This window comes from Streptomyces sp. NPDC006314 (assembly GCF_040613075.1).
Taxonomy (GTDB): Bacteria; Actinomycetota; Actinomycetes; order Streptomycetales; family Streptomycetaceae; genus Streptomyces.
In genome coordinates, this window is record NZ_JBEXRL010000008.1 from 55,242 (window position 1) to 110,366 (window position 55,125).

Annotated in this window: 50 protein-coding genes and 8 pseudogenes (1 of these 58 cut by a window edge); 30 read left to right on the plus strand and 28 right to left on the minus strand. The window is 73.1% G+C overall.

Going from position 1 to position 55,125, the window contains the following annotated elements:
* Both ABZ079_RS16495 and ABZ079_RS16500 read right to left on the minus strand, forming a co-directional pair.
* Positions 1–49, minus strand: the 5' end (the start) of a protein-coding gene (locus ABZ079_RS16495) for an NUDIX domain-containing protein (protein WP_356940133.1). The gene continues 995 nt to the left of window position 1, outside the view; the window shows 49 of its 1,044 coding nt (coding positions 1–49); its start codon is at positions 47–49; its stop codon lies off the left edge, out of view.
* A gap of 142 nt (positions 50–191) precedes the next feature.
* Positions 192–383, minus strand: a complete 192-nt coding sequence (locus ABZ079_RS16500) for a hypothetical protein (RefSeq protein WP_356940134.1) — start codon at positions 381–383, stop codon at positions 192–194.
* Between the two features lie 171 nt (positions 384–554).
* Here ABZ079_RS16500 and ABZ079_RS16505 point away from each other — a divergent pair.
* Positions 555–922, plus strand: a pseudogene (locus tag ABZ079_RS16505) (hypothetical protein).
* Positions 916–1,107 (plus strand): annotated as a pseudogene (locus ABZ079_RS16510) (NPCBM/NEW2 domain-containing protein); the annotation flags it as partial. The pseudogenes ABZ079_RS16505 and ABZ079_RS16510, both read left to right, overlap by 7 nt.
* Before the next feature lie 3 nt (positions 1,108–1,110).
* On the opposite strand, the gene ABZ079_RS16515 reads toward ABZ079_RS16510, so the two are convergent.
* Positions 1,111–2,064 carry an ROK family protein gene (locus tag ABZ079_RS16515; RefSeq protein WP_356940135.1) on the minus strand — a complete coding sequence of 318 codons (954 nt, stop codon included), beginning with the start codon at positions 2,062–2,064 and terminating at the stop codon, positions 1,111–1,113.
* 213 nt (positions 2,065–2,277) lie between these two features.
* On the opposite strand from ABZ079_RS16515, the gene ABZ079_RS16520 reads away from it, so the two are divergent.
* The gene (locus tag ABZ079_RS16520) at positions 2,278–3,327 is read left to right on the plus strand and encodes a LacI family DNA-binding transcriptional regulator (protein ID WP_356940136.1); all 1,050 of its coding nucleotides are present in this window, start codon (positions 2,278–2,280) and stop codon (positions 3,325–3,327) included.
* A 495-nt stretch (positions 3,328–3,822) separates the two neighbouring features.
* Here ABZ079_RS16520 and ABZ079_RS16525 read toward each other — a convergent pair whose 3' ends face one another.
* The 5 genes from ABZ079_RS16525 to ABZ079_RS16545 form a co-directional block, all read right to left on the minus strand.
* Positions 3,823–5,121 (minus strand): aldolase, encoded by a 1,299-nt coding sequence (locus tag ABZ079_RS16525; RefSeq protein ID WP_356940137.1) that lies wholly within the window; start codon positions 5,119–5,121, stop codon positions 3,823–3,825.
* 205 nt (positions 5,122–5,326) lie between these two features.
* Positions 5,327–6,289: an electron transfer flavoprotein subunit alpha/FixB family protein gene (locus ABZ079_RS16530; RefSeq protein WP_356940138.1), complete on the minus strand. Its 963-nt coding sequence runs from the start codon at positions 6,287–6,289 to the stop codon at positions 5,327–5,329.
* Between the two features lie 53 nt (positions 6,290–6,342).
* Positions 6,343–7,128 (minus strand): electron transfer flavoprotein subunit beta/FixA family protein, encoded by a 786-nt coding sequence (locus ABZ079_RS16535; RefSeq protein WP_356940139.1) that lies wholly within the window; start codon positions 7,126–7,128, stop codon positions 6,343–6,345.
* A 217-nt stretch (positions 7,129–7,345) separates the two neighbouring features.
* On the minus strand, positions 7,346–7,855 hold the full coding sequence (locus ABZ079_RS16540; RefSeq protein WP_356940140.1) for a flavin reductase family protein: 510 nt from the start codon (positions 7,853–7,855) through the stop codon (positions 7,346–7,348).
* A gap of 241 nt (positions 7,856–8,096) precedes the next feature.
* Positions 8,097–8,456, minus strand: coding sequence for a thioredoxin family protein (locus ABZ079_RS16545; RefSeq protein WP_356940141.1), 360 nt, complete (start codon positions 8,454–8,456; stop codon positions 8,097–8,099).
* Positions 8,457–8,566: 110 nt separating this feature from the next.
* Here ABZ079_RS16545 and ABZ079_RS16550 point away from each other — a divergent pair.
* A pseudogene (locus tag ABZ079_RS16550) lies at positions 8,567–8,732 on the plus strand (DUF4395 domain-containing protein); the annotation flags it as partial.
* A 191-nt stretch (positions 8,733–8,923) separates the two neighbouring features.
* Complete coding sequence (locus ABZ079_RS16555; protein WP_356940142.1) at positions 8,924–9,652, plus strand: lysophospholipid acyltransferase family protein; 729 nt, start codon at positions 8,924–8,926, stop codon at positions 9,650–9,652.
* Between the two features lie 823 nt (positions 9,653–10,475).
* Here the strand turns inward: ABZ079_RS16555 and ABZ079_RS16560 are convergent.
* The 5 genes from ABZ079_RS16560 to ABZ079_RS16580 form a co-directional block, all read right to left on the minus strand.
* Positions 10,476–11,186 carry a phenylalanine--tRNA ligase beta subunit-related protein gene (locus tag ABZ079_RS16560; RefSeq protein ID WP_356940143.1) on the minus strand — a complete coding sequence of 237 codons (711 nt, stop codon included), beginning with the start codon at positions 11,184–11,186 and terminating at the stop codon, positions 10,476–10,478.
* Positions 11,187–11,196: 10 nt separating this feature from the next.
* Positions 11,197–11,787: a transglutaminase family protein gene (locus tag ABZ079_RS16565; protein ID WP_356940144.1), complete on the minus strand. Its 591-nt coding sequence runs from the start codon at positions 11,785–11,787 to the stop codon at positions 11,197–11,199.
* Positions 11,788–11,864: 77 nt separating this feature from the next.
* Positions 11,865–12,935 (minus strand): low specificity L-threonine aldolase, encoded by a 1,071-nt coding sequence (locus ABZ079_RS16570; protein WP_356940145.1) that lies wholly within the window; start codon positions 12,933–12,935, stop codon positions 11,865–11,867.
* Positions 12,932–13,690 (minus strand): SDR family oxidoreductase, encoded by a 759-nt coding sequence (locus tag ABZ079_RS16575; RefSeq protein ID WP_356940146.1) that lies wholly within the window; start codon positions 13,688–13,690, stop codon positions 12,932–12,934. Before ABZ079_RS16575 ends, ABZ079_RS16570 begins: the two co-directional genes overlap by 4 nt.
* A gap of 38 nt (positions 13,691–13,728) precedes the next feature.
* Complete coding sequence (locus ABZ079_RS16580; RefSeq protein WP_356940147.1) at positions 13,729–15,126, minus strand: DUF6421 family protein; 1,398 nt, start codon at positions 15,124–15,126, stop codon at positions 13,729–13,731.
* A gap of 401 nt (positions 15,127–15,527) precedes the next feature.
* Here ABZ079_RS16580 and ABZ079_RS16585 point away from each other — a divergent pair, with 401 nt between their 5' ends.
* Positions 15,528–16,211: a glycerophosphodiester phosphodiesterase family protein gene (locus ABZ079_RS16585; RefSeq protein WP_356940148.1), complete on the plus strand. Its 684-nt coding sequence runs from the start codon at positions 15,528–15,530 to the stop codon at positions 16,209–16,211.
* A gap of 31 nt (positions 16,212–16,242) precedes the next feature.
* Here the strand turns inward: ABZ079_RS16585 and ABZ079_RS16590 are convergent, their stop codons facing one another.
* Positions 16,243–16,782: a GNAT family N-acetyltransferase gene (locus tag ABZ079_RS16590; RefSeq protein WP_356940149.1), complete on the minus strand. Its 540-nt coding sequence runs from the start codon at positions 16,780–16,782 to the stop codon at positions 16,243–16,245.
* A gap of 70 nt (positions 16,783–16,852) precedes the next feature.
* Between ABZ079_RS16590 and ABZ079_RS16595 the strand changes: the two genes are divergently transcribed.
* Positions 16,853–17,245 (plus strand): VOC family protein, encoded by a 393-nt coding sequence (locus tag ABZ079_RS16595; RefSeq protein ID WP_356940150.1) that lies wholly within the window; start codon positions 16,853–16,855, stop codon positions 17,243–17,245.
* 169 nt (positions 17,246–17,414) lie between these two features.
* On the opposite strand, the gene ABZ079_RS16600 is transcribed toward ABZ079_RS16595, so the two are convergent.
* The gene (locus ABZ079_RS16600) at positions 17,415–18,323 is read right to left on the minus strand and encodes an N-acetyltransferase (RefSeq protein WP_356940151.1); all 909 of its coding nucleotides are present in this window, start codon (positions 18,321–18,323) and stop codon (positions 17,415–17,417) included.
* Between the two features lie 202 nt (positions 18,324–18,525).
* Here ABZ079_RS16600 and ABZ079_RS16605 point away from each other — a divergent pair.
* Positions 18,526–19,289 (plus strand): annotated as a pseudogene (locus ABZ079_RS16605) (VOC family protein).
* A 58-nt stretch (positions 19,290–19,347) separates the two neighbouring features.
* Positions 19,348–20,188 (plus strand): annotated as a pseudogene (locus tag ABZ079_RS16610) (aldo/keto reductase); the annotation flags it as partial.
* A 5-nt stretch (positions 20,189–20,193) separates the two neighbouring features.
* Here ABZ079_RS16610 and ABZ079_RS16615 read toward each other — a convergent pair.
* The gene (locus ABZ079_RS16615) at positions 20,194–20,814 is read right to left on the minus strand and encodes a MarR family transcriptional regulator (RefSeq protein WP_356940152.1); all 621 of its coding nucleotides are present in this window, start codon (positions 20,812–20,814) and stop codon (positions 20,194–20,196) included.
* A pseudogene (locus tag ABZ079_RS16620) lies at positions 20,811–21,156 on the minus strand (FUSC family protein); the annotation flags it as partial. The pseudogene ABZ079_RS16620 and the gene ABZ079_RS16615, both read right to left, overlap by 4 nt.
* Positions 21,157–21,288: 132 nt before the next feature.
* On the opposite strand from ABZ079_RS16620, the gene ABZ079_RS16625 reads away from it, so the two are divergent.
* The 4 genes from ABZ079_RS16625 to ABZ079_RS16640 all read left to right on the plus strand — a co-directional run bounded on the left by ABZ079_RS16625 (position 21,289) and on the right by ABZ079_RS16640 (position 24,582).
* Positions 21,289–21,852 (plus strand): DUF5134 domain-containing protein, encoded by a 564-nt coding sequence (locus ABZ079_RS16625; protein WP_356940153.1) that lies wholly within the window; start codon positions 21,289–21,291, stop codon positions 21,850–21,852.
* 116 nt (positions 21,853–21,968) lie between these two features.
* Complete coding sequence (locus ABZ079_RS16630; RefSeq protein WP_356940154.1) at positions 21,969–22,904, plus strand: M56 family metallopeptidase; 936 nt, start codon at positions 21,969–21,971, stop codon at positions 22,902–22,904.
* A gap of 270 nt (positions 22,905–23,174) precedes the next feature.
* On the plus strand, positions 23,175–23,882 hold the full coding sequence (locus ABZ079_RS16635; RefSeq protein ID WP_356940155.1) for a phosphatase PAP2 family protein: 708 nt from the start codon (positions 23,175–23,177) through the stop codon (positions 23,880–23,882).
* Positions 23,883–23,892: 10 nt separating this feature from the next.
* Entirely contained in the window at positions 23,893–24,582 is a 690-nt protein-coding gene (locus ABZ079_RS16640; RefSeq protein WP_356940156.1) for an HAD-IA family hydrolase, read from the plus strand.
* Between the two features lie 82 nt (positions 24,583–24,664).
* On the opposite strand, the gene ABZ079_RS16645 is transcribed toward ABZ079_RS16640, so the two are convergent.
* Positions 24,665–24,799 carry a hypothetical protein gene (locus ABZ079_RS16645; RefSeq protein ID WP_356940157.1) on the minus strand — a complete coding sequence of 45 codons (135 nt, stop codon included), beginning with the start codon at positions 24,797–24,799 and terminating at the stop codon, positions 24,665–24,667.
* A gap of 116 nt (positions 24,800–24,915) precedes the next feature.
* On the opposite strand from ABZ079_RS16645, the gene ABZ079_RS16650 reads away from it, so the two are divergent.
* Positions 24,916–25,449: a GNAT family N-acetyltransferase gene (locus tag ABZ079_RS16650; RefSeq protein WP_356940158.1), complete on the plus strand. Its 534-nt coding sequence runs from the start codon at positions 24,916–24,918 to the stop codon at positions 25,447–25,449.
* On the opposite strand, the gene ABZ079_RS16655 is transcribed toward ABZ079_RS16650, so the two are convergent.
* A complete protein-coding gene (locus ABZ079_RS16655; RefSeq protein ID WP_356940393.1) occupies positions 25,400–26,161 on the minus strand; it encodes an HAD family hydrolase in 762 nt (253 codons plus the stop codon). The genes ABZ079_RS16650 and ABZ079_RS16655 overlap by 50 nt on opposite strands.
* 19 nt (positions 26,162–26,180) lie before the next feature.
* Between ABZ079_RS16655 and ABZ079_RS16660 the strand changes: the two genes are divergently transcribed.
* Both ABZ079_RS16660 and ABZ079_RS16665 read left to right on the plus strand, forming a co-directional pair.
* Complete coding sequence (locus ABZ079_RS16660) at positions 26,181–26,855, plus strand: helix-turn-helix domain-containing protein (RefSeq protein WP_356940159.1); 675 nt, start codon at positions 26,181–26,183, stop codon at positions 26,853–26,855.
* A gap of 142 nt (positions 26,856–26,997) precedes the next feature.
* Positions 26,998–28,332, plus strand: a complete 1,335-nt coding sequence (locus ABZ079_RS16665) for an FAD-dependent oxidoreductase (RefSeq protein ID WP_356940160.1) — start codon at positions 26,998–27,000, stop codon at positions 28,330–28,332.
* An 18-nt stretch (positions 28,333–28,350) separates the two neighbouring features.
* On the opposite strand, the gene ABZ079_RS16670 is transcribed toward ABZ079_RS16665, so the two are convergent.
* On the minus strand, positions 28,351–28,707 hold the full coding sequence (locus ABZ079_RS16670; RefSeq protein WP_356940161.1) for a helix-turn-helix domain-containing protein: 357 nt from the start codon (positions 28,705–28,707) through the stop codon (positions 28,351–28,353).
* Between the two features lie 131 nt (positions 28,708–28,838).
* On the opposite strand from ABZ079_RS16670, the gene ABZ079_RS16675 reads away from it, so the two are divergent.
* Complete coding sequence (locus ABZ079_RS16675) at positions 28,839–29,918, plus strand: NADH:flavin oxidoreductase/NADH oxidase (protein WP_356940162.1); 1,080 nt, start codon at positions 28,839–28,841, stop codon at positions 29,916–29,918.
* Between the two features lie 72 nt (positions 29,919–29,990).
* Here the strand turns inward: ABZ079_RS16675 and ABZ079_RS16680 are convergent, their stop codons facing one another.
* Complete coding sequence (locus ABZ079_RS16680; RefSeq protein WP_356940163.1) at positions 29,991–34,298, minus strand: cation-translocating P-type ATPase; 4,308 nt, start codon at positions 34,296–34,298, stop codon at positions 29,991–29,993.
* A gap of 11 nt (positions 34,299–34,309) precedes the next feature.
* Positions 34,310–34,855 carry a hypothetical protein gene (locus tag ABZ079_RS16685; protein ID WP_356940164.1) on the minus strand — a complete coding sequence of 182 codons (546 nt, stop codon included), beginning with the start codon at positions 34,853–34,855 and terminating at the stop codon, positions 34,310–34,312.
* 140 nt (positions 34,856–34,995) lie between these two features.
* Between ABZ079_RS16685 and ABZ079_RS16690 the strand changes: the two are divergent.
* Positions 34,996–35,637: pseudogene (locus tag ABZ079_RS16690) on the plus strand (pectate lyase); the annotation flags it as partial.
* Positions 35,638–35,716: 79 nt separating this feature from the next.
* Here the strand turns inward: ABZ079_RS16690 and ABZ079_RS16695 are convergent.
* A complete protein-coding gene (locus ABZ079_RS16695) occupies positions 35,717–36,544 on the minus strand; it encodes a PaaX family transcriptional regulator C-terminal domain-containing protein (RefSeq protein WP_356940165.1) in 828 nt (275 codons plus the stop codon).
* Positions 36,545–36,607: 63 nt separating this feature from the next.
* Between ABZ079_RS16695 and ABZ079_RS16700 the strand changes: the two genes are divergently transcribed.
* Together ABZ079_RS16700 and ABZ079_RS16705 are read left to right on the plus strand one after the other, a co-directional pair.
* Positions 36,608–38,293, plus strand: a complete 1,686-nt coding sequence (locus ABZ079_RS16700; RefSeq protein WP_356940166.1) for an acyl-CoA dehydrogenase family protein — start codon at positions 36,608–36,610, stop codon at positions 38,291–38,293.
* Positions 38,294–38,449: 156 nt separating this feature from the next.
* Positions 38,450–40,435, plus strand: coding sequence for a HEAT repeat domain-containing protein (locus ABZ079_RS16705; protein WP_356940167.1), 1,986 nt, complete (start codon positions 38,450–38,452; stop codon positions 40,433–40,435).
* Between the two features lie 121 nt (positions 40,436–40,556).
* On the opposite strand, the gene ABZ079_RS16710 is transcribed toward ABZ079_RS16705, so the two are convergent.
* On the minus strand, positions 40,557–41,147 hold the full coding sequence (locus ABZ079_RS16710; protein ID WP_356940168.1) for a hypothetical protein: 591 nt from the start codon (positions 41,145–41,147) through the stop codon (positions 40,557–40,559).
* A gap of 272 nt (positions 41,148–41,419) precedes the next feature.
* On the opposite strand from ABZ079_RS16710, the gene ABZ079_RS16715 reads away from it, so the two are divergent.
* The 4 genes from ABZ079_RS16715 to ABZ079_RS16730 all read left to right on the plus strand — a co-directional run bounded on the left by ABZ079_RS16715 (position 41,420) and on the right by ABZ079_RS16730 (position 45,384).
* Complete coding sequence (locus ABZ079_RS16715; protein ID WP_356940169.1) at positions 41,420–42,508, plus strand: sialidase family protein; 1,089 nt, start codon at positions 41,420–41,422, stop codon at positions 42,506–42,508.
* A 140-nt stretch (positions 42,509–42,648) separates the two neighbouring features.
* Positions 42,649–43,326, plus strand: coding sequence for a uracil-DNA glycosylase (locus ABZ079_RS16720; protein WP_356940170.1), 678 nt, complete (start codon positions 42,649–42,651; stop codon positions 43,324–43,326).
* Positions 43,323–44,318: a BadF/BadG/BcrA/BcrD ATPase family protein gene (locus ABZ079_RS16725; RefSeq protein ID WP_356940171.1), complete on the plus strand. Its 996-nt coding sequence runs from the start codon at positions 43,323–43,325 to the stop codon at positions 44,316–44,318. Before ABZ079_RS16720 ends, ABZ079_RS16725 begins: the two co-directional genes overlap by 4 nt.
* Positions 44,319–44,460: 142 nt before the next feature.
* Entirely contained in the window at positions 44,461–45,384 is a 924-nt protein-coding gene (locus ABZ079_RS16730) for a hypothetical protein (protein ID WP_356940172.1), read from the plus strand.
* Between the two features lie 108 nt (positions 45,385–45,492).
* On the opposite strand, the gene ABZ079_RS16735 is transcribed toward ABZ079_RS16730, so the two are convergent.
* Both ABZ079_RS16735 and ABZ079_RS16740 read right to left on the minus strand, forming a co-directional pair.
* Positions 45,493–46,530 carry a lactonase family protein gene (locus ABZ079_RS16735; protein WP_356940173.1) on the minus strand — a complete coding sequence of 346 codons (1,038 nt, stop codon included), beginning with the start codon at positions 46,528–46,530 and terminating at the stop codon, positions 45,493–45,495.
* A gap of 191 nt (positions 46,531–46,721) precedes the next feature.
* Positions 46,722–48,212, minus strand: coding sequence for an FUSC family protein (locus ABZ079_RS16740; RefSeq protein ID WP_356940174.1), 1,491 nt, complete (start codon positions 48,210–48,212; stop codon positions 46,722–46,724).
* 238 nt (positions 48,213–48,450) lie between these two features.
* Here ABZ079_RS16740 and ABZ079_RS16745 point away from each other — a divergent pair, with 238 nt between their 5' ends.
* The 4 genes and pseudogenes from ABZ079_RS16745 to ABZ079_RS16760 all read left to right on the plus strand — a co-directional run bounded on the left by ABZ079_RS16745 (position 48,451) and on the right by ABZ079_RS16760 (position 51,681).
* Positions 48,451–48,927: an Lrp/AsnC family transcriptional regulator gene (locus ABZ079_RS16745; protein WP_356940175.1), complete on the plus strand. Its 477-nt coding sequence runs from the start codon at positions 48,451–48,453 to the stop codon at positions 48,925–48,927.
* Positions 48,928–48,947: 20 nt separating this feature from the next.
* Positions 48,948–49,643, plus strand: a complete 696-nt coding sequence (locus ABZ079_RS16750) for an HAD family phosphatase (RefSeq protein WP_356940176.1) — start codon at positions 48,948–48,950, stop codon at positions 49,641–49,643.
* A gap of 86 nt (positions 49,644–49,729) precedes the next feature.
* Positions 49,730–49,992 (plus strand): annotated as a pseudogene (locus ABZ079_RS16755) (hypothetical protein); the annotation flags it as partial.
* Positions 49,993–50,178: 186 nt separating this feature from the next.
* A complete protein-coding gene (locus ABZ079_RS16760) occupies positions 50,179–51,681 on the plus strand; it encodes an MFS transporter (protein WP_356940177.1) in 1,503 nt (500 codons plus the stop codon).
* Between the two features lie 130 nt (positions 51,682–51,811).
* Here ABZ079_RS16760 and ABZ079_RS16765 read toward each other — a convergent pair whose 3' ends face one another.
* Positions 51,812–52,618, minus strand: a complete 807-nt coding sequence (locus ABZ079_RS16765; RefSeq protein ID WP_356940178.1) for a LysR family transcriptional regulator substrate-binding protein — start codon at positions 52,616–52,618, stop codon at positions 51,812–51,814.
* A 58-nt stretch (positions 52,619–52,676) separates the two neighbouring features.
* On the opposite strand from ABZ079_RS16765, the gene ABZ079_RS16770 reads away from it, so the two are divergent.
* Together ABZ079_RS16770 and ABZ079_RS16775 are read left to right on the plus strand one after the other, a co-directional pair.
* The gene (locus ABZ079_RS16770; RefSeq protein WP_356940179.1) at positions 52,677–53,072 is read left to right on the plus strand and encodes a DUF5997 family protein; all 396 of its coding nucleotides are present in this window, start codon (positions 52,677–52,679) and stop codon (positions 53,070–53,072) included.
* A gap of 291 nt (positions 53,073–53,363) precedes the next feature.
* Complete coding sequence (locus tag ABZ079_RS16775; RefSeq protein ID WP_356940180.1) at positions 53,364–54,224, plus strand: LuxR C-terminal-related transcriptional regulator; 861 nt, start codon at positions 53,364–53,366, stop codon at positions 54,222–54,224.
* 280 nt (positions 54,225–54,504) lie between these two features.
* Here ABZ079_RS16775 and ABZ079_RS16780 read toward each other — a convergent pair whose 3' ends face one another.
* On the minus strand, positions 54,505–55,011 hold the full coding sequence (locus ABZ079_RS16780; protein WP_356940181.1) for a DUF6624 domain-containing protein: 507 nt from the start codon (positions 55,009–55,011) through the stop codon (positions 54,505–54,507).
* Between the last annotated feature and the right edge of the window lie 114 nt (positions 55,012–55,125).

A 55,125-nucleotide genomic window follows, 5' to 3' on the forward strand; every position in this document is an offset into this window, starting at 1 on the left:
TGGTGGTCTTCCCCGCACCGAACGCGCCGTTGATCCAGACGACGGTCACGGACTCCCCCTCTTCTGTTGGCCCCCTGTGGCTTGCCCGCTCCACCCTGCCACGGAAACCCCGCCCCGGTGAGGGCGCCGATACGGCAGTGCCGGTGCCCCCTGGGCGGGGACACCGGCACACACGCCGTACGCCGTCGGGTCTACTCCTGCCCGAGAACCTTGTCGTCGACGGAGGACTTGTCGTGGCTGAGGAGCTGACCGGCGGTGTCGAGGGTGTCCGCGACGTTGCGGTCGCCGAGGGTCCCGGCCTCCGCGGGGTGGGACGGCGTGATGGCGGCCACGACGAATCCGGTGGCGAGGGTGGCGATGGCGAGCATGCTGCGCTTCTTCATGCGCTGATCAACTGCGGAAGCGGCCGGGGGTCACGCGGATCACCGCGGTTCGGCTCGGGACGGGCGAGGACGGGGGACTTCCGTGACCCGACGATCAGGCCGCGGGTGTCGTCCGGAGCCTGCACCGCGGTAACCCGCGGTATCGCCGTGACCGCCCAGGAAGGCACAGCCATGACCGGCCCCCGCTCCACCACGACCCTGTGGCGCCCGACGGGCCCCAGGGAACTGGAGCTGGTCCGCGACCTCGGGTGGCGGGCGTGGCCGCCCCGGCTGCCGGAGCAGCCGATCTTCTATCCGGTCCTCAACGAGGACTATGCGATCCGGATCGCCCGGGACTGGAACGTCAAGCACGACGGCGCGGGTTTCGTGACCCGCTTCCAGGTCGACGCGGAGTTCCTCGGCCGCTATCCGGTCCGGCGGGCGGGCGGGCGATCCTCGAACTGCGGGCCGCGGCGGAGGAACTGGAGGAATCCAACGCCCACATCGTCGGCCGGATCGAGGTCGTGCACGAGTTCCGCCGGGACGAGGAGTCAGCGTGAGCAGTTCGCTTGTTGCAGACGGCACGAAGGCCGCCTCCACCGGTGTGCTGACCAACGCGCAGCCGGGCCAGCCGGTCACCGCCGACATCGGCGGCGTCCAGGTGGACCGGCTCGTCGTCACCGACGGCGGAGACGGCATCGACTCGGACCACGCGGACCGGGCGGACGCACGCCTGAGCCGCTGAGTACTACAGGGTCGCCGGGGTCGCGTCCGGTCTGCGGGCCAGCGCGGCCGCGGCGGCGCCGACCAGACCCGCGTCGGTGCCCATCTGCGCGGGCACGACCGTCAGCCGCCGCACGAAGGACAGGGTCGCGTAGGCGGTGAGCGCCTTGCGCAGGGGTGCGAAGAGGATGTCGCCGGCCTTGCCGACGCCCCCACCGATCACCGCGATGTCGATCTCGGCCAGGGTCGCGGTGGCCGCGATGCCGGCGGCCAGCGCCTGGGCGGCCCGCCCGAAGGAGGCCACGGCGACCGGGTCGCCCTGGCGGGCGGCGGCGGCCACCGCGGCGGCCGAGGTGTCGCCGTCGGGGCCCGGCCGCCAGCCTTGCTCCAGGGCCCGGCGGGCGATGTTGGGTCCGCTGGCGATGCGCTCCACACAGCCGCGCGAGCCGCACGGGCAGGGGTCGCCGTCGAGGTCGACGCTGATGTGGCCGATGTGGCCGGCGTTGCCGGTCGGGCCTGGGCGCAGTTGCCCGTCCAGGACGAGGCCGCCACCGACGCCCGTGGAGACCACCATGCACAGCGCGTTGTCGTGGCCGCGGGCGGCACCCTGCCAGTGCTCGGCCGCCGTGATCGCGACGCCGTCGCCGATCAGCTCGACCGGGAGACCCCCGGTGGCCGCGCGCACCCGCTCGACCAGCGGGAAGTCACGCCAGCCCGGCACGTTCACCGGGCTGACGGTCCCCGCCGAGGCGTCCACCGGGCCCGCGCTGCCGATGCCGATCGAGCCGGCACGTCCCCACAGGGGCGACCCGGCGAGGTCGCCGAGCACCCCCTCGACGGCCCGCATGACCGTTTCGCCATCGTGCTGAGCGGGCGTGGCGCGCTGGGCCCGCGCCAGGATCCGTCCGTCGCCGGCCACCAGTGCGCCGGCGATCTTGGTGCCGCCGATGTCCAGGGCCGCCACCAGGTCGGTGTGCATCAGAGTCAGATCTCCCCGTCGAAAGCTCGAGAACCAGAAAAGGCAGGCCGGTCAAGCGGTGGGGGCGCAGGCCGGAGACAAGCGGTGGACAGTCTCTCTCGCTTCTGACAACGTTGTCCAGGCTCTATGCTCGACGCCACATCGTCATACAAGCCCATGGAACCCGCATCATCCCCATGGGAGCACACGGACAACAGGACAGGACAGCGCATCGTGCCCGAGACCACCCGCCGTGCAGACCGCCACCCCGGGACCCGCTACGGCAACCGCCCGACGATGAAGGACGTGGCGGCACGGGCCGGAGTCGGCCTCAAGACGGTCTCCCGCGTGGTCAACGGCGAGCCCGGTGTCACCCCGGACACCGAGCGCCGCGTCCAGGAGGCGATCGACGCCCTCGGCTTCCGCCGCAACGACAGCGCCCGGGTGCTGCGCAAGGGCCGCACCGCGAGCATCGGCCTGGTCCTCGAGGACCTCGCGGACCCGTTCTACGGCCCCCTCAGCCGCGCGGTCGAGGAGGTGGCCCGCGCCCACGGCGCGCTGCTGATCAACGGTTCCAGCGCGGAGGACCCGGAGCGTGAGCAGGAGCTGGCGCTGGCCCTGTGCGCGCGGCGCGTGGACGGCCTGGTGGTCATCCCGGCCGGGGACGACCACCGCTATCTGGAGCCGGAGATCAGGGCGGGCGTGGCGACCGTGTTCGTGGACCGTCCGGCCGGGCGGATCGACGCCGACGTGGTGCTGTCCGACAACTTCGGCGGTGCCCGCGACGGCGTGGCCCATCTGATCGCGCACGGGCACCGGCGGATCGGGTTCATCGGCGACATGCCCCGGATCCACACCGCGGCCGAGCGGCTGCGGGGCTACCGGACGGCCATGGAGGACGCGGGGATACCGATCGAGGAACGCTGGATGTCCCTCGGGGCGACGAATCCGGAGCGGGTGCGCCGGGCGGCGGAGGAGATGCTCTCCGTGCCCGACCCCGTCACCGCGATCTTCACCGGCAACAACCGGGTGACGGTCACCGTGGTCCGCGTCCTCGCCGAGCAGTCCCGCCCGGTCGCCCTCGTCGGCTTCGACGACATCGAACTGGCCGATCTCCTGCAGCCGGGCGTCACGGTCGTCGCACAGGACGCGGCCGCCCTCGGCCGGACCGCCGCCGAGCGGCTCTTCCGCCAGCTGGACGGCTCCCTCGTCACACCGGAGCGCATCGAGCTGCCGACCCGGCTGATCACGCGCGGCTCGGGAGAGCTGCCGCCGGCCGACTGAGCCGCGCGGGGCCGGCCGACTCCGGGCTGCCGCAGCGACCGGATGCCGCCGCTGGAGCGCCTCGTGGGCGCCGACCGGGCAGCGGTGCCCGCCGTCGACTCTTCCACCTCGCCCGCTCAACGACGTCCGCGTCGGCCGAGTTCGTATTCGGCGGCCCATCCCGACGGTGCGAACGCGGGTGACCGGAGCCGACGCGGGCGTGCGCGCACGTCGGCCGCACGGGCTGGGTGTCCGCGTCGAGCGGTCGCGCCACCGCGCGGATGCCAGTCGGCAGACCGGCGGTCCGGGCATCGGTGCGTTGCCGTCACCGCTCCCGCTGGAGACGCCGCCGACGTACACCCCGGTGTTGCCGCTGCCGTGTCGCCGGTCTTCAGCCGGCACACCGCTGCCCCGGTCCCCTGTCGGTCTCGCCCGCCGATGAGTGGCGTGCGGAGCACGGGGGGCGGTGGCGGGGGGGTAGTGGGGTGAGCCCTCGGGCGGGGCGTGGCCGGCCCGCTACTTCGCGGAGGCCGTCAGGTCGCCACGGCGGGGCGCCGCGAAGCCTTCCAGGTCGGTGCGGGTCAGACCGGTCAGACGGGCGACCTCGGCGGTGTCGAGGGCGCCGCAGTCCAGGCCGCGCAGCAGATAGCCGCTGAGGGCCTTGGCGGTGGCGGGCTCGTCCATGACGTGACCGCCCGCACGGTTGGCGTAGCGGGCGAGGCGGCCCGCGGCCTGTTCGAAGCCCTCGCGGTAGAAGGCGAAGACGGCCGCGTAGCGGGTGGGAATGTGACCGGGGTGCATGTCCCAGCCCTGGTAGTAGGCGCGGGCCAGCGCGCGCCGCGTGAGGCCGTAGTGCAGGCGCCAGGCATCGTGGACCTTGGCCGTCGGGCCGACGGGGAGGACGTTCGTCGAGCCGTCGGAGACCCGGACGCCGGTGCCCGCCGCGGCGACCTGCATGATCGCCTTGGCGTGGTCGGCGGCCGGGTGGTCGCTGGCCTGGTAGGCGGCGGAGACGCCGAGGCAGGCGCTGTAGTCGAAGGTGCCGTAGTGCAGTCCGGTGGCGCGGCCCTCGGCGGCCTGGATCATGCGGGCGACGGTGGCGGTGCCGTCGGTGGCGAGGATGGACTGGCTGGTCTCGATCTGGATCTCGAAGCCGAGGCGGCCGCCGTCCAGGCCGTAGGCCTTCTCGAAGGCCTCCAGGAGGCGGACGAAGGCGCTCACCTGTTCGGGGTACGTCACCTTCGGCAGCGTGAGGACGAGGCCCTCGGGCAGGCCGCCGGCCTCCATCAGCCCGGTGAGGAAGACGTCGAGGGTACGGATGCCCCGGTCGCGTACCGCGGCCTCCATGCACTTCATGCGGATGCCCATGTACGGCGCCGCCGTGCCGTTCCTGTACGCCTCGGCGATCAGGCGGGCCGCGCGGGCCGCCGCCTCGTCCTCCTCGGCGTCCGGGCGGGGGCCGTAGCCGTCCTCGAAGTCGACGCGCAGGTCCTCGATGGGCTCGCGCTCCAGCTTGGCGCGGACACGGGAGTAGACCGGCTCGGCGAGGCCGTCGGAGAGGCCGAGTACGGCCGCGAACGAGGCCGCGTTCGGGGCGTGTTCGTCGAGGGCGGCGAGGGCCTGGTCGCCCCAGGAGCGGAGGGTGTCGGTGGCGAAGGCGTCACCGGGGACGTAGACGGTGTGGACGGGCTGCCGGGTGCCGGGGTCCCCGGGGTAGCGGCGCTCCAGCTCCGCGTCGACCGCTGCGAGGGAGGCGCTGATCTCCTCGCTGACGGCACCCGCGAGGCTCGTCGCCACCTTCTCCTGCTGACCCATCCCACGCCCTCCAATTTTCCGCTGTACGGAATCAACAATCCGTAGAATGAAGTTATCCGGGGCTCTTCCCGCTGGTCAACACCTTCCACGGCGCCGGTCGCCAGCCCGTGGGGCACCGGCCGGCCCCCGCCGGGACGCCTCCAGGATGCACCGAGGCCCCCGTGACCGGCGCGGTCACGGGGGCCTCGTGGGGCCTGGAGGAGGCTCAGCCCTTGCGGGCCTTGACCTCCTCGGTCAGCTGCGGGACGACGTCGAAGAGGTCGCCGACCACGCCGAAGTCGACCAGCTCGAAGATCGGGGCCTCGGCGTCCTTGTTGACGGCCACGATCGTCTTGGAGGTCTGCATACCGGCGCGGTGCTGGATGGCGCCGGAGATGCCGTTGGCGATGTACAGCTGCGGCGAGACCGACTTACCGGTCTGGCCGACCTGGTTGGTGTGCGGGTACCAGCCGGCGTCGACGGCGGCACGCGAGGCACCGACGGCCGCACCGAGGGAGTCGGCCAGCGCCTCGATGATCGAGAAGTTCTCCGCGCCGTTGACGCCACGGCCACCGGAGACCACGATCGCGGCCTCGGTCAGCTCCGGGCGGCCCGTCGACTCACGCGGGGTGCGGCCGGTGATCTTCGTGCCGGTGGCCTTGTCCGAGAAGGTCACGGAGAGGGCCTCGACGCTGCCTGCGGCCGGGGCGGCCTCGACGGCGGCCGAGTTCGGCTTGACCGTGATGACCGGGGTGCCCTTGATGACACGCGACTTGGTGGTGAACGACGCGGCGAACACCGACTGGGTGGCCACCGGGCCCTCGTCACCGGCCTCCAGGTCGACGGCGTCGGTGATGATGCCGGAGCCGATGCGCAGCGCCAGGCGGGCGGCGATCTCCTTGCCCTCGGCGGAGGACGGAACCAGTACGGCGGCCGGGGAGACGGCCTCGTGGGCGGCCTGCAGGGCGTCCACCTTCGGCACGACCAGGTACTCCGCGTACTCGGACGCGTCGTCGGTGAGGACCTTCACCGCGCCGTGCTCGGCGAGCGTCGCGGCGGTGTCGGCGGCGCCGTTGCCGAGCGCGACGGCGACGGGCTCGCCGATGCGGCGGGCCAGGGTCAGCAGCTCCAGGGTGGGCTTGCGGACGGCACCGTCCACGTGGTCGACATAGACGAGGACTTCAGCCATGGGAATGCTCTCCTGCGTAACGAAGTTGAGGGGCGGTCAGCGGGGGCGAGCCGTTAGATGAACTTCTGGCTCGCGAGGAACTCAGCGAGCTGCTTGCCGCCCTCGCCCTCGTCCTTGACGATCGTGCCGGCCGTGCGGGCCGGACGCTCGGTCGCGGTCTCGACCTTCGTGAACGCGCCGTCGAGCCCGACCTCCTCGGCGTCGATGTCCAGGTCGGAAAGGTCCCAGGACTCCACCGGCTTCTTCTTGGCCGCCATGATGCCCTTGAAGGACGGGTAGCGCGCCTCGCCCGACTGGTCGGTGACGGAGACGACGGCCGGGAGCTGCGCCTCGAGCTGCTCGGAGGCGGCGTCGCCGTCGCGGCGGCCCTTGACCGTGCCGTCCTCGACCGACACCTCGGACAGCAGGGTGACCTGCGGGACGCCCAGACGCTCGGCGACCAGCGCCGGTACGACGCCCATGGTGCCGTCGGTGGAGGCCATGCCGGAGATGACCAGGTCGTATCCGGCCTTCTCGATCGCCTTGGCCAGCACCAGGGAGGTGCCGATGGCGTCGGTGCCGTGCAGGTCGTCGTCCTCGACGTGGATGCCCTTGTCGGCACCCATCGACAGGGCCTTGCGAAGCGCGTCCTTGGCGTCCTCGGGGCCGACCGTCAGGACGGTCACCTCGGCGTCGTCCGCGTCCTCCGCGATCTGCAGCGCCTGCTCGACCGCATACTCGTCCAGCTCGGAGAGCAGACCGTCCACGTCGTCGCGGTCGACGGTCAGGTCATCGGCGAAGTGCCGGTCGCCAGTGGCGTCGGGCACGTACTTCACAGTGACAACGATCCTCAAGCTCACGCCGGCTCTCCTACTGCATCGTCATTTCCGGGCTGCCTCTTGCAGGCAGCATAGGCGCCTGAAGCGGCCGATCCCGATCGGGGCGTCCGCGCGCTCCGACCGAAACATTACTCGTCAGTACACCCAGTTCACGCCCGCTAAGCAAGCGCTTTGAACTGTGACCTTTGCAACGCAGCGTAACCGGAACTCGACCGCTTCGCAGAAGAGGGCGCCGTGATCAATCCCGCAGGCCGTTGAAGCGCCCCTGGTGGTAGAGGAGGGGCCGGCCGGAGCCCGAGGGGTCACCGAGTACGACCTCGGCGAGCACGATCCGGTGGTCACCGGCCGGCACGCGCCCGACGATCCGGCACACCAGCCAGGCGAGCACACCGTCGAGCACCGGTACGCCCTCCGGGCCCTCGCGCCAGGCGGTCGGCGGACCGAAGCGGTCGGCACCGCTGCGGGCGAAGGTGGCGGCCAGCTCGCTCTGGTGCTCACCGAGGACGTGCACGCCGACATGGTCGGTCTCGGCTATCGCGGGCCAGCTGGAGGCGCCCACACCGATCCCGAAGGAGACCAGCGGCGGCTCCACGGAGACGGAGGTGAGGGAGGTGGCGGTGAAACCGACCGGGCCGGAATCACCACGCGCGGTGATCACCGCCACACCGGCGGCATGCCGGCGGAAGGTGGAGCGCAGCAGGTCGGGGGAAGCGAGCTGAGGGGTTCCGAGTTGGGACGTGGCCGTCATGGAGTTGTCCTTCTGCCGAGGGGGGCATGTGGGGCCCTCGCTCGACCGGGCCGGGAGCGGGGAGGATCCGTGGCTGCTCACCACCTCGGACAGCGCGCGCTCGCGGTGCGGGCGAGGTCAACACGGACCCGCCCGTGGAGAAGGATTTCGGTCGGCATAGGGTCAGACTGACGATAGGCGGTGCGCACAGTCAAGTGCGGTCCGGGATCCGGGAAAGCCCGCACCGCGTCCTGAGGCTCCCTCAGACCGCCTCCCCGAGTGCCCCGATGACGTCGGCCTTGCGTGGCTGTCCGACGGCGCGCCGCACCACCCGGCCTTCGGCGTCGAGCACCAGCACGGTGGGCGTCTTCAGGATCTCCAGTTCGCGTACGAGGTCCAGACGGGCCTCGGCGTCGATCTCGATGTGGGTCACACCGGGGACCATTCCGGCGACCTCGCCGAGGACGCGCCGCGTGGCCCGGCAGGGCGCACAGAAGGCGCTGGAGAACTGGACGAGGGTGGCCCGCTCGCCGAGTTCACCGCCCAGCTCGGCCGCTCCGAGCCGCTTGCCGTCGTCCCGCCCGCGCACCCGCACCCTCCCGCTCCGCCGGTTGTACGGCACTCGCGGGCGCTCGCCACGGCGAACACCGCGACGTGCGCCCCCACTCCTGTCATCATCTGCACAAGCACTCATCAGACTGCGACCATTCCCGCCTTCCGGCCGAGTTTCCGCCACGGAACGGTCCGCCGACGGAGTTCGAGGCGCCGCGGCCACCGCGCTTCGCGCTGGCGGTGGGCTGCCGTTCGCGGGGCTGGGTCTGTCCTCAACGCGGCCTTCGGATACTGCCTCGGGTGCGGGATGTCCCTGCTCGCGAAGAGGGCAATGGTACGGGTGGAGCAAAGGGGGCTTGCATATCCCAGGTGGAATGTAGGCCGACGTGACGAGGATCTCGCCGCCACAGGGCACCAGGACTGGCTACCCGTCCGTTCTTCGGGCACGATCTGCGAGACGCCGTAAACCTACGGCCGCGTAACTTCCCCGCCGGGATCCCCCTTTCCCGAGCAGAGCAGAAAGGGCCCACCCCGCCCATGGCAGAGCTGGTCTACCGTCCCGTCATCGGTTTCGCCCAGACGCTGTTCAAGGTCTGGGACCTCAAGATCGACTGCAAGGGTTCGGAGAACATCCCACGCTCGGGCGGCGCCGTGCTCGTGAGCAATCACATCAGCTACCTGGACTTCGTCTTCAACGGCCTGGCGGCCCTGCCGCAGAAGCGACTGGTGCGCTTCATGGCCAAGGAGGCCGTCTTCCGGCACAAGGTCTCCGGCCCGCTGATGCGCGGTATGAAGCACATCCCGGTGGACCGCAAGCAGGGCGAGGCGGCCTACGCCCACGCGCTGGACTCGCTGCGCTCCGGCGAGGTCATCGGGGTGTTCCCGGAGGCGACGATCTCGCAGTCCTTCACGCTGAAGAGCTTCAAGTCCGGCGCGGCCCGGCTCGCCCAGGAGGCGGGTGTCCCGCTGATCCCGATGGCGGTGTGGGGCACGCAGCGGCTGTGGACGAAGGGCCACCCCCGCAACTTCAAGCGCAGCCACCTGCCCGTCACGATCCGCGTCGGCGAGGCGGTCGATGCACCCCGCGACCAGTACGCCGGCGCCATCACCCGCCGGCTGCGCGGTCGCGTCCACGAGTTGCTGGAGGCGGCGCAGCGCGCCTACCCGGGCCGCCCCAAGGGCCCGGAGGACACCTGGTGGCTACCCACGCACCTCGGTGGCTCGGCGCCGACGGCGGAGCAGCTGCGCGCGGCCGAAGCGCACTGACACCGCGCGCGGGGCGCCGTACGGCGGCCGGCAGGGTTCGCGGTAGTAACGGGAAGAACCCGTGGTCCCGTGGAACGGCTGCGCTGCGGAGGCGTGTCGATGCGGCGCTGTATGAAGGCGGCGGTGGCGGCGGTGGCCGTCCTGGGGCCCGGCGGCTGGATCGCCGCGCCGTACGTCAAGGACTGGTGGCCGGTGCGCACCACGTGCGACAGGGCGCTGCCGCCGGTGCGGTGCGGCAACTGGCCGCCGTCGGCGGCCACTTCACGTAGACCGACCCGGCGTCGCACCCCGGGCTGGGCGACTACGGCTGCAGCCTGCGCTTCGAGGGCCAGGGGGACCACACACTTCTCATCGGCTCGTGCGGCGACTCCCGGTTCCCGCTGCGCTGACCGGTGCCGCGCCGGGCGGCACGTCGGCCCGGTGGTACGCCCCGGCGACCGCGTAGACGACGCGTGCCCGCGCCCGAGTGTGCGGCCTGTCGGGGCCGTTGCCAAGGCCAGCGCCACGGCGGAGGCGAGCAGCCGATGCTTCCGCAGCCACGCCAGCCGACCGGCACGCTCGGCAGGTTGCGCGCCCCCCGGCCGAACCGGCGGCGCCTTCCCGGCCCAGGGACCCGGCAGCGGTGCCCCCGTCCCCGCGGAACCAGCTCTACCCTCCGGGCCCCCGGACTCACGGCCGGTCCCCCGCCGCCCGCTGGACGAGCAACGCCCTCCGGGCCGGCGGGCTCAGGACCGCTGATCTCGCCCTCCGCTGCGGTGGTCTCGTTCTCCGCTGCTCCCCGTCACTCATGGGCGGGAGATGAGCGAGTGCGACGGCCCGCCGGTCAGGCGGGGGTCCCAGCCGTTGCCGGAGCGTGTACCTCGACCCGCGCCCCAGGACTGAACTTCTCGAGCAGTTCGGCGAGTTCGGCGCCCGCGTCCTCCGCCTCGGCGACCGGCACCGGCGCGAGGGTCTCCAGCAGGAAGATGCCGGAGACCGTGTCCTCGGTGAGCCGGGTGCGTGGACCCTGGCGCCAGTTCCAGCGGCGGCAGGTCACGCCGGCGTCGTCGCACCACACCACCTCACCGGGCTCGGGGTGTTCGATCGCCTCCGCGCCGCCGGCGACCGTCACGAAGACCTCCTCGCCCGTGGCGCGCACCAGCCGCATCCCGCCTCGGACGCGGTCGATGTCCTCGCCTCCGACGGGAATCAGGCGGGCGACGCTGACGGCGTTGTACAGGTCCACGAGCAGGTTGATCCGGGGCAGTCCGGCGTCGGACAGGGCCCGCTTGGCCAGCGCCTCGGCCGAGTTGCGGGTGCGCGACGGCTTGGCGCCGAAGGCGGTGTACATCTCCCGCCAGGCGGACAGGTGTGGGTCCTCGTGCGGAGCGCGTCCGCCGAGGCGGGCGGCGAGACGGCGGGCGGCCTCGTCCAGCAGGGCCGAACTCGCTTCCGTGCTGGGCCCGTTGACGAGGTCGTACGCCTCGATCGCGACATGGGTGAAGCCGGGCGCGAGGGCACGGACCTCGTCGGACACGGTGAGCGTGAAGGTCATCTGCCTCGCCTCAGAGTGCGTCGGGGAGCATCTTCCACAGGTGCGGTCGGTCCGGGGCCGCCTTCAGGACCCCGAGGACGGCCGGGTGCGGTTCAGCATACAGGACTGGATAGTCCAGCTCATTGCACGCCGGGTCGGGACTCCAGGCCAGCCGTTCGCCCTCCAGGGAGAACTGCGCGTCCACGCCGGGCTTGTTGCCGCGGGGGTCCTGGCGGTGCCAGGCACCGTTGAAGCGGACGGCGACCAGGCCGTGGACCACATGCCCGCCCTCATCGTCACAGAGGCGCTGGTAGCACAGGGCGGCCGGGATGTCCTCGGCCCGCAACAGGGCGACCAGGGCATGGGCCTTGGCGTAGCAGATACCGGTGCCCAGCGTCAGCACGTCGGAGGCGCGCCAGGTGACGCGGAGGTCACCGCAGTCCTGGGAGTGCGGGATGGCGTCCCGAACGAATTCGAATGCGGCGCGCGCATACTCATACGAGTTGGCCACACCCTCAGTCAGTCGGGCGGCCGCCCCCCGGACCAAGGGATGGTGATGGTCGATGGCATCGTCGGCGGCCAGGTAGGCGGACAGATCGGCGGTGTGCTGGATCAGCTCCATGCCGGCAGAGCATAGGAATGCGATCACCCGAACGTCAATAATCTTTCGGGTGACCGCATATCTATGCACTATTCGAGCTAGCGCGCCATCTCCTCCTTGAGCGCCGCCACGAACGTGTCGACGTCCTCCTCCGTGGTGTCGAAGGAGCACATCCAGCGCACCACCCCGGCGGCCTCGTCCCAGAAGTAGAACCGGAACCGCTTCTGCAGCCGCTCGCTCACGTCGTGCGGGAGTCTGGCGAAGACGCCGTTGGCCTGGACGGGGTAGAGGATCTCCACGCCGTGCACCGCGCGCACGCCCTCGGCCAGCCGCTGGGCCATCTCGTTGGCGTGCCGGGCGTTGCGCAGCCACAGGTCCTTGGCGAGCAGCGCCTCCAGCTGCACCGACACGAAGCGCATCTTGGAGGCGAGCTGCATGCTCATCTTGCGGATGTGCTTCATGTGGCTGACGGCGTCCTGGTTGATGACCACGACCGCCTCGCCGAACACGGCGCCGTTCTTCGTCCCGCCGAGCGAGAGGATGTCGACGCCGACCGCGTTGGTGAACGTGCGCATCGGCACGTTCAGGGAGGCGGCCGCGTTGGCTATCCGGGAGCCGTCCAGGTGCACCTTCATGCCGCGGGCGTGGGCGTGCTCGCAGATCGCGCGGATCTCCTCGGGCGTGTAGAGCGTGCCCAGCTCGGTGCTCTGGGTGATCGAGACCACCTGCGGCATCGCGCGGTGCTCGTCCTCCCAGCCCCACGCCTGACGGTCGATCAGCTCGGGCGTGAGCTTGCCGTCGGGCGTGGGCACCGTCAGCAGCTTCAGCCCGGCCATGCGCTCGGGGGCGCCGCCCTCGTCGACGTTGATGTGCGCGCTCTCGGCACAGACCACCGCGCCCCAGCGGTCGGTGACCGCCTGGAGGGCGACCACGTTCGCGCCGGTGCCGTTGAAGACCGGGAAGGCCTCGGCGGTGGACCCGAAGTGGCTGCGGATGATCCGCTGGAGGTTCTCGGTGTAGTCGTCCTCGCCGTACGCCACCTGATGGCCGCCGTTGGCCAGCGCCAGGGCGGTCAGCACCTCGGGGTGGGCGCCGGCGTAGTTGTCACTGGCGAAACCGCGGACCTGCGGGTCGTGGCGGCGACGCGCGTCGGTCTTGGGAGGGTTCACGGCTTCTCGGTCAGCCACAGACGGTTTCCGTTCACTTCGGCGGGGGGCATGCTCCAGACGCCCTCGATGGCCTCGGCCAGGTCCTTGACGTCCGTGAAGCCCGCGAACTTCGCGTTGGGGCGTTCGGCGCGCATCGCGTCGTGCACCAGTGCCTTCACCACCAGGATGGCAGCCGCCGAGCGCGGCCCCTCGGCCCCCTCGGCGACCCCGGCCTTGCGGAAGCCGTCGGCCATGGCGAGCGTCCAGGCCTCGGCCGCCGCCTTGGCGGCGGAGTACGCGGCGTTGCCCGCCGTCGGCTTCGACGCACCGGCCGCGCTGATCAGCAGGTACCGGCCGCGGTCGCTGCGCTGCAGACCGTCGTAGAAGGCCAGCGAGGTGTGCTGGACGGTGCGGATGAGCAGCTTCTCCAGCAGGTCCCAGTCCGCGAGGTCGCTTTCGGCGAAGGTCGCACTACCGCGCCAGCCGCCGACCAGGTGGACCAGGCCGTCGATGCGGCCGTGGTCCTTCTCGATGCGTGCGGCCCAGTCCCGGGTGGACCGCAGGTCGAGCAGGTCGACCGTCTCGCCGGTGACCGTGGCACCGCCGCGGGCGTACCGGGCCGCGTCCACGGCCTCGGCCAGGCGCTCGGGGTTGTTGTCGGCACCGACCACGACCGCGCCCGCCTCGGCGAGCCGGACCAGCGTCGCGTGCCCGGCGGGTCCGCCCGCGCCGGCCACCGCGATCACCGCACCACTGAGAGACCCGTTCCCCACCATGTTCTTCCCCTCTTGAGCAGTGTTCCGGAGGCGGTCGCTCACGCGGCGATCCGCTCGGCGCTGTCCGCCGTGATGCCCTTGGTGGAGGCGATCACATTCTTCAGCTTCTTGGACAGGGCCTCATAGAACATGCTGAGCGGAAACTCGTCCGGAAGCACGTCGTCCACGAGCTTGCGCGGCGGCTGGGTCAGGTCCAGGGCGTCCGGACCCTTGGCCCACTTCGAGCCGGGGTGCGGGGCGAGGTAGGTGGAGACCAGTTCGTAGCCGGCGAACCAGTGCACGAGCTTCGGACGGTCGATGCCGTCCTTGTAGAGCTTCTCGATCTCGGCGCACAGCTGGTTGGTGACCTGCGGGGCTCGCTCCCAGTCGATGGAGAGCCTGTTGTCGGTCCAGCGGACGACGTCGTGCTTGTGCAGGTAGGCGAAGAGCAGCTGGCCGCCGAGGCCGTCGTAGTTGCGGACCCGGTCGCCGGTGACGGGGAAGCGGAACATGCGGTCGAACAGCACCGCGTACTGCACGTCACGGGCCTGCGGGACACCGTCCGCCTGGAGCTTCACGGCCTCCTTGAAGGCGGTGAGGTCGCAGCGCAGCTCCTCCAGGCCGTACATCCAGAACGGCTGTCGCTGCTTGATCATGAACGGGTCGAACGGCAGGTCGCCGTGGCTGTGGGTGCGGTCGTGAACCATGTCCCACAGCACGAAGGCCTCCTCGCACCGCTTCTGGTCGTGGACCATCGCGGCGATGTCCTCGGGTAGCTCCAGGCCGAGGATGCCGACGGCGGCGTCGGTGACCCGGCGGAAGCGGGCGGCCTCGCGGTCACAGAAGATGCCACCCCAGGAGAAACGTTCCGGCGCCTCGCGTACGGCGATGGTCTCCGGGAAGAGCACGGCGGAGTTGGTGTCGTAGCCCGAGGTGAAGTCCTCGAACGTGATGCCGCAGAAGAGCGGGTTGTCGTAGCGGGTGCGCTCCAGCTCGGCCAGCCAGTCGGGCCAGACCATCCGCAGCACGACCGCCTCGAGGTTGCGGTCCAGGTTGCCGTTCTGCGTGTACATCGGGAAGACGACCAGGTGCTGCAGGCCGTCCGTGCGGTTCGCGGCGGGCTGGAAGGCCAGCAGGGAGTCCAGGAAGTCAGGGACCTCGAAGCCGCCCTCGGCCCAGCGCCGCAGGTCCTTCACAAGGGCCCGGTGGTAGGCGGCGTCGTGCGGGAGCAGCGGGGAGAGCTGCTCGACCGCGTCGGCGACACGCCCGACGGCCGCCACGGCGTCGGCCCGCTGTGGGGCACCCTCGGCGTCGAAGTCGATCGATCCATCCTTCGACTGCCATGGCCGGATCCGCTCCACGGCATCCTTGAGCACGGCCCAGGCCGGGTGCTCAACCACCCTGGTCAGCGAAGAAGCCTGCTCCTCCGCACCGGCCTGCACAAGAATTTCCGTCATGTCCCATCCTCCACGGGAGAACCTCGCGTATGCACACCGTATGCGTACCCCGTTCCCCTCAGCAAGAGGCAGCTCGGGAAAATATTCTGCCCAAACCCATGGTCACCGACGTTTTTTCTGCCGGAAACCGTGACGACGCTCACTTCCACTGTGCGCCTCTCGGAATGGAGTAGCTGCGAACGGGTCAAACCGGACGGTCAAGGGCGCCGGGAATCGCCCACGACAGGGTGACGGGGGAAGTGGATACCGGCCAGTCGGCGCCCGCCACGCGCCCCGATCACCCGCGCACATGCGGGTTCATCGCGGGCCCCGGCCATTAGGCTGCGACCGTGCCCGCGCGGACGACGGCGTCCGCCCGTCACGCGCGTGCCGATCCGCCGTCGACGGAAGCGAGTCGAACCTTGAACTTCCTTACCATCGGTCACCGCGGGGTCATGGGTGTCGAGCCCGAGAACACCCTTCGTTCCTTCGTCGCCGCGCAGCACGCCGGCCTCGACCTGATCGAACTGGATCTGCATCTGAGCAAGGACGGCGCCCTGGTCGTCATGCACGACGCGGAGGTGGACCGGACGACCGACGGCTCCGGGCCGATCGCCGAGAAGACCCTCGCGGAGCTGCGTGCCCTGGACGCGGGCCGCGGGGAGCGCGTGCCGGTGTTCGAGGAGGTGCTGGACGCGGTGAGCGCACCTCTGCAGGCCGAGATCAAGGACGTCGCCGCGGCCCGGGCGCTGGCCGATGTGATGCACCGGCGGGACCTGGTCGGGCGCGTGGAGGTGTCCTCGTTCCACGACGAGGCGGTCGCCGAGATCACCCGGCTGGTGCCGGGCGTGCGCACCGCGCTGGTCGCGAGCCGCTACGGCACCGACGTCGTGGACCGCGCCGTCGCCGTGGGTGCCGCGACCGTCTGTCTCGACATCCGCCGGCTCACTCTGGAGATCGTCGAGCACGCGCGCGCCTCCGGGCTGCGGATCATCGGCTGGGTGGTCAACACGCAGGACCATCTGCGGCTGGTCCGCGCGCTGGAGCTGGACGGCGCGGTGACCGACTATCCGGAGATCAAGCGCACGGGCCGCTTCACCGCGTGACCCGGCGCTCGGTCGGTCCCCCGCGTGAACGTCACACCAGCGGCTTGACCAGCAGTTCGAACTGCAGGTCGGCGCGCTGCGGGATGCCGAAGCGCTCATCGCCGTACGGGAAGGGGGACATCTTTCCCGTACGGCGGTAGCCGCGGCGCTCGTACCAGGCGATCAGGTCGTCGCGCACGGAGATCACCGTCATGTGCATCTCGGTGACGCCCCAGCTCTCGCGGGCCCGGCGTTCGGCCTCCGTCATGACGGTCTTGCCGAGGCCCGCGCCCTGCAGGGTGGGGCTGACCGCGAACATGCCGAAGTAGGCGTGGTCGCCACGGTGTTCGAGCTGGCAGCAGGCGACGATCCGGCCGCCCTGCTCGACGGTCAGCAGCCGGCTGTCGGGCGACTTGATGACCTGGAGCACGGCCTCGGGGTCGGTCCGCCGGCCCTGCAGGATGTCCGCCTCGGTGGTCCATCCGGCCCGGCTGGTGTCCCCGCGGTACGCCGACTCGACCAGCGCGACGAGCGCGTCCACGTCGGCGTCGGTGGCGTCACGGAAGGTGATTCCGGCGGCGGCGGTGTCCATGGGGCGGTCTCCGATCTCGGGCGTGGCTGAGCCAGGGAAGAGCGTATCCCTGCCACTAGGCTCCGTATGCATGGTGCACGTACTCAGCGGCCGGACACTCCTGCGGCCCACCGACCCCGAACGTTCCCGCGAGTTCTACGGCGCGCAGCTGGGGCTCTCCGTCTACCGCGAGTTCGGTACGGGTCCCGAGCGCGGGACGGTGTACTTCCTCGGCGGCGGGTTCCTGGAGGTGTCCGGGCGGTCCGAGACCCCGCCCTCGCCCGCCGTCGGGCTCTGGTTGCAGGTCGAGGACGTGACGGCCGCGCACGAGGAGCTGCGGACGAGGGGCGTCGAGATCGTCCGGCCGCCGGTGAGGGAGCCGTGGGGCCTGGTCGAGATGTGGATCACCGACCCGGACGGCACCCGGATCGCGCTGGTGGAGGTGCCGACGGACCATCCACTGCGATACCGCCCGGGGCTCTAGCGCCCGCGGCCGGTGCCGTGCGGGCGGTTCAAGACGGGCGGCACACGTGGGGAAGCCGGTCGGATGGGCTCGGGCGGTGTGGCCCGCAGGGGCGGGCCGGGTCGTCCTCGGCGTTGCCGAACCCGGGAGCCGGGGGCCAGCCCGGTGCCGTCGGGGAGAGCCGGCCCGATCAGCTCGGATGGTGCTCCCAGCCGCGGTCCGTGCGGGTCAGTTCGCGGAAGCCGGCGGCGAGCAGGGACGCGAGGGCGGCGGTGTCCCCGGCGGGTTCGTAGGCCAGCACGCGGTCCGCTCCGCACAGGCCCAGCCAGTCGGCGGCATGGCCCAGCAGCCAGTGCTCCCAGCACTCGCCGTGGTGGGCGGGTTCGACGTGCAGGTTGGCGATGTCGGCCAGGCCGGCGCCGCGGGCGTGGCGTTCGGGACGGGCCAGGAAGGCGTCGGTTTCGACGAAGCCGACGGTGCCCGCGTCCGTGCGGGCGGTGAAGCGGGTGCCGCACTCCCCCACCGTGCGCTCGACGACGACGCCGGGACGCGGCTCGGGGCGGGGCAAATCGGCGAGGCGGGCGAGGAGGATCACCTCCGTGTCCCCGGTGTGCCGGAACCCGGCGCGTTCGTAGGCGGCCCGCACGTGCGGCCAGGTGCGGGGCAGGCCGTACACGGCGGGGGCGGGAAGGTCTCCGGAGGCGCGCCGGAGCCGGACGTTCCAGCGGGCGAGGCAGGCCAGGCAGGCGCTCATCAGCAGGTCGGCCGCCTGCTCGGTGCCCGGCCGGAAGGAGGCGGGCGGATGCCAGAGGAACCAGTCGATCTCGCCGGCGTCCCGGTAGTCCGCGCCCACCTCGTCGTCGGCGCGGTACCGCTTCAGGTGGGCGGCCGCGACGATGTGCCGCCGTTCCTCGGCGACGAGCGTGACCCGCTCGCCCACCCACGGGTCGGTCACGAACTCCTCGGGCTGCCGCTCGAGGGCGCTGAGCACGGTGTTGACGGAGACGGAGACGCCGGGCACGACGGCGGCCACGTGGGTGTTCACCAGGTCGGTCAGCTGGTCGCGGTCGTCGCGCCGGAAGGGGCGTACCTCGGGCATGGGTGACCTCCGGTCGGAAGGGATCGGGAGGGCCGCCGTGCGATGCGGTACGGCGCCGAGGGTACGCCCGGCCGGACCGGGTGGCCAGAGGGTTTCGGATGGCCGGGCCCGGGAGCGGAGGTTAGCGTGCGGAGATGGGGTCTCCCGCGCGGGAGAAGGGTCGTTCGACCGGCAGGCCCCGCCCGGTCCGGAAGGAACCGCCATGAAGTTCGACAAGCCGGTGACCGGGGGCCCCTGCTGGACCGAGCTGGGGACCAGCGACCTGGGGGGGCCAAGCGGTTCTACACCGAGTTGTTCGGGTGGCGGCCGGAGACAGATCCGCGGCAGGAGGCGGGCGGGTACACGGTGGCGCACCTGGGGGACGCGGCGGTGGCCGCGCTGAGCCCGCTGTACCAGGAGTCCCAGCCGGTGGCGTGGAACGTCTCCTTCGCGGTGACCGAGGCGGACACGGCGGTACGGCGTGTGGAGGAAGCGGGCGGGGTGGTGATCCTCGGCCCGATGGACGTGTTCGACGTGGGCCGTTTCGCGGTGGTCGTCGACCCGACGGGGGCGGTGTTCCAGCTGTGGCAGGCACGGTCCTTCCCGGGCGCCGGGCTGTTCAACGCGCCGGGCACGCTCGGCTGGGTGGAGCTGGCGACCCGGGACACCGACCGGGCCCGGGACTTCTACACCTCGGTGTTCGGCTGGAGCGTCAACGCCTCGCAGTGGTACACGCAGTGGGGCATCGGCGGGGAGGACTTCGGCGGCATGGCGGACATGGGCGACCGGTTCCCGCCCGAGGTGCCGCCGCACTGGCTGCCGTACTTCGCGGTGGGCGACGTCGACGCGACGGCCGAGGTCGCGGCGCGGGCGGGCGGTGCCGTGGTCATGGCTCCCGTCTCGGTGCCGGACGGTCCCCGCATCGCGGTGCTGCGGGATCCGCAGGGCGCGGCGTTCGGGGTGCACCGGGCGGACGAGGAGGGCTGAGGCACCTTGCCGGTTCGGATCGCCTCGGGGTGCTTGCTCCGAAGCGGTAGCGGCTTTCGGCGAACTGCTGGCCGGGCGCCGTGACCGGTTCGTCCTCGCGAGCAAGTACACGTGCGGCACGCGGGGCGGTGACCCCGACTCCGCGGGCAGTCACCGCAAGAACCTCGAGGAGAGCGTGAAGCGGCTGCGCACGGACCGGCTCGGCGTGCTGTGGGTGCACGCCCGTGACAACTTCACCCCGGTCGAGGAGGTCATGCGTGCACTGGACGACCTGGTGCGCTCCGGCAAGGCGCTGTCCGTGGGGGTGTCGGACTGGCCGGCCTGGGAGATCGCCCAGGCCAACACCCTGGCCCGGCTGCGGGGTTGGACGTGCTTCGCGGGTTCACACTGCGCTACAGCCTGCTGGAGCGGACCCCCGAGCGTGAACTCCTGCCGCAGGCCCGGGCGTTCGACCTCACGGTGTTCGCCTGGGCGCCGCTGGCGTCGGGCAGGCTCTCCGGGAAGTCCGGCGTGGGGAGCGGGGCCGGCTGGACACGCTCGGAATCGAGCCGGAGACGTGGGAGGAGGACGTCATCAGTGTCGTTCTGGACATCGCGGAGCAGGGCGGCTGGAGTCCGGCGCGGGTGGCCCCGGCCTGGCGGCTGGGCCGCCCGGGCAACGTCGTGCCGATCGTCTCGGCGACGAAGCCGGAGCAGCTGGCCGACCACCTCGCGAGCGCCGGGGTACGACTCGACGCGGACGCGGTGGCACGCCTGGACGAGGTGAGCCGGGTCCCGCTGGGATTCCCGCACGACTTCCTGCGCGAGCCGCCCATCACCCGCAACGTCTACGGCGACCGCTGGCAGGAGATCGACGACCGCCGCTCCGCCTGCCGCCGTACGGCGCACGACGTCCTCTGACGCCCCTACGCCCGCAGCGGCCCCGTCCGGCCCTCCAGACGGCTCAGCAACTCGGCGAGCAGGCTCGCGAGTTCGCCCTGCCCTCCGGGGGCCAGGACGGACAGTACGGCCGTCTCGTAGGCGAGTTGCTCGGGGAGGATGCCGTCGACCAGGTCGCGGCCGGCGTCGGTGAGGCGGAGATGGGCCACGCGGCGGTCGCGGGTGTCACCGCGCCGCTCGACCAGTCCGCGTTCGGTCAGCTGCTTGAGCCGCTTGGTGACGGCGGCCCCGGAGGAGAAGGTCTCCCGGGCCAGCTCCCCCGGGGTCAGCTCGTGACCGGTGCGGCGCAGCGCGCCGAGCAGGTCGAACTCGGGGCGGCTGAGGCCGGCCCGGCGCAGCGGCGCGTCCTCGGCCTGCTGGAGGAGAGCGGCGCAGCGGTTGATCCGGCCGATCACCTCCATGGGCCCGGTGTCCAGCTCCGGGTGCACAGCCCGCCACTGCCGGACGAGGGTGGCGACCGTGTCGCTCTCGGCGGCACCGGCCGCGGCGGGTGCGTACGGCGGTCCTACGCCGGCCGCGGCCTCGCGCTCCGGTCGCGCACCGGTCGCGTCGCTTTCGGGCGCCGGTTCGCCGTTCCTCGCCGTCATGGCCGTGTGTCCTCCGTCGTCCTGCCGGGGTCGTGGTCCTGCGGCACGAGGCCCTGCCGTCGTACCGTCGCGGCGAGCGTACGGTGTCCGGACTGCTCGGTGAGCGCGACCCGCTCCTCGGGCAGGGCGCGCTGCCACCACTCGCCGGCGGCGTCGGGCCGTGGCACGCGGGTCGACCAGGGCGGCGGCGAGGGCGCGACAGGCGGACTCCGGGGCGTGGGGCGCCGGGCGCGACGCAGGGAGCAGCCGGGCGGCGTTCTCGCGGGTGCGTTCCGCCGTGGCCACCGCCTGTTCCAGGCGGTCGCCCGCACGGCGGTTGGTGACGGCGACGGCCGCGCCGAACAATGATGTAAGCGGGGGCTCACTCACCAGCTGTGTCCCGCCGAACGCTCCCGTGTACACCCTTGCGCTCGCGTGCGCTCCGCCTGCCCTGGGCATCGCATCCTCGACCGACCGTCGAGCGGGGAGGCACGCATGCCCGGACCGGTGTCGGCAGCCTGGTTGCTGGTCGCCCTGTGCGTGACGACCGGGGCCTACTGCCTGCTGCGCATGCGCAGCGGCGTCGAGGAGCAGCGCCGGGCCGCGGGCGGCGAGGCGCTGATGGGTTTCGGCATGGCCGTGATGGCCGTACCGGCGGCGGTGTTCACGCCGCCGGGGTGGGCATGGCCGGTCTACGCGGCCGTGTTCGGCGCGGCGGCACTGCGCACCCTGTGGGCCGCGCGCAGCGGCCCGCGTCATCTGCACCACCTGGTGGGCACGGCGGCCATGGTCTACATGGCGGTCACCATGGCCGCGTCCCCACCCGCGGCCCACCACGCGCAGGGCGGGACCGGGGTGCCGTTGCTGACCGGCGCGCTCCTCGTGTACTTCAGTGGCTACGTGCTGCTCTCGGGCGCCCGGCTCGTGCCCGCCGTTGTCACCGCGGCCGGCACCGGGACCGGTGTGACGGCCGCCCGCTGGAGTGACCGCCCCGAGCTCGCGCGGGCCTGCCGGCTGTCGATGGGGATCGGCATGGTGGCCATGCTGCTGACGATGTGAGCGCCGGACTTCCGGGGATCTGAGCGCCGGACTTCAGGACGCGCCCGCGTTGCCTGCGTCACTTCGGCACCGCGGACCGTACCCCTGAGCGGCTTCGCGCTCATAGGGTGCTGACCATGATGGTCTCCGCGACCCTGCTGCTGCTCGGCGCTCTGACCGCCGTCGTCGCCCCACGGCTGCTCGCCCGGGCCGACTGGCCGGACCGTGAACCGGTCGTCGCCCTCTGGGTGTGGCAGTGCGCCGTGGCCGCCGTACTGCTGTGCTGCGCGCTGTCGATGGCACTCAGCGCCGCGGCGGCCTGGCAGGCGGTGCGCGGGCATGTGTTCGCCCCGGCTCCCCGCGGAGTCGTGGACGCGTACGCCCTTGGCGCCGCCGGTCCCTGGGCGGCGACGACCGCCGTACTGCTCGCCTCGGGCGGCCTGTGGAGCCTCGCGATGCTCGTGCGCGAGGTCGTGTGGGCCCGGGAGCGGCGGCGCGGCCGACGGACCGAACTCCTGGTGCGTGCCCCGCTGTTGCCGGGCGAGGAGCCGACGGGCGGGCCGCTGGTGGTGCTGGAGGGTGAGCGTCCCGACGCCTGGTGCCTGCCGGGTGCGGCACCCCGGCTGGTGATCACCACGGCCGCACTGCGCCGCCTGAAAGGACGTCAGCTGGACGCACTGCTCGCCCACGAGCAGGGGCACGCGCAGGCACGGCACGACTGGTTGCTGCACTGCTCGTCCGCCCTCGCGGCCGGGTTCCCGCAGGTTCCGGTGTTCGCCGCGTTCCGCGACGAGATGCACCGGCTGGTCGAGCTGGCCGCCGACGACATGGCCTCGCGGCGCTTCGGCCGGCTGACGACGGCGCTGGCGCTGGTCGAACTCAACGAGGAGCGGGGCGTGTTCGGGCCCTGTCCGACCCCCCAAGCGCATGTGCCGCAGCGGGTGCACCGGCTGCTGACGCCGCCGGACCGGCTGCCCGCACTGCGCCGACTGCGTCTGACGGCGGCCGCCTCGCTGGTACCGGTGGTTCCGGTGCTGGTGGCGCTGGTTCCGGCGCTGCGGGCGCTGGGCTGACGCCGCCGCTCGAACGGCGACCCGGTACCGGCTGATCCCCGGCGGGTCAGTGCCGAACGGGGCCGGGGGACGGACGCCGGTCCGGTCCCTCTCGTGTTGACCTCTTTCAGAGCTCGTACAGACCCCGTGCAGACCTCGTCGCCGCCCGGATCCGTCACCCCTCTGGCCGGACCCGTGGACGCGAACCGCCTCATCCTCCTGCTGAACCGTGGCGCGAACCCGTCATCCTCCTGCTGGCCCCGTGGCCGCCGGGTCGGCGAAGATCGCGGCATGCACCATCGGTCCGCCGCGTCCCCGCCGCCCCGTCCGTACGCGCTCCGCACCGCGTCCCTCGTGGCCGCCATCCTCGGCGCCTTTTCCGTCCTGCTGCTGATCGCCGTCGCCGTGCGGTGGCATCCGCTGCTCACCGTGGACGGCGGCATCTCCCGGACCACCCACCGCTGGGCGGTTCACTACCGCGATGTCACACACGTCTTCAGGGTGCTGACGGACTGGGTCTGGGACCCACTGACGATGCGCCTGGTCTGCGCGGCAGCGGCGGTATGGCTGGTGTGGCGGCGGGCGGCCTGGTGGACGGCTCTGTGGCTGGCGGTCACCTGCGCCCTGGCCGCCGTCGTGCAGCAGTCGGTGAAGGCCGTCGTCGGCCGGCCCCGACCGGTCTGGCCGGACCCCGTCGACTCCGCCCATTACGCGGCCTTCCCCTCCGGCCACGCCATGACGGCCACTGTGGTCTGCGGCCTGTTGCTCTGGCTTCTGCACCGGCTCGGCGCGGGCCGCGTCCTGTGGCGTACGGCCGTGGCGGCGGCGCTGGTCTCGGTGGTGGGAGTGGGCGTGACGCGCGTATGGCTGGGCGTTCACTGGCCCTCGGACGTGGTCGGCGGCTGGCTGTTCGGGGCGCTGACGGCGGCACTGGCCGTGGTGGTGTACGAGTGGCCGCGGCCCGGCCGGACGGAACTGCCCGGACACCGGCCCGGGTAGAGTCCGCCGCATGACTGCCGTGCTGTTCGACTTCTCCGGGACGCTGTTCCGCGTCGAGTCCACCGAGTCCTGGCTGCGCGGGGTGCTGGACGAGACCGGAGTAGCCCTGCCCGAAGCCGAACTGACCGCCGCGGCTAGGGCATTGGAGGCGGCCGGGGCCCTGCCGGGGGGTGCGGATCCGGTGATACTGCCGGAGGAGCTGGCCGGCGTGTGGGCGGTGCGGGACCAGAGCGCGGAACTGCACCGGTCCGCCTACACGGGCCTGTCCCGGCGGGTGCCCTTGCCCGACCCGGGGCTGTACGACGCCCTGTACGAGCGGCACATGTCCCCCGCCGCCTGGTCCCCGTACCCGGACGCCGCCGAGGTGCTGCGCACCTTGCGTGAGCGCGGGATCGGGGTGGGCGTGGTCAGCAACATCGGCTGGGATCCGCGCCCGGTCTTCCGCGAGCACGGGCTCGACAGCTATGTGGACGCCTATGCGCTGTCGTACGAACACGGTGTGCAGAAGCCGGACCCGCGACTGTTCTCGGTCGCCTGCGAGGCGCTGGGCGTCGATCCGCGGCAGGCGCTGATGGTCGGCGACAGCGTGGCGGCGGACGGCGGCGCGGCAGCGCTCGGCTGCCGTGTGCACTTCGTGGACCACCTGCCGGTGAGCCAGCGGCCCGACGCGCTGCTGCCGGTACTGGACCTGGTGGGCTGAGCGCGGGAACGGTGCTGCTCCGGGCGGTTCAGCCCTGGTAGCCCCGACCCGGGAGGAGGGCCGCGCCCGCGCCTCGTCCGGGTTACCGGCGCTGCCGCGACACGTCCGGGCGCCGGGGGAGTCCGCGCTCCGTCTGTCCCAGTCGCTGCTGCCCGGTGGAGCTGTCGATCCGACTCGGGGCGAGCGCCGCACGGAGCCTGCGCTCGTCCTCGACCATCTCCGTGATTCTGCTCGGGATCCGCTCTCCAAGACCACCCGCCTCCTCGGTTCGGCACCCGAGCCAAGGGCAGGGAGGCGGGTGTGCGACAACTGGCACCTGCCTAAGATCATCGAATGAACCGCCTGCGCTTCCGCCTCGCCGATGTCGCCGACCTCGCGACCGTCGTCCGCCTGCGCGACGACGCCGCTCGCTGGATGCTCGCCCGGGGCATCACCGGGCAGTGGCGGCCGGGCGAGCTGGGTGAGGACCACTTCCGCCGGGTCATGGCGAGCGGAGAGGTCTGGCTGGCCGAGGCCGACGGCCGTGTGGCCGGGGCCTGGGAGCTGTGGTGGGAGGACGAGGACGCCTGGGGGCCGCAGCCACCGGTGGCCGGCTATGTGCACCGGCTCATGGTCGACCGCGACGGGGCTCCGCCCGGGACGGGGCGCCTGATGCTGCGGGCCGCGGAGCGGCGCGTGGCCGAGGCGGGACGGACGGCGGTACGTCTGGACTGCCTGGCTGGCAACGCTCGCCTGACCTCGTACTACCGGGACGCCGGCTACCGGGTCGTCGGCCACAGGGCGGGCAAGCCGCAACCGAGTGGCGCGCCCAAGTCGTTCACGCTCCTGGAGAAGGCCGCGCGGGCGGCCGACGAGCAGGGCGAGTAGGCGTCGGTCGCCGTTCACCGAGCGGGGACGGACAGCTTGCGCATGCTGTGGAAGACGACGGCGACGGGGCGTGGAACTGTTCGGCCGGGGTGAGTCCGCCGGCGTGGCCGAAGGCGCGCAGGCCCGCGGCGCGGGCGGCCTGCGCGCCGGGCCGGCCGTCCCCGACCACCACGCGGGCCGCGGGGTCGACGCCCATCCGCCGTGCGGCATACCGGAACAGGTCCGGAGCGGGTTCGCCACGGGGGACCACCGTGGCGCTGTGGATGCGGCCCCCGAAGCGTTCGTACAGCCCGGTGCGGCCGAGGGGTGTGGCGCATCCCGTCGTGTGAGCGCAGGAGACGACGCAGGTCGGCAGGTGGTCTCGTCGAGTGCCTCGGGCAGACCTCGGCGGGCTGAGTCCGGCGCGTCCACCGCCTCCCGGCGGAGCCGTTCGAACCGCTCCGCCCAGACAGCGGCCGTTCCGTCGCCGAGCCGAGCGGCGGTGTGCTCGCGGATGGCGGCGTGCGAACGCCCGATGAAGCGGCCGACGGCCTCCTCCTCGGTGAGCGCCCGGCCCAGCTCGGCACCGGCGAAACCGGGAGCCGCGCAGGCCTCGTCCCCGTACCGTCCGTCTGAGACGATCCCCCGCGTCGCCCCAGACGGACGGCAGCTCTCGGCAGGCCGCGCGCGCAGCGGTGCCCTCCTGCGTTGAGTATAGTTGGCTGGTAGCCAGTCAACGCAGGAGTTACAGGATGTCCCCGCGCAGCGCCTCGGTCAATGAAGAGTTGCGACGGCGTTCCCGGGAGCGGCTGTTGCAGGCCGCCGTGGAACTGGTCGGCGAGCACGGGTTCGAGGCCACGACGCTGGGTGACATCGCGGACCGCGCCGGTTCGGCGCGCGGGCTGGTGTCGTACTACTTCCCCGGCAAGCGTCAGTTGGTGCAGTCGGCCGTACACCGGTTGATGCACCGCACGCTGGAGGAGGCGCTGGAGCGGGAGCCGCGCGCCGAGGACGGCCGGGAGCGGCTCGCCCGGGCCATCGACGCGATCCTGGGCCTGGCCGGGGACCGGCCCGTGCTCATGCGTCAGCACATGGCGGGGCTGCTCCAGGCCGAGGGCCTGGTGCAGTGCCCGGAGCAGCAGCGACTGTCGGAGCTGCTCAGCGACACCGTCGCCCGGTACGGTTCCCATGACGTCCCGGCGGACTATCCGATGCTGCGGGCCCTCCTGATGGGCGCGGTGTTCGCGGCGCTGGTGCCGGGGGCGCCGATGCCCGTGCCGGCGCTGCGGGCGGCACTGTTCCAGCGGTACGGGCTCGACTGGGAGCTGGGCGTACCACCGGGGAGCGACACGGAGGCGGAGGCGCGGGGGCGGGATCAGGATCTTTCCCGGTTCTTCGCGACAGAGGAACGCCCGAGTCACCCGTGATCCTCGGCGGCCACGCCCCCGCCGTCCGCCGCGGCCAGGAGACACGTGTCCGGGTCACCCCGTCGGCCTCTGCCGTGGCGGGCCGTGCGGTGCCATGCTGGATACGTCCGCACACCACCTCCTTCGGGCAGGGAGTACCGCTGTGCTGCGTGTCGCCGTCGTCGGTTCCGGGCCGAGCGGGTGTTACACCGCCCAGAGCCTCGTCCAGCTGGATTCCGGGGTGTACGTGGACGTCCTGGACCGGCTGCCGTGCCCGTACGGCCTGGTCCGCTACGGCGTCGCCCCGGACCACGAGAAGATCAAGTCCCTGCAGGGCAGCCTGCGGACGGTGCTGGAGCACGAGCGGGTGCGATTCCTCGGCGGGGTCCGGGTGGGCGGCCCCGGCGGCCTGCCGGTGGAGCGGCTGCGCGAGCTGTACCACGCGGTGGTGTACTGCGTGGGCGCCGCGACCGACCGCCGGCTCGGCATCCCGGGTGAGGAGTTGCCTGGCAGCTGGTCGGCGACCGAGTTCGTGTCCTGGTACAGCGCGCATCCGGACGCGGCCGACGCGGGCTTCCTGCGCGGGGTGCGTTCGGCGGTGGTCATCGGAGTGGGCAATGTCGCGGTGGACGTCACCCGGATGCTGGTCCGGGGTGCCGCGGAGCTGCGCCCGACGGACATCCCGCAGGCGGCCCTGGACACGCTGGCGGCGAGCGGTCTCGGCGAGGTGCACATGGTGGGCCGGCGCGGCCCTGCGCAGGCCCGTTTCACCACCAAGGAGCTGCGCGAGCTGGGCGTCCTGCCCGGCACCGAAGTGATCGTGGATCCGGGCGAGTTGGCATTGGACTCGATCGATGTCGCCGCGCTGCCTGCCGCGCAGCGCCGTAACGTGGAGGTGCTGCGTGGCTGGGCGGAGCGGCCCCCGGCGCCGGCCGACCGGCGGATCCGTCTGCGGTTCTTCCTGCGGCCGGTCGAACTGCTCGCATCCGGTGGCCGGGTGGGCGGCGTGCGCCTCGAACGGACGGTGCCGGACGGACTCGGCGGCGTGACGGGCACGGGCCGGTACGAGGATGTGCCCGCCCAGTTGGTGCTGCGGTCGGTCGGCTACCGCGGGGTGCCGCTGGAGGGGCTGCCGTTCGACGCGTCGACCGGCACGGTGCCGCACGTGGCGGGGCGGGTCGTACGGGACGGCGTCCCCTCCCCCGGCGAATACGTCGCCGGGTGGATCAAGCGCGGTCCGACAGGTGTCATCGGCACCAACCGGCCCTGCGCGAAGGAGACGGTGCTCTCCCTGCTCGCCGACGCCCCCGCGCTCGCCCGCGGGGACGTGCCGGAGGATCCGGTGGCGGCACTCCGGGCGACGGGCCTCGACCCCGTCTCCTGGAGCGGGTGGCTGTCGATCGAGCGGGCCGAGGCCGCGCTGGGGGCGCGCCTGGGGCGGAGCGTGGTCAAGCTGGCCGACTGGGAGGCGCTGCTCGGGGCGGCGCGATCGTCGTAGCGACTGGCCGGTTCCGGCTCAGGCCCCGTCACCGAGCCGGAGGGACTGCCGGTCGGCGGCGGCGAGGAGGCTGTCGAGCAGCCCCGGGAAGAGGCCGTCCAGATCGCCTCGTCGCAGGGCGTTCATCTTGGCCGTGCCCCGGTAGACCTGCCGGATGACCCCGCTGTCCCGCAGCACCCGGAAGTGGTGCGTGGTGGTGGACTTGGTCACCGGCAGATCGAAGTGCGAGCAGGACAACTCGGCGCGGGCGGCGGCCAGTTCGCGTACGATCCGCAGCCGCATGGGGTCGGAGAGCGCGTGCAGCACGGCCTCCAGCCGGATCTCCTCCCGCTCCGGATGCTGCAGCGCCCGGCCGGTGGTGGCGATGTCGGTCACGGGGGCTGCCCTTCGTCACGGAATCCGTTTGCTGCGAGCATTGTACGACAGGCATCGTAGTTTGACATGTCTCGTAGTACGAGGGTTATCGTACGAGCCGACCACCGGTCCCGTGACGATTGGAGTCCGTCGTGAGCGCGCTCTTCGAGCCCATCACCCTGCGTGAAGTGACCATCCCCAACCGGGTGTGGATGTCACCGATGTGCCAGTACTCGGCCGACCCGGAGGGCCCGCTGACCGGCGCCCCGCACGACTGGCACTTCGCGCACTACGCGGCGCGCGCCACGGGTGGCACCGGGCTGATCATGGTCGAGGCGACCGCGGTCGCTCCCGAGGGCCGGATCTCCCCCTACGACCTCGGCCTCTGGAACGACGCGCAGGTGGAGGCCTTCCGCCGGATCACCCGCTTCCTTGTCGCCCAGGGCTCGGTGCCCGCGGTCCAGCTCGCGCACGGCGGCCGCAAGGCGTCCACCGACCAGCCGTGGCGGGGCGGCGCGCCGGTCGGACCGGAGGCCCACGGCTGGCAGCCGGTCGCCCCGAGCCCGGTGCCCTTCGACGAGCGCCACCCCGTGCCGGGCGAGTTGACGGTCGCCGAGATCCAGGAGGTCGTCGGGCGGTTCGCGGCCGCGGCCGGCCGGGCGGTGACCGCCGGCTTCGAGATCGCCGAGGTCCACGGCGCCCATGGCTATCTCATCAACGAGTTCCTCTCCCCGCACTCCAACCACCGCACCGACGCCTACGGCGGCTCGTACGAGAACCGCACGCGGTTCGCTCTCGAGGTCGTCGACGCGGTGCGCTCGGTGTGGCCGCAGGACAAGCCGGTGTTCTTCCGTATCTCGGCCACCGACTGGCTCAAGGACGGCGGCTGGACCGCGGAGGACACGGTCCGCTTCGCGCGCGACCTGCGCGCCCACGGCGTCGATCTCCTCGATGTCTCCACCGGCGGCAACGCCTCCGGCGTGAGCATCCCGACCCGGCCCGGCTACCAGGTCCCGTTCGCCGCCCGGGTGAGGACCGAGACCTCGCTGCCCGTCGGCGCCGTCGGCCTGATCACCGAGGCGGAACAGGCCCAGAAGATCATCGCGAACGGTGAGGCCGACGCCGTGTTCCTGGGCCGGGAACTGCTGCGGAACCCCTCCTGGGCCCGGCAGGCGGCCCGGGACCTGGGCGGCGAGGTGAAGGTGCCGAACCAGTACCACCGGTCGGTCTGAGCCGGGCAGCCGCGCCGCGGTCGGTTCTCGGCCCGGCCGCCGGTCCCTGTCGCTCTCAGCCCCCGGTCGGTCTCAGGTCGCCTTCGCCGGTGATGCCGGCACCAGCCGCCCGATGGTCTCCTCCAGGCGGGGCAGGGTCCGCTGCCCCGCCAGAGCCAAAGCGATCGCCGCCACGACCCCGGCCCACGCGACCGGACCGAGCGGCGTGCATCCGACCAGGCGGCTGACGCCCGGAGTCTGCACCACGGCCACCAGCGCCACGGCGGACCCCAGTGAGGTGACCTGCACCAGGCGGCTGTCGCGCCGGTCGAGCAGGGTCTGCACGAGCTGGGTGCCGACCACTCCGCACAGGGCCATGGTGCTGGAGCGGCGGGCGGTGCCCGGGGTGAAGCGGCCGATCAGCCAGGCCGTGACCGCGCCCAGGCAGGTGGTGAGGGCCCGGTGCCGGATCTGCCGCAGCAAGGGTTCGCCCAGCACACCGGCCGCCTCCTCCACGTGAGCCAGGTCCGCCTCACCCTCCTTCTCCGTCACCGCCACCGCCATCGACGGGAACAGGTCGGTGAACAGGTTCACCATGAGCATCTGCCGGGTGGACAGCGGCGCCCGCCCGGACAGCAGCGTGCCGAGGATGCCGAAGCCGACCTCTCCCGCGTTGCCGCCGATCAGGATGGCGATGGCATCGGCCACGCTGTGCCACAGGGCACGTCCCTCGCCGACCGCGTCGATCAGGACGGTCAGGTCGTCGTCGGTGAGGACGATGTCGGCGGCGTTGCGCGCCGCGGCCGAGCCCCGTGCGTTGATGCCGACGCCGATGTCGGCGGCGCGGATGGCGGCGGCGTCGTTGGCGCCGTCGCCGACCATGCCGACCACCCGGCCCGCGTCCCGCAGCGCCTCCACGACCTGGAGTTTCTGCTCGGGCGCCACCCGTGCCACCACGCCCGCGTCGCGCAGCATGCGGGCCCGGGCCGCCCGGTCCGCCGCCGCCAGTTCGTCCCCGGTGACCACCACGGTGTCCTCGGGCCAACCCAGATCGGCGGCGATGGCCCGTGCGGTCTGCGGGTGGTCACCGGTGAGCATGACCGGTCGTACGCCTGCCTTGTCGAGGCCGTCCACGAGGGCCGTGGACGTCTCGCGCGGCACGTCGGACAGCGCGAGCAGGCCGCTGAACTCCAGCTCCGTCAGCGGCTGTTCGAGGACGTCGGACTCCTTCTCGCCCGCGCCGAGCCGCCGCTGGGCCACCGCGAGGACCCGGAGGCCGTCCCCGGCGAGCGCGTGCGCGGCGTCGGAGGCGTGCTCCGTCAGACCGGAGCAGGCGGGCAGCACGGTCTCCGGGGCACCCTTCACGACGAGCACGGGCGGACCGTCACCGGTACGGCCGACGGCGGCGGCGTATCCGCGCGCGGCCTCGAACGGCAGGTCCGCGAGCTGCGTCCAGTCCGGGTCGGGACCGCCCTCGGCCAGCACGGCCTCGTCGGTGGCGTGCACCGGACGGTCGGAGCCGGCGTCCAGCTGCGGGCAGGCCCGTACGGCGGCCCGGAGCGTGTCCGCGGACCCGGCGTCGTCCACCGCGCGGACCGTGCCGGTGGCGTCGGAGATGCGCACGAGCCGCAGCCGGTTCTCCGTGAGGGTGCCGGTCTTGTCGAAGCAGATGGTGTCCATGCGGCCCAGCGCCTCCAGCGTGCGCGGGGTGCGGACGAGCACACCCCCACGGCTCAGCCGCCGGGCGGCCGCCAGCTGCGCGACCGTGGCCACCAGCGGCAGGCCCTCGGGGACGGCCGCCACGGCCACCGCGACACCGCCGCTGACCGCTTCGTGGATGCGGGTGCCGCGCAGTAGCGCCAGACCGGTGACCGCGGCACCGCCCGCCAGCGTCAGCGGCAGTGCCTTGCGGGTGAGGTCCTGCAGCCTGGCCTGCACGCCCCCAGCCGGGGGCGTGCGAGCGGCGAGGTGGACGGCGCGGGCGGCCTCGGTGCGGTCACCGGTGTCGACCACGACGGCGTGGGCCTGGCCCGCCGCCACGGTCGTGCCCTCGAAGACCATGCAGCGCCGGTCGGCGACCGCGGCGTGCGGGGTCGCGCCGATCTGCTTCTCCACCGGCAGCGACTCACCGGTCAGCGCGGACTCGTCGACCTCCAGGCCGTCCTGCCACAGCAGGCGGGCGTCGGCGGGCACCACGTCGTCCGCCTTGAGCTGGATGACGTCGCCCGGCAGGAGCTTGCCCGCCTCCACGGTCCGGGTCCCGCCGGCCGGCGCCTCGTCCTCCGGCGGCACGAGGCGCGCCTTCTGCTTCTGCTCGGCGACCAGTCCGGACAGCGCCCGTTCGGCGCGCAGCCGCTGGATGCCGCCGACCAGTGCGTTCAGGTCCAGGGCGCCGACGACCAGCAGGGCGTCGGCGACCGAGCCGAGGATCGCCGACGCCGCCGAGCCGACCGCCAGGACCGGGGTGAGCGGGTCATGGAGTTCGCTGCGGACGGCCCGGCCGAGCCGGTAGGACCAGCGCACGGGAGCGGCGACCGGGTGCCGGGAGACACCGGCGGTCGCTTTGCGCACGCGGGCGGTCAGATCCTCCCGGGCGGTGCTCTCGGCGGCCGGTTCGTGCTCCAGCCGCTCACGGGCCTCGTCCGGGTCCAGCTCGTGCCAGTGCACGCGTGGACGCGGGTGGGGGGCGCGGGCCGTCGCCACGCCGAACGCGGCCCGTGCCCCGGACAGCAGCGCGGACGCGGCACCGAGGTCGACGGGCGCGTGCCGCAACCCCGGCAGCACGGCGAGACGGCCGCGTCCGCGCCCGGACTCGCCGATGGCCACGAGCAGCCCGGACAGCGCGGCACCGGAGCGGGCCAGGGTCTGGGACCGCCGGCCGACCACGCGGGCGGCCGGGACGGCGGTCAGCACCCGCCACACGTCGGACAGGCCGTGCAGGGCGAGGATGTCCACGCCCCACACGACCGCGCCGTCATGGTCGGTCAGGGCGACGGCCACGTCACTGGCGCGCAGGGCGGCCAGGACGTCGTGTTCCCCGGCCCCGCGCACGCGGGCGACCGTGAGCACGGCGCCCGCGTCGCCGCGCGCCTCGTACACCACGTCGTCCAGCGGCCGGCGGGCGTCGACCACCTGGTCGGCGAGGCCGGTGAAGTCCTCGAGCGCGGGGTCGTCCACGATCACGACCCGGAGACGGGCGCGGCGGGCGGCGTCCAGCACCGGCTCGGCCCACGGGTCCGCCTCTCCGTCCTCGGTACACAGCGCACTCGGGTGCAGGACGACCGTCCCGGCCATCTCCAGCTGGCGCAGCCGGTCCGGGTCCCGCACCAGCACGCCGGCGCGGGCGAGTGCGGTGCTGAGCAGTGCGTGGAAGGCTGCGGGGCCGTAGCGGGCCGCCTTCGGCGAGCCGGCCAGAACCGCCTCGGCCGCCTCCGCGCCGTCGTGCTTGACCAACAGGGTGGCCGCAGCGCCCAGCAGGCTGCCCGTGGAGGCATGGGAGGCGTACTCCTGGGCCGGGGATTCGCGCAGTGGCGGCCGCGGGGCGCCGTCCGCGGCGAGGCTGATCCGGCCCGGTGCGCACAACTGGTCGTGCAGCCTGTCGAAGGCAGCGGCACGGGCCACCGTCTCGGCCACCTGGCAGGCCCGCAGGGCGCCGTCGAGGACGAGGGAGGTGGGGGTCTGGCCGGCGGCGTGGACGGCGGCGTTCGCCCAGGCGAGCACCAGGTCCATCCGGGCGGCGCCCAGCCGGTCGCACAGCCAGGCGCGGAAGCGCGGGTTCTCCCGCAGCAGCGTCGCCACCGCGGTCACCACGCGGGGCGAGGGCGGCAGGCGCATCGCGTAGGCGCCGAGTGCGACGCCGATGCCCACGCCGTCGGCCGCGAGCGTGGACACGGCGGCGCGCACCCCGGCCGGGTCGGCGGGATGCGTGGTCTCCTCCACGTCACCGCCGGACAGGACCAGTCCGTGCCGCTCGGCCAGCTCGGCCGCGTGCTCCACGACCCGGTCGGCCGCCTCGGCCCCGGTCGCGGTCACCACCAGACGCGCGAGCCCCTGGTCCCAGTAGGCGACGAGCACGTCGGGCCGCTCGGCCAGGGTCTCGGCCACCCGTCGTGCCAGGTGGGCCGTGCCGCCCGCGCGCCGCACCTGTTCGTGTGCCATGGGCCGCAGGGCCAGGTGCGCACGGGCACCGGCCCGCCAGTGGTCACCGGCGCCGGGAAGCGTGTTGCGGGCCACGCGTGCCACCCGCACGGCGGCGTCGGCGCCGCGCACCCCGGCGCGCGCGGTCCCGGCGGCGGCACCCGCGGCCACGCCGACGGCCGGCGCGGCCGCCCGCGCGAGGAGCCGTGGGGCCGCGGGCAGCAGGCGTGCGGCGGCGGCGGGCACCGTCAGTAGACCGGGCACCGTGTTCCTCCTCAGAGCGAGGTGCGGTCGGGCCGCGCCGTCGGGCCGAGCGGACCGGAGGACGGCTTCGGCTCCGGCGCCATGGACCGCGGCGGTTCGGCCTGGGGGGATTTGCCGGTCCGGGACGCCTCGGCGTGGCCCGGCCGCATCGCGTCTCCGGCCACCGTCGCGCGGCCGGAGTGTGTTCCGGCCGCCGGGTCGTGCCCCGGGCTCCCGCCGCCGTGGCCGGACCTCAACGCCGCGGTGCCGATGTCATGCGCGGGTTCGGGACGGTGTGTGGACTCGCCCTCCGCCGGATGCGCGGGCCGGGGCTGGGTGAGCCAGGCCACGGCGGCGCCGGTCAGGGCCACGGGCCACTCCACCACGCCGGCGGCACCGAGCAGCCCGGCCCCCGCGTACACGGCCATGCGCCGGCCGCGGGGCGAGACCGCGCCGACCTTGTCCAGGGTTTCCTCCGCCGCCCTGCTCACCGTCCCGGCGCCGGGCACCTTGCGCAGTACCGAGGCCGCGCCGCGCAGGGGCGCCGTGAGCGTCGACGACGACTTCTGCTCAGCCATGACTCTCCTCGGGTGAGATCCCTTGCCGTGCCCACCGAGTGCCCTCGACCGCGCTGGTCATCCCCTCCTTTGACGGGAAACGCCAGCTCTTTCCAGGGAACGCCACCGATCGCCCCGGCGCCACCCTCCGCCACACAGCCCTGTGCCCCGCCCGCGCTGGCAGATGTCGGATTCGGGCGAGCGCGGCCACCTGGCCGTCCGCCAACGGCAGCCAAGGAGCCTCCTCCACCACCCCTGTCTCCGACCCAAAGGACTACGGGATGAAGCGGCTGTACGGCACCGGCGACCTGGGGTCCGGCAGCCAGGACGAGGACCGGGGACCCCTCCTGGAGCTGGCACCCGGCGCGGTGGTCAAGAACGTCATCATCGGCGCCCCCGCCGCGGACGGCATCCACTGCCTGGGCAGCCGCACCCTGTAGAACGTCCGGTGGGAGGACGTCGGCGAGGACGCGGCCACCTTCCTCGGTTCGTCGTCTTCCATCGTCCACACCGTCAGCGGCGGCGGGGCGAAGGGAGCCGGCGACAAGGTGTTCCGGTTCAACAGCGCCGGCACGCTCGACGTCTCCGGCTTCGCCGTGCGGAACTTCGGCACCTTCGCGCGCTCCTGCGGCAACTGCAAGACGCGGTACAAGCGGACGATCAACCTCAACGGCATCGAGGCGACCTACAAGGGCAGCAAGCTCGTCGGCATCAACACCGACGACGGCGACAGCGCGACCCTGAGGAACATCACCGTCGTCGGCGACACCAGCAAGAAGACCGCTCCTTGCCAGCAGTACATCCCCCGAGCCCAAGGGGCCGTCGCCCACGCCGGCGGCGGCCCCCAGCGCGCCGGCCGGCAGGCCCTCTCGACCGTCGCTGTCAGGCTCGCCCCACCGGGCCGGAGGGCTGTCCGCTCCTGCGCACCTCGGTGATCCGCGGACCGTGCGACGGTTGCTCCGCGTGCCCGAGGCCCAGCGACACGGCCAGTTCCCGTCGGTAGTCGGCGTACGCCGTGCGCAGGGTCTCGCCCGGCCAGTCGGCGGGGAGGAGGGCGGGCGGCAGCACGGGGTCGGCGAGCAGGTGCCGTACGGAGGCGGCGTAGGCGGTGAGGCGGTCGGCCGGCTGCCCGGCCGCGGTCGCGCGGTCGAGCAGGGAACGTGCGGTGGCCGCCCATGCGTCCAGCGGCCAGAGCCGGGCGACCAGGTCGCGCGGGGGCTCGTCGGGGCGTGCGGTGTACGTCCCGGCCGCATCGCGCAGCTCGCCCGGCAGGGGACGGTCGAGGTTGGCCGGGCGCAGCCACACGCCCTCGCGCAGTTCGGCCAGCCGCAGGGCGGTCAACCGGGCGCGCAGGTCGGCGCGTTCGGCCGGGCCGCGGCCCGTCGCCGTGATCACCACCATCTCCCAGTCCCCGTCCCACGCGCGCGTGCCGGGGTGCACGGCCTCGTCCTGGCGGCGCCGGCGGGCCAGCAGCCGGTCGCTGAGCCCATAGACGGCGTCCGTCCGCCGCAGGTCACCGGCGGCCACCATCCGGCTCAGTGCGGCCCGCAGGGTGGAGCCGCCGACCCCGAAGGGCTCCACCAGCCGGACCAGGTCCTTCACGGGCAGCTCCGGCGGCTGCGCGCCGAGGAGCAGGCTCAGCACGACCGAGCGCGCGGACAGCGGCCGCAGCGCGGCCCCCTCCGGCTCCGCCGACATGTTCATGCGCATGGGCACGTACTGTACGTGCGCCTCCTTGTTGCATCATTGCTACAGCCGCAGGAAGAGTGCAACATGACGCGTATGGTCTCGATTCCCGCGCAGTCGCCGCCTTCGCCGCCTCAGCCGCAGTTCGCCACGCACGACGTCACCAACCAGGCCCCGCCGCTCGCCCCGTACGACGCCTCCGACGACCAGGCCCTGCTGGAGGGGCTGCGCCGGGAGGGCGCCGGCTGGGCCGAGGGCGGCATCCGCAGGCTCGGGGCGCGCGCCGGGAGCGCGGAGGCGCAGGAGTGGGGCGAGCTGGCGAACCGGTACGAGCCCGTCCTGCGCACCCACGACCGCTACGGCCACCGTGTCGACGAGGTGGAGTTCCACCCCAGCTGGCACCATCTGATGCGCACGGCGGTCGCCGAGGGCCTGGCCGGGACCCCGTGGGCGGACGAGCGGGTCGGCGCCCATGTGGCCCGTACCGCGGGCGGGCTGGTGTGGGGGCACACGGAGGCCGGTCATGGCTGCCCGACGTCGATGACGTACGCCGCCGTGCCGGCGCTGCGGGCGCAGCCGGATCTGGCCAAGGTCTACGAGCCGCTGCTCACCAGCCGGGAGTACGACCCCGAGCTGCGGGTGCCGGCCGAGAAGCCCGGGCTGCTCGCCGGGATGGGCATGACCGAGAAGCAGGGCGGCTCCGACGTCCGGACGAACACCACCACGGCCACGCCCACCGACGAGCCCGGTGTGTACACGCTGCGCGGGCACAAGTGGTTCACGTCGGCACCGATGTGCGATGTCTTCCTGGTGCTCGCGCAGGCCCCGGGCGGGCTGTCGTGCTTCCTGGTGCCGCGGATCCTGCCGGACGGCAGCCGCAACACCTTCCGTATCCAGCGGCTGAAGGACAAGCTCGGCAACCGGTCCAACGCCTCGTCGGAGCCGGAGTTCGACCGGACCGTGGCCTGGCTGGTGGGTCCGGAGGGGCGGGGTGTGAAGACCATCATCGAGATGGTCAACTGCACCCGGCTGGACTGTGTGATGTCCTCGGCGACCCTGATGCGCAAGACGCTCGTCGAGGCGGGCCACCACACCCGGCACCGCAGCGCCTTCGGGGCCCGCCTCGTGGACCAGCCGCTCATGCGCAACGTCCTGGCCGACCTGGCGCTGGAGTCGGAGGCGGCGACGACGCTGACGCTGCGGCTGGCCGGGGCGGCGGACCGTGCGGTGCGCGGGGACACGGGCGAGCGGGCGTTCCGTCGGATCGCCACCGCGGTGGGCAAGTACTGGGTCACCAAGCGGGGCCCGGCGTTCACCGCCGAGGCCCTGGAATGTCTCGGCGGCAACGGGTACGTCGAGGAGTCCGGCATGCCCCGGCACTACCGGGAGGCTCCGCTGCTGTCGATCTGGGAGGGCTCCGGGAACGTCAACGCGCTCGATGTGCTGCGTGCCCTCGGCCGTGAACCGGACAGCGCCGAGGCACTGTTCGCGGAACTCGCCCTCGCGCGCGGGGCGGACGCCCGCCTGGACGCGGCCGTGACCGGGCTGAAGGACCAGTTGACCGAAACCGATCAGGGGGGTGCCCGCCGGCTGGTCGAGCGGATGGCCCTCGCCCTCCAGGCCTCCCTGCTGGTCCGGCACGCCCCGTCCCCGGTCGCGGACGCCTTCTGCGCGAGCCGGCTCGGCGGCGACTGGGGGCACGCGTTCGGCACGCTGCCCGCCGGGACCGGCCTGGACGCCATCCTGGAGCGCTCCCTGCCCGACAGGAAGTGATCCCCTCCCAGGCGTCCTTCCCGGGTCCGGCGCGCGGCGACGCCCCTGGCCGATGACCGCCGACGGATCGCACACAGTCAGAGTGCGGTTCCGATGCGTCGTCAGTGCCGTGGTGCAGACTCGCGATCAGGTGGCAATCGCCTGGGGGAGGACAACGTGTTCACGGGGATAGACGAGGTCGACTGGGCCTCGCTGCGGCATGCGTACGGCAGCGCGGAGGACGTGCCCGGTTGGTTACGGGCGCTGGCATCCGCGGACACCGCCGAGCGGGCGACCGCCCTCGACGGGATGTACGGCGCCGTGCACCATCAGGGGAACGTGTACGACTCGACGCTGGCCTGCGTCCCGTTCCTGTTCGCGCTCACGGCCCGCGAGGAGGTGCCGGACCGGGGCGCCCTCGTGGAACTGCTGGTCAGCATCGGCGCGGAGAGCGCGGACGGGAACGCGCGGGGGCGGGAGGCGGTGGTCGCGGGTGCCGAGGGCTTCGTCTCCCTCACGGGGGATCCGGACCCGGCGGTGCGCGGAGCGGCTGCCCGCGCCCTCGTCCGGTTCCTGGACGAGCCCGTCCGGACCCTGGACCTGTTACGGCGCCGCATCCGGGCCGAGCGGGACGACCACGTCCTGCTCGGCCTCACGGAGACGCTCGGCCTGTTCGTCCGCCGGTACCCCGCGCACGCCGACGCCGCGGTGGACCTTCTGGCCGAGCAGAGCGCGCCGCCGTACGCCCCGGGGCTGCGGCTCGCCGCACTCGGACAGCTCGCGCTCGGCGCGCCCGGCCGGCTCCCCGCCGACCTGGTGCCGACCGCGGTCCGACTGCTGCGGGAGCGGTCCGCGCACCGCGTCCGTGCATCGCGGCACGCCGGCACGGACACCCTCGTGAGACGGATACGGCGCCTGCGCCCCTCCGACGAGGAGGGCTCTCGCCTGCTGCGCACCCTGCACACCGCGCTCGGCGACCGGGTCGAGGACCGGATCGCCCTGCTCACCGGGCAGTTGACCAGTCCGGACCCGGTGGACCGGTGCAATGCCGTGTGGATGGCGGCGGGGCTGTTCCGTGGCTGGCGTGGCGACCACACCGGACCCATCGAGCTGCTCGGCGCCCAACTGGACACGGAGCACGACCGGTTACGGGAGGCGGCAGGCTCGGTCCTGGCGGAACTGTTCACCCTTGCCGCGCCCGCCGCGGACGATCTCTACGCGTTGGTGCGTGCCCGGCCCGACCTGTGGACGCACCGCTGGGAGCGCTGCGCCCCCACGCTGGGCTGCCCGCTCAAGGCGCTGGCCAGGACCGGCGATCCACGGGCGGTCCCGGCCCTCGCCCAGCTGCTATCCGGTCCGGCGGCACCCCCCGATCTGGGCTTCGAAATCGCGCATCTGGGCCGGGCCGCGTCACCGCTCGCCCCCGCGCTACGGCACCGGCTCGGCGGGATCCCCCTGGCCTCCCCTTCCGCCGCCCGGCTCGCCGCCCCGCTGCTGTCGGCGGTCAGAGCCGTCGGAGACGGGGACGCCGTACCGGAGGTGCTGCGGCTGCTGTCGGGTGCCCCCGACGGCCTGGGGGCACGGGACGCGGTCGCGGAGCAGGCGATCCAGACGGTGGAGGCGCTCGGCGCCGCCTCGCGGGCGACACCGCTCCTCCATGCCTTGCTGCGCACCCGGCACGCGGTCACCGCGGCGGGCGCTCTGTGGTCGGCGGACCGGGATGCCGCCGCCGTACTTCCCCTCCTGGTGCGGGAGTTGAGAGAGGGAGCCCCGGCGAGCCGCCACCTTGCCGCCCGGCAGCTCGGCAGGCTGGGCCCGGCCGCCCGCGCCGCCCTGCCGGAGCTGCGCCGGACCGTCCGGTCGGGTCCGGTACGGGAGCGGACGTCGGCCGCGTACGCGCTCTGGCGGATCGGCGCGGACCCCGACCCCGTCCTGCCGGTGCTGCGGACCGCCTGGGCGGAGTCCCCCCGGGCCCGCGGCCCGATCGCCGGATACCTCGCCCGGATGGGCCCGGCGGCCGCGCCGTTACGGGACCTGGTGGTGGCCGAACTGGCCGCCCCCCGTCGTCACACCGCCCGGGAGAGCGGGTACGGCGGCCCCCATGACGTCCCCGAGGACGAGGCGCTGCTCAGAGCGTGCCGGGAGGTGCTGGCGGGGACGTAGGGGCCCGGCACGGCCCTGCGCGCACTCGGGGTTCACCGGCCGCTCGCCAGGCGATGACAACCGGGCGTCCGGGACGCGGTTCCCCGACAGCACCGGTCCACGGCCGAGTGCACGACGGTGGTCAGACCATCCGCCCCCACTGCGGCCCGAACCGGGCCCATTCCGCGTCCCATGCCTCCATCCGGCGGTGCTCCAGCCGGCCGCGCAGGGCCAGACCGCCGATGAAGGGGACGGCGGCTGCGCTCACGCCGACCAGGCCGCCGGTGAGAGCGGCCCGGAAGGCGGCCTCGGCAGCGGACGCGGGCCGGCTGACGAGATGACCCCGGGGGTCGGTCCAGACGGTGACCGGGGTGCCGGCCTCGCTGCCGGGATCCACCCTGACCCGGCCGGTGTGGGCGGAACCGCTGGCCACCGTCCAGCGCACCTTGGCCCAGACCCGCTCACCGGAGGAGACGTGGCGGTGCGCGGCGGACGATCCCGGCACCCGATCGACGACGCGGGCCACGGCGGGACGCCAGTCGGCGCGCTCCCGGGCGAGTCCCCGCTCCAGCGAACGAGCCGCCGTGAGACCCGCCAGCACCCCGGCCAGAACGGTCAGCAGCCAGGCGCCGAGCACCACCCAGGTCTCCACCGTGTCGGCCCGGCGTTTGAGCGGGTTGCGCCGCCAGCGCCACAGCCACACCTTCGGACCACGGAACGCCTTCAAAGGCATCCTCCTCACGAGCGCACCGACCGGCCGGACCGCCCTCCCATACGGGAGAGATCGCTCCGTTGCTCACGACGAGCCGTCTCCCCGACGGTCGCACGAGACACCCGTTGCGCGCAGGCGCATGCCGGAACGGAACCGGCCGATCTTCGTCGCGGGCCGGCGACACAGCGGTGACCTGCAAAGACGCGCACTCCAGGGGAGAGTGTCAGTGCTGGGGTGCAGACTGGCCGATATGTGACGGCTACCCGGACGAAGGCGTCCCGGAGGTGATCGGCATGACCGAGGTACTGCTGGCGGTGGGCACCCGCAAAGGCCTGTTCGTGGGACGGCGGCGGGGCGGTGGCGGATGGGAGTTCGACGAGAGTCCGTATTTCAACGCGCAGGCGGTCTACTCGGTCGCGATCGACACCAGGGGCGCCCGGCCGCGGCTGCTGGCGGGCGGCGACAGCACGCACTGGGGCCCGTCGGTGTTCCACTCCGACGACCTGGGCCGCACCTGGACCGAACCGCCGCAGCCCGCCGTCAGGTTCCCCAAGGACACCGGCGCTTCCCTGGAGCGCGTCTGGCAGCTGCACCCGGCCGCCGCCGAGCCCGACGTGGTGTACGCGGGCACGGAACCGGCCGCGCTGTACCGCTCGGAGGACCGTGGCGAGAGCTTCGAGCTGGTCCGGCCGCTGTGGGAGCATCCGACACGCTCGCGGTGGGTGCCGGGCGGCGGCGGTGAGGGCCTGCACACGGTGGTGACCGACGCGCGCGACCCGCGGGTGGTGACGGTGGCCGTCTCGACGGCGGGCGTGTTCCGCACCACCGACGGCGGCGGGAGCTGGAAGCCGTCCAACTCGGGTGTGTCCGCGGTGTTCCTGCCGGACCCGGACCCGGAGTTCGGCCAGTGCGTCCACAAGATCGCCAAGGACGCGGGCGACCCGGACCGCCTGTATCTGCAGAACCACTGGGGGGTGTACCGCAGCGACGACGCGGGCGGGCACTGGACCGACATCGGCGCGGATCTGCCGTCCACGTTCGGCTTCGCGGTGGCCGCCCATCCCCACCGGGGCGACACGGCGTACGTCTTCCCGATCAACGCCGACGCCGACCGGGTGCCCGCCGATCACCGATGCCGGGTCTTCCGCACCGCGGACGCGGGCAGAACGTGGGAGCCGCTGTCCAGGGGGCTGCCGCAAAAGGACCACTACGGCACGGTCCTGCGGGACGCCCTGTGCACCGACGACGCCGACCCGGCGGGTGTGTACTTCGGTAACCGCAACGGCGAGGTGTTCGCCTCGGCCGACGACGGCGACAGCTGGCGGCAACTGGCCGCGCATCTGCCGGACGTGCTGTGCGTGCGGGCGGCGGTGGTCGGCTGACCGCGGCGCCGAGCGATGCGGCATTGCCCCGGGCGTACCTGCGGGCGGACGGCTGACCGCGCACGGCAGCGGTGAGGGACTCCGTCCGGCTCCGGCCATCGGTTGATCGCCGGCCGGTGTCCGGCAGTAGGGTGACGCCCGTGGCACCACGACCGTTGCATGAAATCGTCGAACCGGGCTGGGCGAAGGCCCTGGAACCCGTCGCAGGACGGATCGCCGAGATGGGCGACTTCCTGCGCACGGAGATCGCCGCGGGACGCACCTACCTCCCGGCCGGACCCAATGTCCTGCGGGCCTTCCAGCAGCCCTTCGACGAAGTACGGGTCCTGATCGTCGGTCAGGACCCGTATCCCACGCCGGGGCACGCGGTGGGCCTGTCGTTCTCGGTCGCGCCCGACGTGCGCCCGCTGCCGCCGAGCCTGATCAACATCTTCCGGGAGCTGAACAGCGACCTGGGGCTGCCCCAGCCCTCCAACGGCGACCTCACACCCTGGACGCAGCAGGGCGTGCTGCTGCTGAACAGGGCGCTGACCACCGCGCCGCGCAGCCCGGGGGCGCACCGTGGCAAGGGCTGGGAGGAGGTCACCGAGCAGGCGATCCGGGCGCTGGCGGCGCGGGGCAAGCCGCTGGTGTCCATCCTGTGGGGCCGTGACGCCCGCAATCTGCGTCCGCTGCTGGGCAGACTGCCGGCGGTGGAGTCCGCGCATCCCTCGCCCATGTCGGCCGACCGCGGGTTCTTCGGCTCGCGTCCGTTCAGCCGGGCCAACGATCTGCTGATCCAGCAGGGAGGACAGCCGGTGGACTGGCGTCTGCCATGACCGCGCCCGGTTATCTCGCCGTGGACTCCGGCGGTTCCGGCCTCCGGGTCGCCGTCGGCGTCCCGGGGCGGGAGCCCTCGGCTCGGCGGGAGACCCGGGAACCGGTCCGCACGGGTGCGCGGGGCATCGATCCGGCCCACCTGATGGCACAACTCCTGCCGCTGGCCCGGGCCCTGGCCGCGGAGGCCGGAGTGGACGAGCTGGGCACGGCCGTCGTCGGCGCCGCCGGGTTCGCCACCCTGGGCGACGCCCTGCGCGCCGAACTGCCCGGCGCCCTCGGCCGGGAGCTGGGCGTGCGGAAGGTGGCACTCGCCGCAGACGCCGTCACCGCCTACGTCGGTGCCCTCGGGCCACGTCCGGGCGCGGTGCTGGCCGCGGGCACCGGACTGATCGCGGTCGGCACCGACCTGCAGGGCTGGCGGCGGGCCGACGGCTGGGGGCATCTGCTGGGCGACTGCGGCAGCGGTGCCTGGATCGGACGGGCCGGCCTGGAGGCGGCGCTGCGCGCGTACGACGGCCGGGACGGTGGTTCCGCACCGCTGCTGGCCTGCGCAAAGGAGCAGTTCGGCGCGATGCCCGGCCTGCCCGGCCTGGTGTACCCGCGCTCCGACCGGGCCGCCGTCCTGGCCTCCTTCGCGCCCCGGGTGGCCGCGTGCGCCGCGCACGACCCGGTCGCCGCGGCCATCCTGCGCACGGCGGCCCGGCACATGGCCGAGTCGGCCGCGGCCGTGTGCCCGGTGGAGGGGGAGCCCGAGGTGGCGCTCACGGGCGGCCTGTTCAAGCTGGGCGGCACCCTCCTCGTAGCCCTTCGCGAGGAGTTGGCGAGCAGGCTGCCGCACATGCGGGAGGTGCCGGCCGGGGGCGATCCGCTGCATGGCTCGGTACGGATCGCCACCGACCTCGCGGCCGGTCGGCTCACCCTGCCGGGTGAACCGACGATGCTCCACGTGACCCCCCTCACGGCGACTGAGGTCCCCACAAAAGGCAGTTGATCCCACTGTCGTCCCATGTATCCGGAATGCACCCGGAACACATGCCCTTCGTGCGTAACTCATCAGACAAAACCGGACGGATACCGCTCACCTGCACCCTCCCCGAACAGGAGAGCCCGGCAAGCCAGTAACATGCGGCGCCATGAGCTCCCCCACTGGACCCGCGTCCGGCCTGCCAGTACGAATGCCGCGACCCCGCCAGCCCGGACGGCACCGCCGACCGGAACCGCTGGTGGCTCCCGAGGGCGCGCCCGCGCTCGTCCTCGCCGTGCCCGGTGCGCCCAGCCCCGCCACGCGCGGCCTCGCCGAGGAGGTCGTGAGCATCGCCCGCTCCGAGCTGCCCGGCCTGCACGCCCGGATCGGTTACGTGGACGGGGACGACGCCGAGTTCCCCACCCTTCGGTCCGTGCTGGCGCACGCCGCCGAGGAGCGCAGCGCCCGCTACGAGCAGGCCGTCGCCGCCGGTGTCGAGGTCAGCGAGCCCGACGGCCCGGTCGCCGTCGTCGTGCCGCTGCTGGCCGGTCCGGACAGCGCCCTGGTGCGCCAGATCCGCCAGTCCGTGATGGACAGCCGGGTCGCCGCCGACCTGACCGATGTGCTCGGTCCGCACCCGCTGCTCGCCGAGGCGCTGCACGTGCGGCTGTCCGAGGCGGGCCTGGCCCGCGCCGACCGTGCCCGGCTGTTCACGGTGGCCACCGCCGCGGACGGCATCATCCTGGCCTCCGTGGGCGGCGAGGAGGCCGTGCAGGCGGCCGGGATCACCGGCATGCTGCTCGCCGCGCGTCTGGCCGTGCCGGTGATGGCGGCGGCCCTGGACCAGGAGGGCTCCATCTCCTCCGTCGCCGAGCAGCTGCGTTCCGCCGGCTCGCGGCAGCTGGCCCTCGCGCCCTACCTGGTCGGCCCGGAGATCGACCCGGGGCTGCTGGCGGCGGCCGCCGAGGAGGCGGGCTGCGCCACGGCCGAGGCGCTCGGCGCGTACCCGGCGATCGGCAAGCTCGCGCTCGCCAAGTACACGACGGCGCTGGGCATCGTCCCGCAGCAGCCGCAGGGGACCCCGGTCCGCTGACCGGACACGGCATCCGTACGGCGAAGGGCCCGCTCCGGTCTGCGGAGCGGGCCCTTCGCCTTGCCCGGGGCCGGACGTGTCCGGCCGACACCTCCCCGGGCCGGCGGGTCAGCCGAAGACGACGCAGGAGGCCGCGGTGACCCGCACCGAGCCGTCGTAGCGGGGTAGCCCGGTCGCCTCGTCCACGGCGAACCAGCTCACGTCTCCGGAGCGCTCGTTGGCCGCGTAGAGGAACCCGTCGCGCTCGGCCAGCGCGCGCGGCCACTGCCCGCCGCACGGCACCGTGCCGGTCAGCCTGAGCCCGTCCCCCACGACGGCGAGGACCGACAGGACATCCTCGCCGCGCGTCGCGGTCCACACGAAGCGGCCGTCGGGCGAGACCACGATGCCCGAGGGGTAGGCGTCGCCGGCCGGGGCGCCCGGCAGCAGGGGAATCTCGGTCAGCGGCTTCAGGAAGCCGTCCGCCGCGCCCCAGCGGCACACCGTCACCGTCGGGGTGAGTTCGTTGACCACGTAGGCGTGCTCACCGTCCGGGTGGAAGGCCATATGGCGGGGACCGGAGCCGGGGCGCAGGGCGAACTCGCGGTGCAGGACGGGGGCGCCTTCCTCGAGGGCGCAGACCCGGACCGAGTCGGTGCCGAGGTCGACGCTGACCGCCCACCGCCCGCTGGGGTCGGGCTGCACCTGGTGGGCGTGCGGGCCGCGCTGACGCCGGTCGTGCGGGCCGGAACCGGTGTGCTGGAGGAGACCGGAGGGCTTGGTGGCGAGAGCGCCGTCCGGACGCACGGGTACCGCGGTGACGCTGCCGGAGCCGTAGTTGGCGGTCAGCACGTGTCCGTCGTACAGGCTGAGGTGGGTGGGTTCGCCGCCGTCCACCGGCACGGGCGGCCCGGCGAGTTCCGGCCGGTCGCCGTTGAGGCGGTAGGCGGCGACTGCGCCCTCGGCCGTCTCGCTGACCGCGTACAGCGTGGTGCCGCCCGGCGCCAGGGCAAGGTAGGAGGGGTCGGGCAGGTCCTTCACGGCGGCCACGAGGGTGAGGGCCCCGTCGTCCGGCGCGACCTCCGCGGTCACCAGTCCGGGTCCGCCCGCCGCCGTGAACGAGCCGATGAACGCCCTGGGCCTGTCCGTCCTGCCGTCCTGTGCCACCACTGTCCCCTCTCGGTCGAGCCAGTCGAGCCGGTCCGGGGCCGACGGTAGCAGTCGATCAACGGCGGTCTAGACCAAGAGGCGGGGTGACAGGACGGTTCTTCGGGAAGCCCACCGATCGCCGTGCGGTTCCCGCGGCCCTCTCCCCCTCAGGCCCCACCCATCCGCGAACCGCGGCACGGACTTCCCCCTCAGGCCCCGACCGGCCGCGAGCCCGAAGGAGAACGCAGCGGCTCGGCAAGGTCGGCGAGGGCACGTTCCAGGCCGTGCAGATGAGCCAGGGCGGGCTCGGCGGGCGGGTCGGCGGGACGCTGGAGGGGCTGGGCGCCGCCCGCGGTCAGGGCCTCGACGGCAGCCTCCACGCGCCAGCAGGCGGCGGCCAGGCGGGCGTCGTGGGAGGCCTCGGGGTCGGCGGCGACCGCCACCAGGCCACGGATCTCGCGGGCGCAGTCGTCGAGGAGCGCGAGGACCCGGCGGGCGCGCCGCTTGCGGGCCGGCATCGGGTTCAGCGGGTGCACCAGCGGCGCCACCGAGAGCCGGACCCGGCCGAGCAGCTGCTCCAGCTCGGCGACGCGCGGCGCCGGGTCGGCCGTGGCAGAGCCCGCGAGCCGGGCCGCGGCCTCGGCCGTGCAGGCGTGGACGCAGCGCAGGGCGCGCTGGATCCAGGCGTCGGTGGTGGCGTGCGTGGTGACCGGCAGCACGAACAGCACGGCGAGGGCGGCGCCGAGCGCACCCACACCGGTCTCGGCGAGGCGCAGGGCGAGCAGGCCGGGGCTGAGGACGCCGAGAAGGCCGTAGAGCATCTCGGCGAGCAGCGTCACCCAGAGCATCATCCAGGTGTAGGAGAGCGCGGCCGTGTAGAAGATGCCGAAGACGGCGACCGCGACGAGGACGGCCGTCGGGACGGGCGCGCCATGCACGGGCACGGCGACGAGGAACCCCAGGCCGATGCCGATCACCGTGCCGAGGACCCGCCGGAAGCCGCGCACCAGCGTCTCACCGCGGGAGGCGGTGTTGACGAAGATCCACCAGGTGGCGCCGACAGCCCAGTACCAGCGCTGTCCGGACACCAGCTGGCCGACGATCAGCGCGAAGCCGGCACCCGCCGTCGCCTGGACCGCCTGCCGGGTGGTGATCCGGGCCAGTCCGGTCCCGGTGGGCGGGGCGGGGGCGGCGGCCGGGGGCAGCCTGCGCTCGTAACACCACACGCCGAAGCGGACCACGGCGGCGCTGAGCACCGACAGCAGGACAGCGGCGTACAGCTCGGGCAGCTGGGCGGCGGTGGCGTGCAGGAACTGGGCCACGAAGAAGGTCATGAAGGCGAACACGCCGAGGCTGTGTCCGCGCGGACCCCAGCGGCGCGCGTACACGCCGACGCCGACGACGGCCAGGAAGGCGAGGTCGCGCGCCACCGGCTGGTCGTGCAGTTCGGCCGCGGCGGCGAGCACCGGAACGCCCACCGCGGGCAGCAGCGCGGTGGTGACCGCCTGCCCGCGCACGGTCGGGTCGGCGACGGTGAACAGCGCGAGCAGCGCGGCGAGGCCGCCGGTGACCGCACCGGCGAGGGAGTGTCCGGCCAGGAGACAGACCACGACGGCCAGTCCGATGCCGAGGACGGCCCGCGATGCGAAGCGCAACCGCGCCCGCCCCGGGTCCGGAGCCACGAACACCCTCTTCAGCACTGCTGCCCTCCCCTGGGAACACCGGCACACCGGCACACAAAAGGCGCCGCGGGGGTCCGCAGCGCCATCGACCTGTCCATGAGAGCATCACCGAGGTCACTGGCTCAAGTCTCGCCTGGATCACTGAACCATTGGCGCAGCAACGCACGGGCATGCGCGTCGGCCGGAATACCAACGGACCAGGTCGGCCGGAATACGCGAGCGGTGGGCGGCTGAGCCATTGGTACAGTCGTAGGTCATGGCTGTGGACGACCTCGACACCCGTATCCTGCGGCTGCTTCTGGAGCAGCCGCGCACCAGCGTGCGCGAGTACGCGCGCATCCTCGGTGTCGCCCGCGGCACGCTCCAGGCCCGTCTGGACCGCATGGAACGGGAGGGCGTGATCACCGGCACGGGCCCGTCCCTCTCCCCGGCCGCCCTGGGCCATCCGGTGCTGGCGTTCGTGCACATCGAGGTCACCCAGGGCCACCTCGACGATGTGGGCGACGCTCTGGCGGCCGTGCCGGAGATCGTGGAGGCCTTCTCGATCACGGGCGGCGGAGACCTGCTCGCGCGTGTGGTGGGCCGGGACAACGCCCATCTGGAGGACGTGATCCAGAAGCTGATCAGCCTTCCGGGCGTGGTGCGCACCCGCACCGAGGTGGCGCTGCGCGAACGCGTCCCGTACCGGCTGCTGCCGCTGGTGGAGTCCGTCGGCCGAGCGGCCCGCGCCTGACGCTTGGCATCCTGGACCGCATGAGCGATCTCGGTGCCCTCTCGGTCATCTTCGATCTCGACGGAACGCTGGTGGACAGCGAGCCGAACTACTACGAGGCGAGCCGGCAGACCCTGGCCGAGCAGGGCGTCCCGGACTTCACCTGGACGGAGCACGAGAGCTACGTCGGCATCAGCACCCTGGAGTCGGTGGCGATCTGGCGGGAGCGCTATGGCCTGCGCGCCTCGGTGCAGGAGCTGCTGGACGCGACGAACCGGCGTTACCTGGCACTCGCCCGCACCCGCACCCGCGCGTACCCGGAGATGCGCAAGTTCGTAGAGCTGCTGGCCGCCGAGGGAGTACCGATGGCGGTCGCCTCGGGCTCCTCCCCGGAGGCCATCGCCGCGATCCTGGCGGGCACCGGCCTGGACGCCTTCCTGCGCACGGCGGTCTCGGCCGACGAGGTCCCGCACGGCAAGCCGGCACCCGACGTCTTCCTGGAGGCGGCCCGGAGGCTCGGGGCCGGCCCGGGCGACTGCGTGGTCCTGGAGGACGCCGCACCGGGCGCGGCCGCCGCGCACGCCGCCGGGATGCGCTGCATCGCGATCCCGTACGTGGCCGCACAGGCGGACGCGCCCGAGTTCGCCACCGCGACCCTTCTGCTGCGCGGCGGCCAGGGGGAGTTCACGGCGCAGGGCGCGTACGCGTGGCTCCGGGACGCGGCCGGATCCCGCTGAGCACCTGCCCTGCCCGTCAGTCCCGTTGACGCTCCGCCGAGCCTTTCCCTCGCGCCGGCCCGCCTGTTCGAGGTAGATCGTGCGGCACGCTCACCATCGGCGGGAGCGGTCGTGCCGCCGTCGCGCTGCGGCCGCGCGTGCCCGCGTGGGCGACCGCGGGCTTCCGGGTGACCGTCAACTAGTGGTTCCACGGCCCGGTCAACCTGGTCGGACGCAACTCCTCCACGGAGTACCTGAAGTTGAGCCTGTACGGCAATGCCGCGCTGTCCGGCGACCTCCTGCCGTCCCCTGACCCGGTCTCCGGCTCCTCGCTCCACTACACCCTGGAGGTACCGAGATCGCCCCCTTCTTCACCGATGTGTACGGGGCACGGACGACGGCCTCGGGGCCTGGACCGAGCCCGGTCGCCTCGGTCGATGCCCCTGCCCAAGGGATTACTCCGGGTGTCCGCCGTGATGCGGGAAGCCGCCGTTCCGGGGTGACGCGCGCGGTGGTTCCCCGTGCGTGGCGGGCCGAGGCTGCTTAGCGTGACCCCATGACCACAGACCAGGCCCGGCCCGCCCCCGACGACCGGCGGTGGAAGGCGCTCGGGGTCTGTCTGGCCGCGGGCTTCATCTCGCTGCTCGACACCTCGATCGTGAACGTGGCGCTGCCCTCGATGGAGCGCGGGGTCGGGGCGTCCGAGGCCGCCCAGTCATGGGTGGTCTCCGGCTACGCCCTCACCTTCGGGCTCGCGCTGGTCCCCGCGGGCCGGCTGGGCGACATGCGCGGACGGCGCCAGGCCTTCCTGTTCGGGCTCGCCCTGTTCACGGTGGCCTCGACGGCGTGCGGTCTCGCACCCAGCGCCTCGTGGCTGGTGCTGTTCCGGCTGATCCAGGGCACGGCGGCGGGCATGGTCGCACCGCAGACCTCGGGGCTGATCCAGCAGATGTTCCAGGGCGCCGAGCGGGCCAAGGCCTTCGGCCTGCTCGGCAGCGTCATCGGGGTCTCGACGGCGGCGGGCCCACTGGCGGGCGGCCTGCTGATCGACGCCGTCGGCACCGACGACGGCTGGCGCTGGGTGTTCTTCGTCAACCTGCCGATCGGGGTGGCCGCCTTCGCCGCGGGGCTCCGGCTGCTGCCCCGTTTCCCGGCGCCGCCGGGAAAGCGCGAGGAGTTCGATCTGTTCGGGGTGCTGCTTCTCGGCTCGGGTGTGCTCGCGCTGATGCTGCCCCTGGTGCAGGAGCAGCAGTGGAACGGGCGGGACAAGTGGGCGCTGATGCCGTTGGCCGCACTGCTGCTGGGCTCCTTCTGGGCGTGGGAGAGACGGCAGGGCCGGCTCGGGCGCGCTCCGCTGGTCGACCTGGCGCTCTTCTCCCTGCGCTCCTTCACGCTCGGCGCTCTGATCAGCCTCTCGTACTTCGCGGGCTTCACCACGGTCTTCTTCGTCTACACCCTGTACCTGCAGAACAACGTGGGATACAGCGCGCTCGCGGCAGGTCTCACCGTCCTGCCCTTCGCGGCCGCCTCGGCGGTCGGCGCCGCGGCCGGGGGCCGGCTGGTGGTGCGTTTCGGCCGCAAGCTGGTCGTCATCGGTCTGTGCGGAGTGGCGCTGGGACTGCTCGGGGTGGTCGCCGCGGTGCAGTTGGTGCCTGGGCGGGACGTGGGATGGGCGTCGGCGCTGCCGCTCCTCGTCGGCGGCATCGGCTCCGGTCTGACGGTCTCCCCGAACACGACCCTCACCCTCACCCGCGTCCCCGTACGCCGTGCCGGCGCGGCCGGCGGCGTCCTGCAGACGGGCCAGCGCGTCGGCTCGGCGGCCGGGATCGCCGTCGTGGGCGCGGTGTACTTCGCGCACCTGGCCAACCACGGGCGCCCCGCCACGGCGATTCAGCTCGGGTTGCTCACCGCCGTGGGAATCATCCTGCTCGCGCTGGTACTGGCGGTCGCCGACCTGCGGGAACGCCATGTACATCCCGAACCGGAGAAGGTCGCGGAGACCGTCCGGCGAGGTTCTGGCGAGGGTGGGGCCGGGGAGAGGGTCCAGCGCGGCTCCTGAGAGGCCGGGCCCAGCTCCTGAGAGGCCGGGCCTCTCAGGAGGGGGTTCTTGCAGCGGAGGCCAGGTGAGAGGCGCCCCCTTGGGAAGGGGCTCGGCGCCCCGCGAGCACCACTGCGCTCCCCCGCCGCCGTCACGACCTCCTGCGCGGCTTCCCCCGCTTGGCCGGCTTGCCACCCCCCGAGCCCGCACGGCCGCGGGCGGTGCGGCCTGCCGCTTTCGCGCCCCCCGACCTCGCGCCCCCCGGCTTCGCGGAGGTCGGCTTCTTCTGTCCGGCGCCCCCCTGCTCCGGCCGCTTGCGCTGCTGCTCGGCCGTCGCCTTCTCCGGCGTGCGGCCGCGCGTGCTGTTGGCCGTGCGGCCGCGGACGATGCCGATGAAGTCCTCCACCAGGTCGGTGGTGGCCTTCTCCGGCCAGGACAGGGCGACGCTCGACTGCGGGGCGTCGATGACCGGGCGGTAGGTGATGTCCCGGCGGTGGTACAGGCGGGCCAGGGACTGCGGGACGACCAGGAGGCCGACGTTCGCCGCCACCAGCTCGATCGCGTCCGGTGTCGTCGCGGGCCGCTCGAAGGCCGGCTCGCCGGGCGGGCCGTCCCAGTCGAAGACGTCGTCGAGGGGGTGGAAGAGCACCTCGTCGGCGAGGTCGGCGAGGGTGACCTCGTCCGCCGCCGTGATCAGGTGGTCCTTGGGGACGACCACCACCGTCGTCTCGGTGTACAGGGGGATCGCGCTGAAGAAGGTGCGGTCCACGGGCAGCCGTACGAGGCCCACGTCGGCGTCCCCCGCGCGCAGCAGCTCGGGCGCCTCGGCGGCGGGTGCCTGGATGAGGGTGAGCGGGATGCCGGGCAGGCGCTCGTTCCAGACCTTCACCCATTTGGCGGGCGTCACTCCGGGAACGTACGCGAGCCGGAACGACGGTGATTCCTCCGAGCCTGTCACCAGGCCAGGTTACCGGCCGTGGTCGGCCCGCCCGCACACGGCCGATACCCTTGACCTCATGAGTTCGCAGCAGAGCACCCAGACCATGAAGCCCGCGACCGCGGCGAAGAAGCTGGGTGTGTACCTCCCCGCCACCCCCGCCTCGTTCCAGGAGGGTGTGGTCACGCGCGCCGAGCTGAACAAGCTGCAGGCCGATCCGCCGGAGTGGCTGCGCGAGCTGCGACTGAACGGCCCCCACCCGCGTCCCGTGGTCGCTGCGAAGCTGGGCGTCTCCATCGCCGGTCTCGCGCGCGGCGGGGTCACCGAGCCGCTGACCACCGAGCAGATCGAGGCGCTCAAGCAGGAGCGGCCCGAGTGGCTGGAGAAGGAGCGTGCCACCCAGGCCGAGGTCCGCAAGGAAGCCTCACGGATCAAGAAGAAGAACGCCGAGCGCGCCGAAGACCCGCGCCCCTGACATCGAGCGCCCCTGACTCCCCCGCCCCCACCGCCGACCCCCACAGCGGTGGGGGCGGCGTGCTGAGAGAGGACGTGGCGGAGAACAGATCGGCAGGACACCGGGGGCGGGCGCCGGGCAGGTGGCACCGGACAGACCGCCGTTCCCCCGTGCCGGCGGCCTGTCCGGTGCGCGTCCGAGCAGGCCGGTGTCGCCTGGTTGAAGTGTGCGGCAGCCTGTGGCTGGGAGGGTATGCGTAGAACTGCGTATACGGACGGGGGGCTGGGGACGCAAGGCGACCGGAGAGGACAAGTGGAGCTGGACAAGGCCTACGAGCGCATGACGGCGGTCGCCGTGGCCGCGCTGCACGAGCGGGAACCCGAGCGTCTGTGGCCGGTGTTCGCCGCCGCTCTGGCGGACCTGTGCGGCGGCGAGGCCGTCGTCCACAAACTCGACGACTGGAGCGAGAGCCAGGGCCGGATCGGCACGACACCCGACGCTGCCGCCGTCGAACTGGACCGGCTCGACGACGCGGATCTGCGGCTGTTCCGCGCGGGCTATCCCTTCGCCCAGCGTTACGCGGCCGGGACCGACCGTTCCCCGGTCACCGCGCACCGCGCAGTGGGCCGTGTCTGGCCGGACAGTCCGACAGCGCGCCTGCTCGGTGAGGTCCTGGACGTCGATCACGTACTGGGTGTGCCGCTCCCCGACAGCACGGCACCGGTCACCGGGTGCCTCGTGTACCGCTCCGGTACGGACTTCACCGACGACCACCTCGCCATGGCCGAGCGCGCGCAGCCGCTGCTGGCCGCGGTCGAACGGCAGCGGCAGTTGCTGGCGCAGTGGCGACGGATGCTCGGCCCGGACGGCGCGCCGGACCAGCGGGCGGCCGACTGCGCGTTGACTCCCCGCGAGACCACCGTTCTGCTGCTGCTGACGGACGCGCTCACCGCTGACGCCATCGGCCGTCGCCTCGGCATCTCCATCCGTACCGTGCACAAGCACGTCGAGAACATCTACCGCAAGCTGGGCACCCGGGACCGTGTCGGCACCGTGCTGCGCGCCCAGCGACTCGGCCTGATCCCGTCGCCCGGCCCACCCGGGACCGGGCCCTGGGCTCGCCCCTCGTCCTCGGTCACCGTGGAGCGGTCCTCCGGGAGCGAGCGGACCTGAAGGGCTGTCAGCCGATCTGTCCCTGAGGGGGCGACAGTCCGCGAGCCGTCCGGAGCCAGATGACCGACGCGGCCGCCGTGGCCGTGCCGAGGAGGCCGTGGACGCGCTTGGCGCCTACGAGCCCTCCAGGGCGCGGAGCTTCCTCCGTTGTCGATCGCCCACTCGGATGGCGGATCAGGTGTCGTTGCAGGAAGGACATCAACTCGGTCCACGACTTGACCCATGCTCGCGGCAGGTGCGCCCCGGGCAGTGATCCGCGGGGCGCGACTGGAACAGCGCGTCAGGCCAGGGAGAACTTGGCAACGTACTCGTCGAAGGGTTCGATGCCGACTTCTGCACGGAGTTCGTTCATGCGCTCGGGCTCTTCACAGGGCCACGGAATCGGTGCCCCGTCCTTCACGCCGGCGATTTGCGTGCCGTAGACCTGCTTGCGGCCCTCATTGACCAGCGTGCGGTCGCACAGGAAGGCCAGCTCGCGCGGGCTGGCCGAGCCTGCCGACACCGCCTGCCGCATCAGATGGAGGGCGCGCCGCTGGACATCGAGCTGCCGGTCGGCGTGCTGGGCGATCAGCCATGCTGCGCGTGCGGCCTCCTCACCGACCAGTTCTGCCGTCGGCCAGCCGTATTCGTCCATGATCTCGCCCAGCCGGTCACCGTGCCGGGCGGTCAGCCGCCGCCAGGCCAGCTGCTCGGCAGGGTCATCGCTGTTCGCGCGGACTGCGGACCGGTGATCGGCCGCAGCCATGTCCGTGAGCTCCACGGCCAGCGCGGCAACGTCGTACGCCACTCTCAACTCCTGGGTCGGATCAGTGTGTTGTGCTCCGTTGCCCGCAAGCTTAAAGGTGTAAATCAGACGTAAAGATCATTCCGGAGAACGGTGACAGGCACCTCCCCGCACGGG

Bases quoted from the DNA above. Each gene is read 5' to 3' on its own strand.
- ABZ079_RS16525 (WP_356940137.1), bottom strand. From the start codon at position 5,121: ATGGGTCAGCAGGAGAAGGTGGCGACGAGCCTCGCGGGTGCCGTCAGC.
- ABZ079_RS16695 (WP_356940165.1), bottom strand. From the start codon at position 36,544: ATGCGCATGAACATGTCGGCGGAGCCGGAGGGGGCCGCGCTGCGGCCG.
- ABZ079_RS16660 (WP_356940159.1), top strand. From the start codon at position 26,181: ATGTCCCCGCGCAGCGCCTCGGTCAATGAAGAGTTGCGACGGCGTTCC.
- ABZ079_RS16685 (WP_356940164.1), bottom strand. From the start codon at position 34,855: ATGGCTGAGCAGAAGTCGTCGTCGACGCTCACGGCGCCCCTGCGCGGC.
- ABZ079_RS16630 (WP_356940154.1), top strand. From the start codon at position 21,969: ATGATGGTCTCCGCGACCCTGCTGCTGCTCGGCGCTCTGACCGCCGTC.
- ABZ079_RS16760 (WP_356940177.1), top strand. From the start codon at position 50,179: ATGACCACAGACCAGGCCCGGCCCGCCCCCGACGACCGGCGGTGGAAG.
- ABZ079_RS16590 (WP_356940149.1), bottom strand. From the start codon at position 16,782: ATGGACACCGCCGCCGCCGGAATCACCTTCCGTGACGCCACCGACGCC.
- ABZ079_RS16710 (WP_356940168.1), bottom strand. From the start codon at position 41,147: ATGCCTTTGAAGGCGTTCCGTGGTCCGAAGGTGTGGCTGTGGCGCTGG.
- ABZ079_RS16540 (WP_356940140.1), bottom strand. From the start codon at position 7,855: ATGACGGCCACGTCCCAACTCGGAACCCCTCAGCTCGCTTCCCCCGAC.
- ABZ079_RS16650 (WP_356940158.1), top strand. From the start codon at position 24,916: ATGAACCGCCTGCGCTTCCGCCTCGCCGATGTCGCCGACCTCGCGACC.
- ABZ079_RS16770 (WP_356940179.1), top strand. From the start codon at position 52,677: ATGAGTTCGCAGCAGAGCACCCAGACCATGAAGCCCGCGACCGCGGCG.
- ABZ079_RS16600 (WP_356940151.1), bottom strand. From the start codon at position 18,323: ATGCCCGAGGTACGCCCCTTCCGGCGCGACGACCGCGACCAGCTGACC.
- ABZ079_RS16625 (WP_356940153.1), top strand. From the start codon at position 21,289: ATGCCCGGACCGGTGTCGGCAGCCTGGTTGCTGGTCGCCCTGTGCGTG.
- ABZ079_RS16515 (WP_356940135.1), bottom strand. From the start codon at position 2,064: ATGCACACCGACCTGGTGGCGGCCCTGGACATCGGCGGCACCAAGATC.
- ABZ079_RS16565 (WP_356940144.1), bottom strand. From the start codon at position 11,787: ATGGAGCTGATCCAGCACACCGCCGATCTGTCCGCCTACCTGGCCGCC.
- ABZ079_RS16560 (WP_356940143.1), bottom strand. From the start codon at position 11,186: ATGACCTTCACGCTCACCGTGTCCGACGAGGTCCGTGCCCTCGCGCCC.
- ABZ079_RS16500 (WP_356940134.1), bottom strand. From the start codon at position 383: ATGAAGAAGCGCAGCATGCTCGCCATCGCCACCCTCGCCACCGGATTC.
- ABZ079_RS16555 (WP_356940142.1), top strand. From the start codon at position 8,924: ATGGCAGAGCTGGTCTACCGTCCCGTCATCGGTTTCGCCCAGACGCTG.
- ABZ079_RS16635 (WP_356940155.1), top strand. From the start codon at position 23,175: ATGCACCATCGGTCCGCCGCGTCCCCGCCGCCCCGTCCGTACGCGCTC.
- ABZ079_RS16645 (WP_356940157.1), bottom strand. From the start codon at position 24,799: ATGGTCGAGGACGAGCGCAGGCTCCGTGCGGCGCTCGCCCCGAGTCGG.
- ABZ079_RS16580 (WP_356940147.1), bottom strand. From the start codon at position 15,126: ATGACGGAAATTCTTGTGCAGGCCGGTGCGGAGGAGCAGGCTTCTTCG.
- ABZ079_RS16615 (WP_356940152.1), bottom strand. From the start codon at position 20,814: ATGACGGCGAGGAACGGCGAACCGGCGCCCGAAAGCGACGCGACCGGT.
- ABZ079_RS16715 (WP_356940169.1), top strand. From the start codon at position 41,420: ATGACCGAGGTACTGCTGGCGGTGGGCACCCGCAAAGGCCTGTTCGTG.
- ABZ079_RS16725 (WP_356940171.1), top strand. From the start codon at position 43,323: ATGACCGCGCCCGGTTATCTCGCCGTGGACTCCGGCGGTTCCGGCCTC.
- ABZ079_RS16530 (WP_356940138.1), bottom strand. From the start codon at position 6,289: ATGGCTGAAGTCCTCGTCTATGTCGACCACGTGGACGGTGCCGTCCGC.
- ABZ079_RS16745 (WP_356940175.1), top strand. From the start codon at position 48,451: ATGGCTGTGGACGACCTCGACACCCGTATCCTGCGGCTGCTTCTGGAG.
- ABZ079_RS16700 (WP_356940166.1), top strand. From the start codon at position 36,608: ATGACGCGTATGGTCTCGATTCCCGCGCAGTCGCCGCCTTCGCCGCCT.
- ABZ079_RS16595 (WP_356940150.1), top strand. From the start codon at position 16,853: ATGGTGCACGTACTCAGCGGCCGGACACTCCTGCGGCCCACCGACCCC.
- ABZ079_RS16575 (WP_356940146.1), bottom strand. From the start codon at position 13,690: ATGGTGGGGAACGGGTCTCTCAGTGGTGCGGTGATCGCGGTGGCCGGC.
- ABZ079_RS16730 (WP_356940172.1), top strand. From the start codon at position 44,461: ATGAGCTCCCCCACTGGACCCGCGTCCGGCCTGCCAGTACGAATGCCG.
- ABZ079_RS16750 (WP_356940176.1), top strand. From the start codon at position 48,948: ATGAGCGATCTCGGTGCCCTCTCGGTCATCTTCGATCTCGACGGAACG.
- ABZ079_RS16640 (WP_356940156.1), top strand. From the start codon at position 23,893: ATGACTGCCGTGCTGTTCGACTTCTCCGGGACGCTGTTCCGCGTCGAG.